The 52706-nt window shown below is 71.1% G+C and carries 47 protein-coding genes and 1 pseudogene (1 of these 48 only partly in view); 25 read left to right on the top strand and 23 right to left on the bottom strand.

Features of this window, described 5'->3' with window-relative positions; all coding sequences use genetic code 11:
• Positions 1-372: 372 nt before the first annotated feature.
• Entirely contained in the window at positions 373-1257 is an 885-nt protein-coding gene (locus AW273_RS12690) for a phenylalanine 4-monooxygenase (RefSeq protein WP_062348499.1), read from the top strand.
• On the opposite strand, the gene AW273_RS12685 is transcribed toward AW273_RS12690, so the two are convergent.
• Positions 1247-2560 (bottom strand): phosphodiester glycosidase family protein, encoded by a 1314-nt coding sequence (locus AW273_RS12685; protein WP_232327345.1) that lies wholly within the window; start codon positions 2558-2560, stop codon positions 1247-1249. The genes AW273_RS12690 and AW273_RS12685 overlap by 11 nt on opposite strands.
• Here AW273_RS12685 and AW273_RS38570 point away from each other — a divergent pair.
• Positions 2553-2735 carry a hypothetical protein gene (locus tag AW273_RS38570; RefSeq protein ID WP_232327343.1) on the top strand — a complete coding sequence of 61 codons (183 nt, stop codon included), beginning with the start codon at positions 2553-2555 and terminating at the stop codon, positions 2733-2735. The genes AW273_RS12685 and AW273_RS38570 overlap by 8 nt on opposite strands.
• An 86-nt stretch (positions 2736-2821) precedes the next feature.
• Here the strand turns inward: AW273_RS38570 and AW273_RS12680 are convergent, their stop codons facing one another.
• From AW273_RS12680 to AW273_RS12665, 4 genes are all read right to left on the bottom strand, one after another.
• Complete coding sequence (locus AW273_RS12680) at positions 2822-3043, bottom strand: hypothetical protein (RefSeq protein WP_062348420.1); 222 nt, start codon at positions 3041-3043, stop codon at positions 2822-2824.
• A 92-nt stretch (positions 3044-3135) separates the two neighbouring features.
• The gene (locus AW273_RS12675) at positions 3136-4170 is read right to left on the bottom strand and encodes a DmpA family aminopeptidase (protein ID WP_062348418.1); all 1035 of its coding nucleotides are present in this window, start codon (positions 4168-4170) and stop codon (positions 3136-3138) included.
• Positions 4167-5765, bottom strand: a complete 1599-nt coding sequence (locus AW273_RS12670) for a PucR family transcriptional regulator (protein WP_062348416.1) — start codon at positions 5763-5765, stop codon at positions 4167-4169. The genes AW273_RS12675 and AW273_RS12670 overlap by 4 nt, the downstream gene beginning before the upstream one ends.
• 26 nt (positions 5766-5791) lie before the next feature.
• The gene (locus tag AW273_RS12665) at positions 5792-6541 is read right to left on the bottom strand and encodes a TetR/AcrR family transcriptional regulator C-terminal domain-containing protein (protein WP_062348414.1); all 750 of its coding nucleotides are present in this window, start codon (positions 6539-6541) and stop codon (positions 5792-5794) included.
• A gap of 54 nt (positions 6542-6595) precedes the next feature.
• Here AW273_RS12665 and AW273_RS12660 point away from each other — a divergent pair, with 54 nt between their 5' ends.
• From AW273_RS12660 to AW273_RS12650, 3 genes are all read left to right on the top strand, one after another.
• The gene (locus AW273_RS12660; protein ID WP_062348412.1) at positions 6596-8077 is read left to right on the top strand and encodes an MFS transporter; all 1482 of its coding nucleotides are present in this window, start codon (positions 6596-6598) and stop codon (positions 8075-8077) included.
• Between the two features lie 67 nt (positions 8078-8144).
• A complete protein-coding gene (locus AW273_RS12655; protein WP_062348410.1) occupies positions 8145-9422 on the top strand; it encodes an aspartate aminotransferase family protein in 1278 nt (425 codons plus the stop codon).
• Positions 9423-9471: 49 nt separating this feature from the next.
• Positions 9472-10944, top strand: a complete 1473-nt coding sequence (locus AW273_RS12650; RefSeq protein ID WP_062348498.1) for a CoA-acylating methylmalonate-semialdehyde dehydrogenase — start codon at positions 9472-9474, stop codon at positions 10942-10944.
• A 9-nt stretch (positions 10945-10953) separates the two neighbouring features.
• Here the strand turns inward: AW273_RS12650 and AW273_RS12645 are convergent, their stop codons facing one another.
• Together AW273_RS12645 and AW273_RS12640 are read right to left on the bottom strand one after the other, a co-directional pair.
• Entirely contained in the window at positions 10954-12381 is a 1428-nt protein-coding gene (locus tag AW273_RS12645) for an MFS transporter (protein WP_232327341.1), read from the bottom strand.
• Complete coding sequence (locus tag AW273_RS12640; RefSeq protein WP_062348407.1) at positions 12378-12569, bottom strand: hypothetical protein; 192 nt, start codon at positions 12567-12569, stop codon at positions 12378-12380. Before AW273_RS12640 ends, AW273_RS12645 begins: the two co-directional genes overlap by 4 nt.
• Positions 12570-12798: 229 nt before the next feature.
• Here AW273_RS12640 and AW273_RS12635 point away from each other — a divergent pair, with 229 nt between their 5' ends.
• Both AW273_RS12635 and AW273_RS12630 read left to right on the top strand, forming a co-directional pair.
• A complete protein-coding gene (locus AW273_RS12635; protein ID WP_062348405.1) occupies positions 12799-13962 on the top strand; it encodes a type 2 periplasmic-binding domain-containing protein in 1164 nt (387 codons plus the stop codon).
• Between the two features lie 85 nt (positions 13963-14047).
• A complete protein-coding gene (locus AW273_RS12630) occupies positions 14048-15250 on the top strand; it encodes a saccharopine dehydrogenase family protein (protein ID WP_062348404.1) in 1203 nt (400 codons plus the stop codon).
• A gap of 354 nt (positions 15251-15604) precedes the next feature.
• Here AW273_RS12630 and gabT read toward each other — a convergent pair whose 3' ends face one another.
• On the bottom strand, positions 15605-16951 hold the full coding sequence (gabT, locus tag AW273_RS12625; protein WP_062348402.1) for a 4-aminobutyrate--2-oxoglutarate transaminase: 1347 nt from the start codon (positions 16949-16951) through the stop codon (positions 15605-15607).
• A gap of 112 nt (positions 16952-17063) precedes the next feature.
• On the opposite strand from gabT, the gene AW273_RS12620 reads away from it, so the two are divergent.
• Positions 17064-18449 (top strand): PucR family transcriptional regulator, encoded by a 1386-nt coding sequence (locus AW273_RS12620; RefSeq protein WP_062348400.1) that lies wholly within the window; start codon positions 17064-17066, stop codon positions 18447-18449.
• Here AW273_RS12620 and AW273_RS12615 read toward each other — a convergent pair.
• Complete coding sequence (locus AW273_RS12615; RefSeq protein ID WP_232327340.1) at positions 18418-19083, bottom strand: TetR/AcrR family transcriptional regulator; 666 nt, start codon at positions 19081-19083, stop codon at positions 18418-18420. The genes AW273_RS12620 and AW273_RS12615 overlap by 32 nt on opposite strands.
• Positions 19084-19276: 193 nt before the next feature.
• On the opposite strand from AW273_RS12615, the gene AW273_RS12610 reads away from it, so the two are divergent.
• Together AW273_RS12610 and ppk2 are read left to right on the top strand one after the other, a co-directional pair.
• A complete protein-coding gene (locus AW273_RS12610; RefSeq protein WP_062348397.1) occupies positions 19277-20707 on the top strand; it encodes an aldehyde dehydrogenase family protein in 1431 nt (476 codons plus the stop codon).
• Between the two features lie 66 nt (positions 20708-20773).
• Positions 20774-21697, top strand: coding sequence for a polyphosphate kinase 2 (ppk2, locus tag AW273_RS12605; protein WP_062348396.1), 924 nt, complete (start codon positions 20774-20776; stop codon positions 21695-21697).
• Here the strand turns inward: ppk2 and AW273_RS12600 are convergent.
• Complete coding sequence (locus AW273_RS12600; protein WP_063909934.1) at positions 21694-22659, bottom strand: trypsin-like serine peptidase; 966 nt, start codon at positions 22657-22659, stop codon at positions 21694-21696. The two genes, ppk2 and AW273_RS12600, sit on opposite strands and share 4 nt — an antisense overlap.
• 51 nt (positions 22660-22710) lie before the next feature.
• On the bottom strand, positions 22711-23724 hold the full coding sequence (locus tag AW273_RS12595; protein WP_232327338.1) for a trypsin-like serine peptidase: 1014 nt from the start codon (positions 23722-23724) through the stop codon (positions 22711-22713).
• 223 nt (positions 23725-23947) lie between these two features.
• Here AW273_RS12595 and dxr point away from each other — a divergent pair, with 223 nt between their 5' ends.
• A complete protein-coding gene (dxr, locus tag AW273_RS12590; RefSeq protein WP_062348392.1) occupies positions 23948-25093 on the top strand; it encodes a 1-deoxy-D-xylulose-5-phosphate reductoisomerase in 1146 nt (381 codons plus the stop codon).
• A gap of 49 nt (positions 25094-25142) precedes the next feature.
• Here the strand turns inward: dxr and AW273_RS12585 are convergent, their stop codons facing one another.
• Positions 25143-26240 (bottom strand): lytic polysaccharide monooxygenase auxiliary activity family 9 protein, encoded by a 1098-nt coding sequence (locus AW273_RS12585; protein ID WP_062348496.1) that lies wholly within the window; start codon positions 26238-26240, stop codon positions 25143-25145.
• 336 nt (positions 26241-26576) lie between these two features.
• Between AW273_RS12585 and ispG the strand changes: the two genes are divergently transcribed.
• The 3 genes from ispG (at position 26577) to AW273_RS12570 (ending at position 30399) form a co-directional block, all read left to right on the top strand.
• Positions 26577-27743, top strand: coding sequence for a flavodoxin-dependent (E)-4-hydroxy-3-methylbut-2-enyl-diphosphate synthase (ispG, locus tag AW273_RS12580; RefSeq protein ID WP_030450962.1), 1167 nt, complete (start codon positions 26577-26579; stop codon positions 27741-27743).
• 90 nt (positions 27744-27833) lie between these two features.
• Positions 27834-29522: an alpha/beta hydrolase gene (locus tag AW273_RS12575; protein WP_062348390.1), complete on the top strand. Its 1689-nt coding sequence runs from the start codon at positions 27834-27836 to the stop codon at positions 29520-29522.
• A 34-nt stretch (positions 29523-29556) separates the two neighbouring features.
• Positions 29557-30399, top strand: a complete 843-nt coding sequence (locus AW273_RS12570; RefSeq protein ID WP_062348388.1) for a GNAT family N-acetyltransferase — start codon at positions 29557-29559, stop codon at positions 30397-30399.
• On the opposite strand, the gene AW273_RS12565 is transcribed toward AW273_RS12570, so the two are convergent.
• Genes AW273_RS12565 through AW273_RS12550 form a run of 4 tightly spaced genes read right to left on the bottom strand, consistent with a single transcriptional unit; the run spans position 30380 to position 35521 of the window.
• Positions 30380-30766, bottom strand: a complete 387-nt coding sequence (locus tag AW273_RS12565; RefSeq protein ID WP_062348387.1) for a DUF3037 domain-containing protein — start codon at positions 30764-30766, stop codon at positions 30380-30382. The genes AW273_RS12570 and AW273_RS12565 overlap by 20 nt on opposite strands.
• Positions 30763-31521, bottom strand: a complete 759-nt coding sequence (locus tag AW273_RS12560) for a HipA family kinase (RefSeq protein WP_062348385.1) — start codon at positions 31519-31521, stop codon at positions 30763-30765. The genes AW273_RS12565 and AW273_RS12560 overlap by 4 nt, the downstream gene beginning before the upstream one ends.
• 37 nt (positions 31522-31558) lie before the next feature.
• Positions 31559-32875 carry an alkyl sulfatase dimerization domain-containing protein gene (locus AW273_RS12555; RefSeq protein WP_062348383.1) on the bottom strand — a complete coding sequence of 439 codons (1317 nt, stop codon included), beginning with the start codon at positions 32873-32875 and terminating at the stop codon, positions 31559-31561.
• Between the two features lie 48 nt (positions 32876-32923).
• Complete coding sequence (locus tag AW273_RS12550) at positions 32924-35521, bottom strand: AAA family ATPase (protein WP_269750241.1); 2598 nt, start codon at positions 35519-35521, stop codon at positions 32924-32926.
• Positions 35522-35730: 209 nt separating this feature from the next.
• Here AW273_RS12550 and AW273_RS12545 point away from each other — a divergent pair, with 209 nt between their 5' ends.
• Positions 35731-36606, top strand: a complete 876-nt coding sequence (locus AW273_RS12545; RefSeq protein ID WP_062348380.1) for a hypothetical protein — start codon at positions 35731-35733, stop codon at positions 36604-36606.
• Here the strand turns inward: AW273_RS12545 and AW273_RS12540 are convergent.
• Both AW273_RS12540 and AW273_RS12535 read right to left on the bottom strand, forming a co-directional pair.
• Positions 36594-37991 (bottom strand): CHAP domain-containing protein, encoded by a 1398-nt coding sequence (locus AW273_RS12540; protein ID WP_198168124.1) that lies wholly within the window; start codon positions 37989-37991, stop codon positions 36594-36596. The two genes, AW273_RS12545 and AW273_RS12540, sit on opposite strands and share 13 nt — an antisense overlap.
• Positions 37992-38113: 122 nt before the next feature.
• Positions 38114-40354: a serine/threonine-protein kinase gene (locus AW273_RS12535; protein ID WP_062348376.1), complete on the bottom strand. Its 2241-nt coding sequence runs from the start codon at positions 40352-40354 to the stop codon at positions 38114-38116.
• Positions 40355-40712: 358 nt separating this feature from the next.
• Here AW273_RS12535 and AW273_RS12530 point away from each other — a divergent pair, with 358 nt between their 5' ends.
• Genes AW273_RS12530 through AW273_RS12520 form a run of 3 tightly spaced genes read left to right on the top strand, consistent with a single transcriptional unit; the run spans position 40713 to position 42976 of the window.
• Positions 40713-41321, top strand: a complete 609-nt coding sequence (locus AW273_RS12530; protein ID WP_062348374.1) for a response regulator transcription factor — start codon at positions 40713-40715, stop codon at positions 41319-41321.
• A gap of 40 nt (positions 41322-41361) precedes the next feature.
• Entirely contained in the window at positions 41362-41763 is a 402-nt protein-coding gene (locus AW273_RS12525) for a hypothetical protein (protein ID WP_062348371.1), read from the top strand.
• Between the two features lie 4 nt (positions 41764-41767).
• Positions 41768-42976 carry an alpha/beta fold hydrolase gene (locus AW273_RS12520; RefSeq protein WP_062348369.1) on the top strand — a complete coding sequence of 403 codons (1209 nt, stop codon included), beginning with the start codon at positions 41768-41770 and terminating at the stop codon, positions 42974-42976.
• Here AW273_RS12520 and AW273_RS12515 read toward each other — a convergent pair.
• Positions 42891-43937: a LysR family transcriptional regulator gene (locus tag AW273_RS12515; RefSeq protein ID WP_062348367.1), complete on the bottom strand. Its 1047-nt coding sequence runs from the start codon at positions 43935-43937 to the stop codon at positions 42891-42893. The genes AW273_RS12520 and AW273_RS12515 overlap by 86 nt on opposite strands.
• A gap of 112 nt (positions 43938-44049) precedes the next feature.
• On the opposite strand from AW273_RS12515, the gene AW273_RS12510 reads away from it, so the two are divergent.
• The 3 genes from AW273_RS12510 (at position 44050) to AW273_RS12500 (ending at position 46745) form a co-directional block, all read left to right on the top strand.
• A complete protein-coding gene (locus AW273_RS12510; RefSeq protein WP_062348365.1) occupies positions 44050-45138 on the top strand; it encodes a saccharopine dehydrogenase family protein in 1089 nt (362 codons plus the stop codon).
• Positions 45139-45152: 14 nt separating this feature from the next.
• The gene (locus AW273_RS12505) at positions 45153-45989 is read left to right on the top strand and encodes a class I SAM-dependent methyltransferase (RefSeq protein ID WP_062348364.1); all 837 of its coding nucleotides are present in this window, start codon (positions 45153-45155) and stop codon (positions 45987-45989) included.
• Positions 45990-46070: 81 nt separating this feature from the next.
• Entirely contained in the window at positions 46071-46745 is a 675-nt protein-coding gene (locus AW273_RS12500) for a ThuA domain-containing protein (protein WP_063909933.1), read from the top strand.
• Here the strand turns inward: AW273_RS12500 and AW273_RS12495 are convergent.
• Complete coding sequence (locus AW273_RS12495) at positions 46713-47360, bottom strand: MerR family transcriptional regulator (RefSeq protein WP_062348361.1); 648 nt, start codon at positions 47358-47360, stop codon at positions 46713-46715. The genes AW273_RS12500 and AW273_RS12495 overlap by 33 nt on opposite strands.
• A 116-nt stretch (positions 47361-47476) precedes the next feature.
• Positions 47477-48286, bottom strand: coding sequence for a carboxypeptidase-like regulatory domain-containing protein (locus AW273_RS12490; protein ID WP_157555739.1), 810 nt, complete (start codon positions 48284-48286; stop codon positions 47477-47479).
• 97 nt (positions 48287-48383) lie between these two features.
• Here AW273_RS12490 and AW273_RS37160 point away from each other — a divergent pair.
• Positions 48384-48542, top strand: a pseudogene (locus AW273_RS37160) (IS1380 family transposase); the annotation flags it as partial.
• 197 nt (positions 48543-48739) lie between these two features.
• On the opposite strand, the gene AW273_RS12485 reads toward AW273_RS37160, so the two are convergent.
• Positions 48740-49681, bottom strand: a complete 942-nt coding sequence (locus AW273_RS12485) for an SIS domain-containing protein (protein WP_062348358.1) — start codon at positions 49679-49681, stop codon at positions 48740-48742.
• Between the two features lie 12 nt (positions 49682-49693).
• Positions 49694-50782, bottom strand: coding sequence for a phosphotransferase (locus tag AW273_RS12480; RefSeq protein ID WP_062348356.1), 1089 nt, complete (start codon positions 50780-50782; stop codon positions 49694-49696).
• Between the two features lie 155 nt (positions 50783-50937).
• Here AW273_RS12480 and AW273_RS12475 point away from each other — a divergent pair, with 155 nt between their 5' ends.
• The 3 genes in view from AW273_RS12475 to AW273_RS12465 are tightly spaced (each overlapping or abutting the next) and all read left to right on the top strand, a layout consistent with a single transcriptional unit that may run on beyond the window.
• Positions 50938-51759: an ABC transporter permease gene (locus AW273_RS12475; RefSeq protein ID WP_232327336.1), complete on the top strand. Its 822-nt coding sequence runs from the start codon at positions 50938-50940 to the stop codon at positions 51757-51759.
• Positions 51752-52531 carry an ABC transporter permease gene (locus AW273_RS12470; protein WP_063909932.1) on the top strand — a complete coding sequence of 260 codons (780 nt, stop codon included), beginning with the start codon at positions 51752-51754 and terminating at the stop codon, positions 52529-52531. The genes AW273_RS12475 and AW273_RS12470 overlap by 8 nt, the downstream gene beginning before the upstream one ends.
• On the top strand, positions 52528-52706 hold the start of the coding sequence (locus tag AW273_RS12465) for an ABC transporter ATP-binding protein (protein ID WP_083949705.1). 856 nt of this gene lie beyond the right edge of the window; 179 of the gene's 1035 nt are visible here — the first part of the coding sequence; it begins with the start codon at positions 52528-52530; its stop codon lies off the right edge, out of view. The genes AW273_RS12470 and AW273_RS12465 overlap by 4 nt, the downstream gene beginning before the upstream one ends.

The raw sequence follows: 52706 nt of genomic DNA, 5'->3' as shown, positions 1-52706 counted from the left end.
GAACAGAAGCCCAGCCACATGGCTGGGCTTCTGTCGTTTCGGGGGAGCGTGTTTCGTAGCCCGGCCACATGGCCGGGCTTTCGTCGTTTACGGGGCTCGCATGGCGAGCCGGCCGCAGAAGGCCTTACAGAGCAGCATGCTCACTCTGCCCGATGATGGCTGGGCACCATACGTCTCATCTGCAACAGCAGTCCCCGCCCGGTGCCCGTCTCCGCCTCCCGCCCCCTGGAGAGCCCTTCGCCAAACGCGACCCTCCGCGCCCTCGGCAATCTGTCCAGTGCGACCCCCTATCCGCCAGGCAGATTGACCGGATTGCCCAGGTTGAGCTGCGGATACTTGCTCTTCTGCCTCCCCTCTTGTTGTCATTTGTACATGTTCGAGGAAGCGCAGTACTTCGCTCCTGTCGCCGCCAACGAGGACGGGTCCGTCACCGTTGAGCTGGCCAAGAGCCACCCGGGGTTCGCCGACCCCGTATATCGGGCGCGTCGCAACGCCATCGCCGGGCTCGCCGTGGGTTACACCCGTGGGGAGCCCATCCCGCACGCCGAGTACTCCGAGGAGGAGCACGAGGTCTGGTCTCTGGTGACCCGGGAGCTGGCCGCCAAGCACCGGAAGTACGCCATCGCCGAGTTCCTCGACGCCGCCGAGGCGCTGGGGCTGCCGAAGGATCGTATCCCGCAGCTCGAAGAGGTCAGTGAGCTGCTGAAGCCGCTGACCGGGTTCCGTTACCTGCCGGCCGCCGGGCTGGTGCCGCTGCGGGAGTTCTACGGGGTGCTGGCGGACTCGTTGTTCCACTCGACGCAGTACATCCGGCATCACTCGGTGCCGTTCTACACCCCGGAGCCCGACGTCATCCACGAGGTGATCGGGCACGGCAACACGCTGGCGTCCGAGCGGTTCGCGGCGCTCTACCGGCTCGCGGGGCAGGCGGCGCGCAGGGTGGAGTCGGCCGAGGCGCTGGAGTTCGTGTCCAAGGTCTTCTGGTTCACCCTGGAGTTCGGGGTCATGCGGGAGGGGCGCGAGCTGAAGGCCTACGGGGCCGGGATCCTCAGCTCGTACGGTGAGATCGAGGAGTTCCGGGGCATGGACATCCGGCCTCTCGACGTCACCGTCATGGGCACGACGGTCTATGACATCACCAAGTACCAGGACGTGCTCTTCGAGGCGGCCTCGTTCGACCACCTCGAAGACGTCGTCGGTCAGTTCTGGGCGTCGTGCGATGACGAGATGATCGCCAAGTTGCGCGCTACGGCTTGATCAGGAGAGCGTCGCCGACCGCGCGCTCGGCGCCGTCGGAGGGCTTGTTGACGACCTTGCCCTTGACGACCATGGCGCTGGAGCCGCCGCCGTCGAGGTTGATGGCGTCTCGTGCGCCCAGCCACTGCATGACGCGGGCGGCCTCGTGGAAGGAGGCGCCGACGGTCTGGCCCGGGGCACGGCCGTCGACGACGGCCAGGATCAGTTTGCCGTTCCGCGTCACGCCCGCGAGGGTGCGGGGGTGGCGGCGGACGATCATGTTGATGTTGGCCATGCCGTCGGTGGAGGCGGTGATCCAGGTCTTGCCGTTCTTCACCAGGCCCACGCCGCCGCCGACGATGTGGGTGTCGGGGGTCAGCGGAACGGTCCGCTTCCTGCGCAGGTCGGTGACCGTCGTCTTGAGCTGGACCTTGCCGCCCTCCTGGGCGTAGGCGGCGAGCCAGTCGGCGCCGGCTCCGACGCCCTGCAACACGCGCATGCCCTTCATGATCTTGGCGCCGGGCGAGCGTACCGCCGTGACGACGCCGTCGGGGTCGATCACGACCTCGGTGGCGCCGACCTTCGGGGTGCTGGCGCCGAACTCCTCGGTGTAGAGGACGAGTTCGCCGTCCTTGCCGACCCGGTTCACGCCCGCGACCGGGGCCATCGCGCCGCCGGCCGCGACGTTCACCGACGACTTGAGTTCGGTGATGCGGGCGGTGCGGCCCTTCAGGACCACCGCCGTACGGCCCTCGACGGCCTCGCTGAGCAGTTTGCCGCCGACGACCGAGATGCCCGTGGGGTCGCCCCGGTAGGCGGCGCCCGTGTGGATGTCGAAGAAGCCGCCGTTGACGCCGGCGATGGCGCCCGCGCCCTTGGCCATGTCGGTGACGCGTTCCCGGACGGCCGTCTTCTTGCCGAGGCTGGCGGCGAAGCTGCCGCGGAACGACCTCGGGTCGACCATCAGGATCTTCATCGACCAGGGGCCCGCGGTGACGAAGCCGTCGTCGCCCGTGTAGTCGGCCTTGGCGCTGATCCCGGCCTGCTTGAGCTCCTTGACGACCTTGTCGGCTTCCTTCTTCGCGCTGAGGGGCCATTGGCCGACGCGGACCATCCAGTAGTCCTGCGCGGGGTAGTCGGCGATCGCCGGCCGGGTGAACTTCACCACCACGGGTTCGAACCCCGCCATCTGCACGGCGAGAGCCTGCTTCTCCGCCGTGCGCTGGGTGAACGCGTCGTTCGCGCCGGCCAGCACGCTGACGGTGTAGCCGTCCTTGTTCGTGCCGTGGCGCAAGGTGATGTACTCGATACCCGGTATGACCATCTTCGAGGTCGTCTTCGCCAATCCGGGAACCCCCAGCGGAAAGCTCGACGACGGCAGTCCCGTGGTCTTCTGGCTGTCGGCAAAAACCGGCATAACCGGCAAAACGGATGCCAGTGCGGTAATTGCGACGGTCAGACGGCCTCTCATATGGTCTCTCCCCAATAGTCGTGAGTGACCATCGTGGCGAGATTGGCGCTTATAAGTGGGCGAAACACGCCAATCGGTATGAGAAATCTCGACTGAATTGGGTATTTCGCCTGGTCAATACCCGGTCGTCGCCTGACGGACGAACTCCTGTGGGGACAACGCCTCGATGAAGCCGATTCGCCCGTCGTCGAATCGGCGCAGGCCCCAGTAGTGGCCGGTGGCGGAGCCGTACCAGATGCTCCAGTGGGGGAAGCGCGCCGACAGGGCGCGCACGATCGCGCGGTGGTCGGGGGCCGGGAAGGCGTGGGGCGGGGTCTCGGACTCGGTTATCGTCACGTAGCGAGACAATCACGTCCCGGAGGGTGAACCCGGAATGCCCGGTTCGTGGGGTGGGGCAGGTTTTACACCTGGTGGAAACGAATCCTCAATCACCTTGTCGTGGGTAGGAGAGACGCCAGCCGGGCGCCGTCGAGGCCCTCGACGGTCAGGCCGTTGAAACCGGTCATCGTGTCTCCCGCCACGAGCGCGTTGACGATCGCCTCCTCGGTGGCCTCGATGACGGCGTGGTAGAGCGGGTCGAGGTGGTCGTCGGCCATGACGGTCACCTGGTAGGTCGCCGGGCTCTGCGCGCCGAGCACGTTCACCGGCAGGTTGCGGTTGCCCACGCTGAAGCACAGGAAGCCGTCGCCGCTGGAGTTCTCGCCCGCGCCGCCCGTGCGGCCGACGCCGAGCCCGGCGCGTCTGGCCAGCCGGGCGCACTGGTGCGGCAGCAGCGGCGCGTCGGTGGCCACGACGCCGATGATCGACCCGGCGCCCTCGTGGGGCACCTCCGAGGCGCCGAGGTGGCGGCCGACGTTGACGCCGTTCACGGTGAGCCGCTCGCGGTGGCCGTGGTTGGCCTGCACGTAGACGCCGACCGTGTGCCGGCCGACGACCCGGGAGGCGGTGCCCGCGCCGCCCTTGAAGCCGTGGCAGATCATCCCGGTGCCGCCGCCGACCGCGCCCTCCGCGACCGGGCCGGAGGAAGCGGCCGAGAAGGCCGTGACAACGTGCTCGGCGGTCACGTGGCGGCCGGTGATGTCGTTCAGGGAGCCGTCCCAGGTCTCCCCGACCACGGGCAACGACCAGCCCTGGCCGCCGGGGTCGAGGGCCGACAGGGCGTCGCGGACCACGCCGACCGAGCCGGTGCTGGTCAGGCCGATGGGGGAGGCGAGCATGCCGAGTTCCCGCACGTAGGCCAGGCCGGTCAGCTCGCCGTTGCCGTTCAGCCAGTGGTATCCGGCGAACACCGGCTCGGCGAAGGTGTCGCCGTCGTGCGGCAGGACGACCGTCACGCCGGTCCGGACCGACGCTCCGGAGACGAGCGTCGTGTGGCCGACCCGCACCCCCGGCACGTCGGTGACGGCGTTGTGCGCGCCCGGCGGGAAGGTCCCGATCACGATGCCGAAGTCGCGGGCTCTCACCGGGTCTCCCTGAACGATTCCAGCGCCAGCAGCGCGACGTGCAGCGACAGGCACGAGTCGACGTCGTCGAGGTCGGTCGACAACACCCGTTCCAGGCGGCGCAGGCGGTCGTAGAAGGCCGGCCGCGACAGGTGGGCGCGCTGGGCGGCGACCGCCTTGTTGCGGCCCGCCTCCAGGTAGATGCGCAGGATGCGGGCCAGGTCGGAGTTGCGCTGGGCGTCGTGGGCCAGCAGCGGCCCGAGTTCCCGCTCGGCGAAGGTCTGCAGCCGGGCGTCGTCGCGCAGCAGGTGCAGCAGCCCCCGCAGGCGCAGGTCGGGCAGCCGGTAGTAGGGGCGGCCGTCGTGCTGGCGGACGGCCACGTCGGCGACCTGTTCGGCTTCGAGGAAGCTGCGGCGTACGTCACGGAGGGAGTCGACCGTCGAACCGGCGGCCAGGACCGCCCCGGCGGCGCGCAGCCGCTCGGCCAGGGTCGTGAGCGCCGACTCCGCGCCGACCCGGGGCGGCAGCGGGAGCAGCACGCCGACGTGGGCCTGGTCGAGGGCGCCCACCAGGGCGGGCAGCCGGGCGTCGCGGCAGGCGGCGGCGGTGAGGTCGGCCAGGTCGGCGAGCCGGGCCTGCTCGTCGAAGGTGCCCTCGCCGGGCGTGGTCGGCCTGATCACGACGCTGACCAGCTTGCGGCCGGTCAGCGGCACGCCCACCGCGCGGGCGCGGGCGGCGGCCTCGTCGGGGTCGGCGTAGGCGTGGCTGAGGATGCCGGTGAGGATCGTGCCGTGGGCCTGGCGCTCCAGGGAGAGCTGGTGGCGTTCGAGGAGACGTCCGAGAGCGAGGGTGGTCGCGGCCCGTTCGGCCAGCACGATGTCGCGCGGCCCCGGCGGGCGGTCGGTGAGCAGGATCAGCCGGCCCCAGTCCTGCCCGCGCGCGCCGACCACGGTGACCAGCCAGCCGGCGGCCTCGTCGTAGGCGGTGCGGCCCTCGGGGGAGACGGCCCGGGAACGGGTCTCCCAGCTCGCCAGCAGCGCGCCGACGTCCTGCCCGGCCGAGTCGCAGGCGAGCACCTGGTGGGCCAGGTTCTCCAGCATGACCGGACGCCCGGAGAAACGGGCGACCTGGGCGAGCACCTCGGCCGGGGACGCGCCCTCGACCGACAGCTCGGTGAAGATCTCGTGGAGCTGCTCGGAGGCCCGCAGCTCCTGGAGCTGCGAGTCGATGATCATGTTGTGGACCGACTCGGTGATCTGCACGAACGGGGTCTCACGGGCCAGCGTGATCAGGGGCAGCCCGTGGTCTTCGGCGGCCTTGACGACCGCGCCGGGCAGTTCGCGGACGAACCGGCGGCCCAGTTCGACGACCAGGCCGGAGGCGCCGACCTGGGCGAGGTCGGCCACGTAGTCGGCCAGCTTGTCGGGCTCCGGCGGCAGCGCCACGCCCGTGGTGAGCACCAGTTCGCCGCCGCGCAGCAGGGGGGCGATGTCAGTGATCTCGCCCACGTGGACCCAGCGGACCCGGCCGGTCAGCCGGTCGGCGCCGGCCACCACGGTGGGGTCGCCGCGCCGGACCGTGTCGAGAGAGAGCACGTCCGCGACGGTGGGGAGCATGTCAGCGACATTAGCCGCTCAACATCTCAATTTGTCAGGTGGTTTGGCGACATATCCGCACTTCGGGAGAGCCGCGCGGCCAGGCCGTCGAGCACGGCGATCAGCCCGAAGTCGAAGGAGAGTTGCCGGTGGGCGATCGGGTCGACCGTGGACCCGGCCGACTCCTGGAACCGCGCGTGGATCTCGGGATGGGCCCGGGTGGCCCGCTCGACCGCCGGAGCGAGATCGCGGTTGGCCTGCTCCATGGTCAGGCCCCGGCTCTTGAGGGCCGAGGTGTAGGCGGCCTCGGGCGCGGTGGCGCCGATCGTGTACGACAACACCGCCGCCCCCGCGTAGTCGATGTCCGTCCCCGTGAAACCCGCCCGCGACAGGGCGGCGCAGAGCATGGCCGAGCAGTTGAGGGCGTTGGGGCCCAGCGCGGGCAGCGAACCCAGCACGAAGGTGAACCAGGGATGGGCCATGATCGCGGCGCGCAGCCCCCAGGCGATGTTGCTCGTGGTCTCCCGCCAGCTCTCCGAGGCGGGGAGGCGGACTTCGCCGAAGACCTCGTCCATGGCCAGTTCGAGCAGTTCGTTCTTGTTGGCGACGTGCCAGTAGAGGCTGGTGGCCCCGGCCCCGAGCCGGGCGCCGAGTTTGCGCATGCTGAGTGCTTCCATGCCTTCGGCGTCGAGCAGCTCGACCGTCGCCCGCACGATCTGGTCACGGCTGAGGCCCTGCTGTTCGCGGCGCGGCTTGTGCTCCCGCGTCCACACGCTGGTGAAGCGCTGTTCCGGCATCCCTCCACAGTAATTCTCTCGCACACTGTACGAGAGTCGTCGTACAGTGTGCGAGTGACCTCGAACACTGTACGAGATCCCCGCCGATGGTGGATTCTCGTCGCCCTCTGCCTGGCCGTGATGGTTCTCGTGGTGGACAACACCGTGCTGAACCTGGCCATCCCCGCGCTGATGCGCGACCTCGGCGCGACGCCCGCCGACGTCCAGTGGATCATCGACGGCTACATCCTCGTCTTCGCGGGGCTGCTGCTCACCGCGGGATCCCTCTCCGACCGCTACGGCCGCCGCAAATTCCTGATCATCGGCCTGGTGATCTTCGGGGCGGCCTCCGGCCTGGCCATGCTGGCCGACGAGCCCTGGCACCTCATCGCGGCGCGGGTGCTGATGGGCGTGGGCGGCTCGTTCATGATGCCGTCGACCCTGTCGATCCTCATCACGGTCTTCGACGAGGACGAACGCCGCACCGCCATCGCCGCCTGGAGCGCGGTCGCCGGCGTCGGTGTGATCGCCGGGCCGACCCTGGGCGGTTTCCTGCTCCACAACTACTACTGGGGGTCGGTCTTCCTCCTCAACATCCCCATCGCGATCATCGCGATCGTCGCCGCGATCCTGCTGATGCCGGAGTCGAAGGGGGAGCCCCGGGGCTTCGACCCCCTCGGCGTGGTGCTCTCGATCGCCGGGCTGAGCGCGGCCGTCTGGGTCGTGATCATGCTGCCGCAAGAGGGCTTCGACCCGCTCATGACGGCCGTCGCGGTGCTGGCGATCGGCGGGTTCGTGGTGTGGGAGCGCCGGGCCGCCCATCCGCTGCTGCCGCTGGAGCTGTTCCGGAACCGGTCGTTCTCCGGGGCGTCGTTCTCGATCGTGCTGCTCTCGTTCGGCGCGGGCGCGCTCATGCTGGCGCTCACCCAGTACCTGCAGTTCGTCCTCGGGTACGAGCCCCTCCAGGCCGGCCTCGCCCTGGTGCCCTACGTCCTGGCGTCCTTCGTCTTCAGCGGCGTCGGGGCGGCCCTCGGCAAGAAGGTCTCCAACCGGACCCTGATCGTGGTCGGCCTCACCGTGCTGGCCGCCGCCTTCGGCCTGCTCTCCACGCTCGACGTCGCCGACGGGTACGGCTTCCTGATCACCTGCCTGATCGTCATGGGCGTGGGCGGCGGCCTGGCCGGTCCGGCGGCCTACGCGACCCTGATGGGCGCGGTCCCGCCCGCGCATGCCGGGGTCGGCTCGGCGCTCAACGACACCGTGCAGCAGGTCGGCGCCGCCCTGTCGATCGCGGTGCTGGGAAGCGTGCTGGCGGCGGCGTACACGGCGGCGATGCCGGCCGGCGCGCCGGCCGCGGCGCGCGAGTCGATCAACGCGGCCCTCGACAGCGGCGTCGCCGAGCTGGTGCGGGCGGGCAAGGAGTCGTTCCTGTCGGCGATGTCGATCGGATCGTGGGTGGGGGCCGGGTTCTCGCTGCTCGCGGCCCTGGTCGCGGTGCTGGTGCTGCCCCGGAAGGCGCCGGTCGCCGAGCCGGTCGCCGAGCCCGTCAAGATGTAACGGAAGGCATGGATGGTCCGACATGTTGCGGGTATGGCCGGCTCTCGTGAGCCGGGATACTCAAGGCATGTCGGACCTTCTTGCCCGCCACCGCGCGGTGATGCCCAACTGGCTGGCCCTCTACTACAACGAGCCCATCGAGATCGTCAGCGGTAAGGGCAACCGCGTCGTCGACGCCGACGGGAAGTCCTACCTCGACTTCTTCGCCGGGATCCTGACCAACATGATCGGGTACGACGTCGCCGAGGTCCGCGACGCCGTGGAGCGCCAGATCGCCACCGGGGTCGTGCACACCTCGACCGTCTACCTGCTGCGCGGCCAGGTCGAGCTGGCCGAGAAGATCGCCCGCCTGTCGGGCATCCCCGACGCCAAGGTCTTCTTCACCAACTCCGGCACCGAGGCCAACGAGACCGCCCTGCTGCTGGCCACCTACGCCCGCAAGACCGACCAGGTCCTCGCGATGCGGCAGAGCTACCACGGCCGGTCGTTCGGCACCGTCGCGGTCACCTCGAACAGGTCGTGGAAGAACAACTCGTTGTCGCCGCTGAACGTGCACTTCCTGCACGGCGCCGACCGGCACCTGACCCAGTTCAGGGGCATGACCGACGAGCAGTACATCGCGGCCTGCGTCGACGACCTCCGGCACGTCCTGGCCACCGCCGTCGGCGGCGACGTCGCCGCGCTCATCGCCGAGCCGATCCAGGGCGTCGGCGGGTTCACCATGGCCCCCGACGGGCTGTTCCGGGCCTACCGCGAGGTGCTCGACGAGCAGGGCGTCCTGTTCGTCTCCGACGAGGTGCAGACGGGCTGGGGCCGCACCGGGTCGGCGTTCTTCGGCATCCAGAACCACGGCGTGACCCCCGACATGATGACCTTCGCCAAGGGCCTGGGCAACGGCTTCGCCGTCGGCGGCGTCGTCGCGCGCGGCGACCTGATGGACAACCTGCACGCCGTCGGCCTGGCCACCTTCGGCGGCAACCCGGTCGCCATGGCCGCCGCCAACGCCACCCTCGACTACGTGCTCGACCACGACCTCCAGGCCAACGCGGCGAAGACCGGCGCCATCATCATCGAGGGCCTGCGCGAGGCCGCGCCGCGCCTGCCGGTGGTCGGCGACGTGCGCGGCAAGGGCCTGATGTTCGCCGTCGAGCTGGTCGGCCCGGACGGTTCGCCGTCGCCCGAGCTGGCCGCCAAGTTCATGGAAGAGACGAAGAAGCTCGGCCTGCTCGCGGGCAAGGGCGGCCTCTACGGCCACACCATCCGCATGGCCCCGCCCCTCACCCTGACCGAGGAGGAGGCCCGCGAGGGCCTGGGCATCATCGTGGCGGCCCTGGAGAACCTGTGATCCGCCCGGGAGCCGTCGAAACCGCACTGGAGAAGCCGTGACCGAGACCATGAAGCGCATCACCCACTGGATCGGCGGAGTCCCGCGTGATTCCGACCGGTCCGGCGACGTCTACAACCCGGCGACCGGCTCGGTGGGCGCCCAGGTGGCGCTGGCCTCCGCCGAGGACGTCGACGCCGCCGTCGCCGCCGCGAAGGCCGCCTTCCCCGCCTGGCGGGACGCCTCGCTCGTCAAGCGCGCCCACGTGCTGTTCCGGTTCCGGGAGCTCCTGTACGCCAACCGCGACGCCCTCGCCGCCCTCATCTCGGCCGAACACGGCAAGGTGCACTCCGACGCCCTCGGCGAGGTCGCGCGCGGCCTGGAGGTCGTCGAGTTCGCCTGCGGCATCCCGCACCTGCTGAAGGGCGGCTTCTCGGAGAACGTCTCGACCAACGTCGACTCCTTCTCCATCCGCCAGCCGCTGGGCGTCGTCGCCGGGATCACCCCGTTCAACTTCCCGGCCATGGTGCCGATGTGGATGTTCCCGGTGGCCATCGCCTGCGGCAACACGTTCGTCCTGAAGCCGTCGGAGCGCGACCCGTCGGCGTCGCTGCTGATCGCCGACCTGTGGAAGCGGGCGGGCCTGCCCGACGGCGTCTTCAACGTCGTCCAGGGCGACAAGGTCGCCGTCGACCGGCTGCTCGCGCACCCCGACGTGAAGGCCGTCAGCTTCGTCGGCTCGACCCCGATCGCCCGCTACGTCTACGAGACCGGCACCGCCAACGGCAAGCGCGTGCAGGCGCTGGGCGGCGCGAAGAACCACATGCTGGTGCTCCCGGACGCCGACCTCGACCTGGTCGCCGACTCGGCCGTGTCGGCCGGCTTCGGCTCGGCCGGCGAACGCTGCATGGCCATCTCGGTCGTGCTGGCCGTCGACCCGATCGGCGACGAACTGGTCGAGAAGATCGCGTCGAGGGCCCGGAGGATCAAGGTCGGCCCCGGCGACGACCCCGCTTCGGAGATGGGCGCCCTGGTCACCCGGGTGCACCGCGACAAGGTCGCCTCCTACCTGGACCTCGGCGAAGGAAAGATCGTCGTGGACGGCCGGGAGAACCTCCCCGACGGCGACGGCTTCTGGCTCGGCCCCACCGTCATCGACCACGTGCCGCCCGGCTCCCGCACCCACCGCGAGGAGATCTTCGGCCCGGTCCTCTCGGTGGTCAGGGTGGCCTCCTACGAGGAGGGCCTGACCCTGATCAACGAGGGCGAGTACGGCAACGGCACCGCCATCTTCACCAACGACGGCGGCGCCGCCCGGCGCTTCCAGAACGAGGTCGAGGTCGGCATGGTCGGCGTGAACGTGCCGATCCCGGTGCCGATGGCCTTCTACAGCTTCGGCGGCTGGAAGGCCAGCCTCTTCGGCGACACCCACGTGCACGGCGTCGAGGGCGTGCACTTCTACACCCGCGGGAAGGTCGTCACCTCACGGTGGCTCGACCCCTCCCACGGCGGCGTGAACCTGGGCTTCCCGACGAACGGCTAAAACGGGCGGCTACGACGGGGCGCCGGCCTCCTCGGCCCGCCTCGTCGCCGCGCGGCCGGGCAGGACGACCAGGGCCACCACGATGGAGATCGCCATCAGGACGGCCCCGATCAGGAAGACGGCGCCGTAGCCGGCCTCCGGGGTGGCCATGGTGGCCGCGACGGTGGCCAGGCCCGCCAGGCCGAGCGAGCCGCCCACCTGGCGGGAGGCGCCGAGGATGCCGGACACCAGGCCCGACTCCGACCGCCGCACCCCGTTGGTCGCCAGCACGACCAACGGGGTGAACGCCATTCCGGCGCCCCCGCACATCAGCACGCCCGGCACCAGGATGCCCAGCACGTAGCCGTCGAGCACGGCCGACTGCAGCAGCATGCCGGCGATGCCGACGACGGTCGCGCCGATCAGGAGGGTGCGCGGCGTCATGCGGCGCAGCAGCAGCGGCGCGAGCCGCCCGGTGGCGATGAGGGTGAGCGCGTGGGGCAGGAACGCGAGCCCGGCCGTCATCGGGGTGTAGCCGAGGTCGCCCTGCATGTGGAGCGACAGGAAGTACCACATCGCGAAGAAGATCGCCCCGGACAGCACCTGGATGATCGTGGTGCCGGCGACCGTGCGGCGGGTCAGCAGCGCCAGCGGCACCAGCGGGCTCGCCGTCTTCGACTCGACCAGGACGAACACGCCGAGCCCCAGCACGCCCAGGACCAGCGGCACGAGCGCGACCGGCGACCCCCAGCCGTGTTCGTGGGTCTCGACCGTGCCGTAGGCGATGGCCGTCAGCGCGCCGGTGACCAGCGCCGCGCCGGGCAGGTCGAGCCGGGCCGAGCCCTCGGGCCGGTCGCGGGCGATCACCCGCAGGCCGGTGACGACGATGGCCAGCCCGATCGGCACGTTGATCAGCAGCGTCCAGCGCCAGGACAACAACTCGGTGAGGGTGCCGCCGAGGATGCCGCCCGCCGCGCCTCCGGCCGCGCCCACGGCGTTCCACGCCGAGATGGCGGCGGTGCGGCGCGGCCCCTCGGTGAAGGTCGTGGTCAGGATCGTGAGGGTGGTCGGGGCCAGCACGGCCGCGCCGACGCCCTGCAGCACCCGCGCCGCGATCAGCAGGCCGGGGTCGGTCGCCATGCCGCCCAGCAGGCTGGCCAGCGCGAACACCGACACGCCGGTGAGGAAGACCCGCTTGCGGCCGAACAGGTCGGCCGCCCTGCCGCCGAGCAACATGAGCCCGGCGAAGGTGAGCGCGTAGGCGTTGACGACCCACTGGAGACCCGTCTCGGTGAAGCCGAGCTCGGCGCGCATGGCCGGCAGCGCCACGTTCACGATCGACACGTCGAGCACGACCATGAACTGGCCGAGACAGGCCAGCACGATGACGGTGATCGCGGCGCGGTCGAGCGGCGCCTCTTCGACGGCCGCCGAGGCTGAGGAGATGGGCGCGGTCACGAGGCCCACCCCGCGGCGACCCACTGGTCGCGGTCGCCGGACCAGGACGCGGCCGCGCCCACGATGCCGGCCTTGCGAGCGGCGCCCGGCGCCGGGGAGACGGTCACGGCGGGAGAACCCAGGCGGATCGTCGACCCGGGAGACGCGTCTCCGGCGAGCCCCGCGGCGGGGAGGACGGTCGCGCTCATGACCGGAGACCTCCGGCGGAGCACGCTCGGGGTTCGAGCGGCGGAAACGGTCGTGGTCATGCGCCGGACCGCTTGATGATCATCGCCGTGGCGGCGCGGGGTGACGGGAACGGGGTGGAGCTCATGGGCTCGACTCTACGGAGGCCCACCGACAGAACTCACTCGGATATTGGTCCTAGGACCTGCGAGTAGGCTTCCGGGGAGTCCGGTTCCAGGCCGTGGAGGATCGTTGGCGTCGCGTCGTCTCACCGCCCTCGCCGGGGCCGCCGTTCTGCTGCTGGCCGCGTGCGGCCAGCAGATCGCCTCCGCGCCCGCCCCGTCCTCCTCCGCCTCCTCCAAGGGGGCGTCGAAGGCCCCGACCCCGTCGCCGTCGCGCACCCCCTCGCCGTCGCCGGCCTCCTCCGGCACGGGTGAGGGCGCGCTCACCGTCCTGGCTCCCCGTGGTTTCGTCGAGTGGGGCGGCAACGACCGGAAGGTCAACTGGGTCGCGCCGTTCGAGCGCGAGAGCGGCTGCCGGGTGACCTACCGGCCGTGGGAGTACGTCGCCGGCAACCCCGTCGACGTCGACACCTTCGACGTGGTGGCGGCCGGGCCCGACCTGGCCGGGAAGCTGGTCGCCGACGGGGGCGCGGCCCGGATCGACACCGGGAAGGTCGCCGGATACTCCGGGTTGCCGAAGTGGACGCGCGAGCTGGTCGGCGACCACGGCGTGCCCTACGTGTGGGACACCACCGTCGTGGCCGTGAAGGACGGCGCGAAGGGCTCGATCTTCGACGCCGACGGGCCGGTGCTGCTCCGCGACACCCCGCTGACCATCGCCGACGCCGCCCTGTCGCTCGGGTTCGACAACCCCTACCAGCTCAGCCCGGCGCAGCTCGACGAGGCCGTGGCGCTGCTGGAGAGGAAGAAGGACGGCCGGGCCTACTGGCGCGACCCCCTCCAGGTGATCGAGGGCTTCGCGGGCGGGGCGACGATGGCCCAGGCCACGCCCTACGTGCTGGGCGGCATGGCCGGGGCGGGGCTCGGCGTCACCCGGGCCGGCGGCCCCGCCACCGGCTGGGTCATGTCGTGGATGGTCTCGGCCCGCGCCGCGCACCCCTCGTGCGCCGAGAGCTGGCTCGAATGGTCGCTGCGGCCCGAGGTGCAGCGCGAGGTCGCCTGGTGGACGGGCACCGCGCCGGCGAACCCGAAGGCGTGCACGTTCAAGGTCTCCGACGACGCCCCGCCCGGCGAGGCCGCCAAGCAGGACCGCGTCGAGACGCTGTGCGCGGAGCACCTCGACAAGGGTGTGGTGTTCGCCACCTTCCCGGCCGAAGACTGCGGCGGCGAGGCGGGGTCGTGCACCGCCTACGAAGACTGGATCAAGGCCTGGGCGGCCCTCAAGGAGGAGTAGATCCCTCCGCCTCACTGATTGGTGGACCAGTCGAATTCGGCCATCTTATTGAATGGTCAGTCAGTCAACTGTTAGCCTGCTCTCCATGCGGATCCTCCTTGTCGGCGCTGGTGGCGTGGGTTCGGCCATGGTGGCCATCGCCTCCCGGCGCAGTTTCTACGACCACATCGTTGTTGCCGATTACGACGTGAACCGGGCCGTTTCCGCATGTGCCCGGATCGAAGACCCCCGTTTCTCGGCGATCGGACTCGACGCCTCGAACGCGGCCGAGGTCGAGGCGGCCCTGCGGGCCCACGAGTGCGACGTGCTGTTCAACGCCGTCGACCCGCGCTTCGACATGCCGCTGTTCACGGCCGCGCTGAACGCCGGAGTGACCTACCTCGACATGGCGATGTCGCTCAGCGCCCGCCACCCCCAGCGACCCTACGAAGTGCCGGGCGTGAAGCTCGGCGACGACCAGTTCGCCCTCGCCGACAAGTGGGAGGAGCGCGACCAGCTCGCCCTGGTCGGCATGGGCGTCGAGCCCGGTCTCGCCGACGTGTTCGCCCGCTACGCCGCCGACCACCTCTTCGAGACGATCGAGGAGATCGGCATCCGCGACGGCTCCAACCTGCGCGTCGACGGCTACGACTTCGCCCCGACCTTCTCCATCTGGACCACCATCGAGGAGTGCCTGAACCCCCCGATCGTGTGGGAGGACGGCCGCTGGCACACCACCGAGCCGTTCAGCGAGCCGGAGGTGTTCGACTTCCCCGAGGGCATCGGCCCGGTGGAGTGCGTGAACGTCGAGCACGAGGAGGTGCTGCTGGTGCCCCGGTGGGTCGACACCCGCCGCGTCACCTTCAAGTACGGCCTCGGCAACGAGTTCATCGAGGTGCTGAAGACGCTGCGCAAGCTCGGCCTCGACTCGCCCGGCACCGTGAAGGTGAAGGGCCTGGACGTCTCACCCCGCGACGTCGTGGCCGCCTCGCTGCCCGACCCCTCGACCCTCGGCGACCGCATGCGCGGCAAGACCTGCGCCGGCACCTGGGTCAAGGGCGTCGGCAAGGACGGCCGGGCGCGCGAGGTCTACCTCTACCACGTGGTCGACAACGAGTGGTCGATGCGTGAGTACGGTTGTCAGGCCGTCGTGTGGCAGACCGCGGTGCACCCGGTCGTCGCGCTGGAGCTGCTGGCGAACGGGGTCTGGAAGGGCAAGGGCGTGCTCGGCCCGGAGGCCTTCGACGCGGTGCCGTTCCTCGACCTGCTCACCGACTACGGCTCTCCTTGGGCGCTCCGCGAGCAGTGAGCTGCCGCTCGCGGCGTCTGGGCACGACCGGCAGCAGGGCTTCGGCGCACTCGTCACACGCGTGGACGGTGGTGTCGTCGGGCAACCGGCCGACTCGGACGCGGGGGCGAGGCCATTTCTTGTGGCAGACCACACAGGCGTCTCCGTCGCGCTGGAGCGAGGTGAGACCTGCCGGGTCGAACGTCAGCAAACCTGTCCGCCTCCTCGGTCATGTGTCGGAACCGTTATAACGCGACTACCTGGTGTGATCGACAAGCACGACGCCAAGTCAGGGTTAAATGACTGACATCCGACGGGTCGAACAGCAACAAAAAGGGCACTCGGCAACAAGCCGGGTGCCCTTTTTGGGATGAATCACACCTCGCTGACGGCTTTTTCGAGGATGGTCAAACCCTCCTCCAGCAGGTGGTCCGGAATCACCAACGGCGGGAGGAACCGGAGCACATTGCCGTAGGTGCCGGCGGTCAGCACCACGAGCCCCTCGGCGTGACAGCGCTTGGCGATCTCCGACGCCGCCGCCGGGTTCGGGTCCTTCGTGCCAGGGACGACCAGCTCGATCGCCGTCATGGCGCCCCGGCCGCGCACGTCCCCGATGATCCCGAAGCGCTCCTGGAGGCCGCGCAGGCGCGGCAGCATCACCTCGCCGATCGCGCGGGCCCGCTCGACCAGGCCCTCCTCCTCGATCGTCTCCAGCACGCCCAGGGCCGCCTCGCACGCCAGCGGGTTGCCGCCGTAGGTGCCGCCCAGGCCGCCGGCGTGGACGGCGTCCATGAGCTCGGCGCGGCCGGTCACGGCGGCCAGCGGGAGGCCGCCCGCGATGCCCTTGGCCGTGGTGATGATGTCGGGCACGATGCCCTCGTCCTCGCACGCGAACATCTGGCCGGTCCGGGCGAAGCCGGTCTGGATCTCGTCGGCGATGAACACGATCCCGTTGGCCTCGCAGAACTCGGCGATGCGCGGCAGGAACCCGCGCGCCGGCACGATGAAGCCGCCCTCGCCGGCGATCGGCTCGATGATCACCGCGGCCACGTTCTCGGCGCCGATCTGCTTGGTGATCATGTCGATCGCCTGCGCGGCGGCCTCCTCGGCCGCGTTCTCGCCCGGCCACCGGAAGGGGTAGGCGAGCGGCATTCGGTAGACCTCGGGGGCGTAGGGCCCGAACCCCTGCTTGTACGGCATGTTCTTCGCCGTCAGCGTCATCGTCAGCAGGGTGCGGCCGTGGTAGCCGTGGTCGAAGGCGACCACCGCCGGGCGGCCGGTCGCCAGGCGGGCCACCTTGACGGCGTTCTCCACCGCCTCGGCGCCGCTGTTGACCAGGAACGTGCGCTTCTCGTGGTCGCCCGGGGTGATCGTGTTGAGCTTCTCGCAGACGGCGACGTACGACTCGTACGGCGTGATCATGAAGCAGGTGTGGGTGAAGTCGGCCACCTGCTTGCGCACCCGCTCGACCACCTTCGGGGCGGCGTTGCCGACGTTGGTGACGGCGATGCCCGAACCGAAGTCGATCAGGGAGTTGCCGTCGGCGTCGACCAGCACGCCGCCACCGGCCTTCGTCACGAAGACCGGCAGGGTGGTGCCCACGCCGGCGGGCACCGCCGACTGCTTGCGCGTGAACATCTCGCGCGACTTGGGGCCGGGGATCTCGGTGACGAGGCGGCGCTCCTGGGGAAGCCCCGGGCCGCCGTGGGCTGTTGTGGTCATGTGGTCGACGTTACGTCCCCCGGTGCGAAGTCTCGATGCTCCGACGTGGCAGAATCGGGGTTCGCCACGTGCCAGGTTGGATAAAACAGGCGGACGACAAGGGGGCCGACAGGTGGCGCCGTCCCTGCGCAGGATCACCGGCATGGCCGGGTTGCGGGTGCTGGCCGGATGGGAGGCGCTCGACCGCCCCGTGCGCTGGGTCGCGGTGAGCGAGCTGGCGGATCCGACGCCGTTCCTGGAGGGTGACGAGCTGGTGCTCACCACCGGCATGCGGACGGCCTCGTGGCGGCCGTACATCACCCGGCTCGTGGACCGCGGCGTCGCGGGCCTGGGGTTCGGCATCGGCCTCAGCCACGCGCGGGTGCCCACCGAACTGGTCGCGGCGGCGGCCGAGGCCGGGTTGCCGCTGGTCGAGGTGGCCAGGGAGACCCCCTTCATCGCCATCGGGAAGGCCGTCAGCGACCTGCTGGCCGCCGAGCACTACGAGGAGATCACCGGGGCCTTCGAGGCCCAGGGACGCCTGACCAGGGCCGCCCTGCGGGGCGACGGCGCGGCGTCGGTGGCCGACCGGCTGGCCCGTGAGCTCGGCGGCTGGGTGGTGCTGCTCGACGAGACCGGCACGGTCCGCCACGCCACCCCGCCCGAGGCGGGGGAGCGCGCCGCCGGCCTGCGCAGCGAGCTGGCCCGGCTCAGGAGCGGCGCGGCGGCCGTCGCGCTGGCCGGGCCGCAGGAGAACGTGGTGGTCCAGCCGCTCGGCGGGCGCGGCTTCTTCGCGGTCGGCGCCGGACACCCCTTCACGCCGATCGCCCACACGATCGTCAACGCGGCGGCCTCGCTGCTGACCCTGGCCCTCGAACAGGGCGCCGCGCCCGAGCGGCTGCGCTCGGCGGTGCTCCGGCTGCTGATCGCCGGCGAGACCGAGACGGCCCGCGAGGTGCTGGCCGACGTGGGCGTGACCCTGCCCGACGACCCGGTGGTGGCCCTGGCGGTCGCGGAGAGCGGCCCGATCAGCGCCTTCCACGCCCCCCACGGCGACGTGACCGTCGTGATCTGCGCCGAAGCGGAGGCGCCCGGTCTGCGGGACGCCCTCGACGAACCGGTGGGGATCAGCCTCCCCGGCCCGCTGAGCCGCGTCGCGACGGCGGTCGACCAGGCGGTAAGGGCCTACCGGGCCGGGCGGGGCAAGCTCGACTTCGCCGACCTGGCGGGCCAGGGGCTCCTCGGCCTGCTCGACGCGGGCGCGGTGCGCGCCTACGCCGACGTGCTGCTGGCCCCGCTCGACGAGCAGCGGGGCGACCTGCGGGAATCCCTCCAGGCCTACCTCGCCTGCAACGGCCACTGGGACGCCGCCGCGCAGCGCCTGGGCGTGCACCGGCACACGCTGCGCTACCGGATGAAGAAGACCGCCGAACTCCTCGGCCGCGACCTCGACGACCCGGCGGCCCGTGCGGAGTTGTGGATCGCCCTCAGTGTGCCCGGGGCGCCACGAACTGGTTGATCGTGGCGTTGGTGACCACGGTGTAGGTCTGGGCGTCGGGCAGATGACCGGCACGTTCCAGTGATATCGCCCCCTGGGCGGCGGCCCACAGCGCGTCGGCGATCTTGCGGGGCTGGGTCGGCGTCAGGTAGCCGGCCGAGATGCAGTCGGCGATCACCCGGTCGAACAGGTTCAGCGCCGCGCGGGCGAGGGTCCGGGCCCGCTCCGACGGGACGAAGCCCGGGATGGCCCGCTCGAACATCAGGCTGTAGTAGCCGGGCTCGGCCAGGGCCGCCTCGCGGTAGGCCGGGCCGAGCGACTGGAGGTATTCGAACGGGTCGGCGCGCACGGGCACGGCGGCCAGGCGGCGCCGGAAGCGCTCGAATCCTTCGAGGTAGAGGGCCTCGGCCAGGCCCTCTTTGCTGCCGAACATCGTGTAGATGACGGTCGTGGCGCACCCGGCCTCGGCGGCGATCCGCCGCACGGTCAGGCTTTCGGGCCCCGCGCTGATCAGCAGTTCGCTGGCGACGTCGAGGAGTTTGGTGCGTAGCTCGTCGTAGGTACTCCGCTGGCCGAGAGCGTACGCGCCCTGCAATCCGAGCGGGACCGGCGTGGCCATGAGCGACGAGCCCTTCTCATCAAGGGGCCCTCGCATCGGACCCGAACCTTGACTTAACCACGCCACTCAGCGTTCAAACCGCACCGCAATGGAAAACATCCCGAAATTGCGGCGCAACCGTGACATGGGGTTGGAACATGGGGACTTGTCCGCAATGGCCAGAAGAGTGCAGCCGATTGTGCGATGCGGAGTAAGGCCCGTTACACGATAGTGGCATAGCGTCGGTTGCATGAGCGTTGCCATGCCTTTCTGGATCGCCGGCCGTCCCGCGAAGGGAGAGGCCGAGCTGACCGTCACCAACTCCCACGACGGCCGGACCGTCGGGGTGACCTCCGTCCCGACCCCCGATCAGGTCGAGGAGGCGGTGGCCGCCGCCCACGCCGTGGCGCGCCAGGCCGCGGCGCTGCCGATCCACGTACGGGCCGAGGCGCTCGCCCACGTGTCGCGGCGGATCGCCGAGCGGGCCGACGAACTCGCCCGGCTGATCAGCGGCGAGAACGGCAAGCCGATGTTCTGGGCCAGGGGAGAGGTGAGCCGGGCGGTCTCCACCTTCCGCTTCGCCGCCGAGGAGACCCGCCGGTTCAGCGGCGAGGTGGTGCGTCTCGACACCGAGGCCGCCGCCACCGGCCGCATGGCCTACGTCTCCCGGGTGCCGCGCGGGCCGATCCTGGCGATCTCGCCCTTCAACTTCCCGCTCAACCTGGTCGCCCACAAGGTCGCCCCGGCCATCGCGGTCGGCGCCCCGGTGATCGTCAAGCCCGCTCCCAAGACGCCGCTGTCGGCGCTGGCGCTGGGCGAGATCCTGGCCGAGACCGACCTGCCCGAGGGCATGTTCTCGATCCTGCCGGTGCCCAACGACCGGGCCGCCGCGCTGGTCGACGACCCGCGCCTGCCGGTGGTGTCCTTCACCGGCTCCAGCCCCGTCGGGTACGCGATCATGGACCAGGTCCCCCGGAAGCACGTCACCCTCGAACTCGGCGGCAACGCGGCGGCCGTGGTGCTGGCCGACGCCGACCTCGACTGGGCCGCCAGCCGGATCGCGCTGTTCTCCAACTACCAGGCCGGGCAGAGCTGCATCGCCGTCCAGCGGGTGATCGTCGACGAGCTCGTCGCCGACGCCTTCGAGGGCAAGCTGGTCGAGGCCGTGAACGCCCTGGTCACCGGCGACCCCGCCGACGAGAAGACCCAGGTCGGGCCGCTCGTCTCGGTCGAGGCCGCCGAGCGCGTCGAGGCCTGGGTGACCGAGGCGGTCGCCTCCGGCGCCAGGGTCCTGGCGGGCGGCGCCCGCGACGGCGCCACCTACGCCCCGACCGTGCTCGCCAACGTGCGCAAGGACGCCAAGGTCGTGCGCGAGGAGGTCTTCGGGCCGGTCCTCGTCGTCCAGCGGGTCAACGGTCCCGACGCGGCCTTCGCCGAGGTCAACGACTCGGCGTACGGCCTCCAGGCGGGGGTCTTCACCCGCAGCCTCGACCTGGCCTTCCGGGCCAACCGCGAGCTGGAGGTCGGCGGTGTGATCATCGGCGACGTGCCGTCGTACCGGGCCGACCAGATGCCCTACGGCGGCGTGAAGGACTCCGGCGTGGGCCGCGAGGGTCTGCGTTCGGCAATGGACGACTACACCTACGAAAAAGTAATGGTCCTGACGGGCCTGACGCTCTGACGAACTTTGAGTGACAAAAACGGGCATAGGGGATTGGGTCTCCCTGATTAGGTAAAGGCTTCGGCCATGAAGGCGGACGATGTCGTGGACCTCCTGGGCCGCACCCCGGGGTTGTGGGTCAATGACGAAGACGGCGACGACGATCCGGTGCTGCTGCGTTCCGACGGCAGCCCGGTCGACACCTGGCGTGAGCACTACCCCTACGACCAGCGTCTCGAGCGCCCCAGCTACGAGCGCGAGAAGCGGCTGCTCCAGATCGAGCTGCTGAAGCTGCAGTACTGGCTCAAGGACACCGGCGGCCGTCTGGTCATCCTGTTCGAGGGCCGCGACGCGGCCGGCAAGGGCGGCACGATCAAGCGCTTCATGGAGCACCTGAACCCCCGTGGCGCCACCGTGGTCGCGCTGGAGAAGCCCAGCGAGCGCGAACGCACCTCGTGGTACTTCCAGCGCTACATCAGCCACATGCCGGCCGCCGGCGAGATCGTCCTGTTCGACCGGTCGTGGTACAACCGCGCCGGTGTCGAACGGGTCATGGGCTTCTGCACCGACGAGCAGTACGAGGAGTTCATGGTCCAGGCCCCGCTGGTCGAGAAACTGCTCGTCCGCGACGGGATCAAGCTGGTGAAACTCTGGTTCTCGGTGTCCCGCGCCGAGCAGCGCACCCGGTTCGTGATCCGGCAGGTCGACCCGGTGCGCCAGTGGAAGCTCTCCCCGATGGACATCGCCTCCCTCGACAAGTGGGACGAGTACACCCAGGCCAAGGAGCGCATGTTCGTCAGCACCGACACCGACGACGCCCCCTGGACGGTCATCAAGTCGAACGACAAGAAGCGCGGCCGGGTCGAGGCAATGCGTTACGTGCTGAGCCTGTTCGACTACGACGACAAGGACACCACGATCGTCGGCACCCCCGACCCCCTGATCGTCAGGAAGGCCGCCGACATCGTCGACGAGGACCTCTCCGACGACACGGCCGAGTTCAGCCTCTAGGCCTTCTCGGCCATGTCGAACACCTGCTTGGCGGCGCTGCCGAAGTAGGGGCCGTACATCATCGAGTTGTCGTCGCTGTACTTGAAGCTGCTGACCGACGTCACCGTGCCGCGCCCCGTGGCCGCGTCGAAGCCGGTCAGCCACGGGCCGCCGCTCGCCCCCGCCGTCAGGTCACACCGGAGCCCCTGGTCGTGGGTCTGGCTGTGGGGGTCGGGCCGGGCCGCGCCCGCGCAGTACATGAGCCGCTCGCCGTCGTAGGGCGGGTCGGCGGGGTAGCCGAACCCGTGGGTCTGCTGGCCGCGCTTCACTCCGAAGCCGATCTCCAGCGCGCCCGCGACGTCGTTGACGTGGCGGCCGAGTTGCGCGTTCAGGGCGACCATGCCCACGTCGTAGCTGTCGTCGGCGGCCCGTGACCAGGGGCCGGCGACGAACATGCGGCGGGCCGAGAACGTGCCCAGCGGGCGGGCGCCCTCGTCGTAGCCGGGCACGAACACCCAGTTGCGGGCCCACGCGCCGGTGCCGTCCTTGACGCAGTGCCCGGCGGTGACCACCACGTCGCGGTTGGCCGACCGGATCGACCCGGCCGAGCAGACGAAGTCGACGCCGTCCATGGTCAGGAAGACCCGTCCGGCCGCCCGCCCCACCAGGCCGCCGGACTGCCACCGCGCCGAGGACACCGGGCCCCGCTGCCGCACCTTCGCCGGCGCCGCGGCCCGGCCGTGCCGCCGCCTCTCCGGCCCCGTCGCACCGGGGCTCGGCGTGCTCTTCGGGCCGAGGCCCGTGGCGAGCTTGTGGACGACTTCCAGCAGCCCGATGGGCAAAGCCTTCGCCATCCGCTCCGGAGTCCAGTAGCCGGCCGGCGCGGCCGCCGCCCAGTGGTGGACGACGTCGGGCGGCGGCGGCACGGCGGCCGGGTCGAGGGTGGCGAGGGCAAGCGTCAGCGCGGCCAGGACGGGGGTCATGGCCCCAGATTGTGGACCACTATCCGTGTTCGTATGACTACTTTTGGTAAATCAGGTGAGCGAGGTTCGCTGGGCGGCGTTGTAGAGCGCCTGGGCCTCGCTCCCGAAGTAGGGACCGAACATCCAGAAGCTGGCGAAGTTGTACTTGAAGCTGTTCACCGAGTTGAGCAGCCCCGCGCCGGTCTTCTCGCTGAAGTTCGAGAACCAGGGCCCGCCCGACGACCCGCCGGTCATGTCACAGTTCAGGCCGAGGTCCTCGGAGAGCAGGAAGTCGTCGAACACCCGCCCGCTGCAGTAGGTCAGCTTCGAGCCGTTGTAGGGCGCCGCGGCGGGGAAGCCGAAGGCGTACATCTGGCGGCCGCGGGGCTGGTTGAAGGCGATGCCCTGGCCGCCGACCACGTCGGTCAGGTACTCCCCGTCGAGCGGGGCCACCACGGCCGCCGCGACGTCGTGGTTCATGTCCTCGCTGCGGTTCCACTGCGGCGTGGTCAGCAGGCTGGTGGCCACCCAGGTGCCGTAGGGACGCTGGCCGCTGTCGTACGCGGGCACGAAGACCCAGTTCTTGTGGAACGCTCCACCGAGGCGCACGCAGTGCCCGGCGGTGATGACGACGCTCTTGTTGGCACTGGTCACGGCGTTGCCGGAGCAGGAGGCGTTCTTCCCCGCGCCCGAGCCCGAGGCGACGGTGAAGAAGACCCGGCCCGTGGTCTTCACCACGGCCCCGCCGCCGTTCCAGGGGGCGCCGTCGGAGGTGGCCGAGGCGGCGGCGGGCTCCCCGGCGGCGGCGTCGGCGGTGAGGGTCGGCTTGACCGTGGCGGGCTTGGCGTCCGGCAGGTCCAGGAACGCGGCCGCCCCGGCGGCGAACCGCCGGACGTCGGCCGCCGGGGCGTCGAGCGGCTTGGCGGCCTCCATCCTGGCCTCGGTCCAGAAGTTCTCCACCGCCCGCTGCTCGCTCTTGCTGTCGGCGGCCGCCACGACCACCGGCTTCGGCTCCGCGCCCTGGGCGACGGCGGCCGTCGCCGGCAGCAGCGCGGCCACGACCGGGACGGTGACTAAGGGGGCCAATCGGGTCAGGCGGCGGGGCGCCGAGCCATGCATGCGTACCTCCGTTATCGGATGTCCTGACGCGCGAAATTAGCGACCCCGGTGTCCCTCTTTCTCCTTTATGTACATACGGATATAGCTGGATACGGGCATAGATAGCGTGGAATAACCCGAGGCTCAGGCGTACCGGGGCGTGGCGCACAATGGTGCGGTGAACCGACCGGAAATCCCCCCACGTTCGATCATGGTGCTCGGCTCGACCGGTTCGATCGGCACCCAGGCCCTCGACGTCATCACCCGCAACGGTTTCCGGGTGGCCGGGCTGGCCGCCGGTGGGGGCCGTCCCGACCTGCTGGCGCGGCAGGCGGCCGAGACCGGCGCCCCCGCCGTGGCCGTGGCCGACCCGGCCGCGCTGCCCGCCCTGCGCGAGGCGCTCTCGGCCCTGGGGGCCGCGCCCGAGGTGCTCGCGGGCGCCGAAGGGGTGGCCGAGCTGGCCGGGCGGCCGTGCGACATCGTGCTCAACGGGATCACCGGGGCGCTGGGGCTGACCTCGACACTCGAGACGCTGAAGGCCGGCACCACGCTCGCGCTGGCCAACAAGGAGTCGCTGATCATCGGAGGGCCGCTGGTCAAGCGGCTGGCCGCGCCGGGCCAGCTCCTGCCGGTCGACTCCGAGCACTCGGCGCTGGCGCAGTGCCTGTGGGCGTCCGGTCCCACCGGCCACCGGCCCGAGGCCGTGCGCAAGCTGGTCGTGACCGCCAGCGGCGGGCCGTTCCGGGGGCGGCGGCGGGCCGACCTGGCCGACGTGACGCCCGAGATGGCGCTGAACCACCCGACCTGGAACATGGGGCCGGTCATCACGATCAACTCGGCCACCCTGGTGAACAAGGGCCTGGAGGTCATCGAGGCCCATCTGCTGTTCGACATCGGGTTCGACCGGATCGAGGTGGTCGTCCACCCGCAGTCGATCATCCACTCGATGGTCGAGTTCGTCGACGGCTCGACGGTGGCCCAGGCGAGCCCGCCCGACATGCGGCTCCCGATCGCCCTGGCGCTGAGCCACCCCGCCCGGCTGCCCGGCGTGTCGCCGCCGGTCGACTGGACGCGGGCCCACACCTGGACCTTCGAGCCCCTCGACGTGGAGGCGTTCCCGTCGGTGCCGCTGGCCCGCCACGTGGGGGAGCAGGGCGGCACGGCGCCGGCCGTCTACAACGCGGCCAACGAGGTGTGCGTCGAGGCGTTCATGAAGGGCACGCTGCCGTTCCTGGCCATCGTCGACACGGTCGCGGCCGTCGTCGCCGAGCACGAGACCGGGCGGGCCGAGTCGGTGGAGGAGGTCCTGGCGGCCGACGCCTGGGCACGCAGGAGAGCGGCGGAGCTGACCGCCTGAACACGAAGGCCCGGGGCGTGCGCGCCCCGGGCCTTCACGTCGGTTCAGATCACGGAGAGGTACAGGTCAGGGTCGGGACCGAGTTGGTGCCCGACTGGCTGGCCAGGAAGCCGAACGTCGCGGTGGCGTTCGCGGCCAGGTTGCGGTTGTAGTCCACCGGTGTGGCCGTCACCTGTCCGCCCGAGGTGGTTTGTGACGCACCCCAGATCTGACTGATCGACTGGCCGTTGGCGTAGGTCCACTTGACCGTCCACCCCTGGATCGCGGAGTTGCCCGCCTTGACCGTCACCGTTCCCTGGAATCCGCCCGGCCAGCTACTGGCGACGGTGTAGGTGGCGGAGCAGGCGCCGCCCGGGTTGGGCGTCGGGGTCGGGGTCGGCGTGGGGGTCGGCGTCGGCGTGGGCGTGGGCGTGGGGGTGGGCGTCGGGGTCGGCGTGGGGGTCGGCGTGGGGGTCGGGCTCGGGCTCGGGTTCTGGCCGTTCGGGCCGACGCCGGTCACCTGGCCGTTGCCGCCGTCGAAGACGACGTCGGAGCAGCCGTAGAACGTCTCGTTGCTGTCGGAGCGCTGCCACACCGAGTAGATGATGTGACGGCCGCTCTTGCCCGACGGCAGGTTGGCGTTCCAGTAGTAGTAGGCGTTCTCGTTGCCCGGGTTGCCGACGCTCGGCGGGTCCGTCGAGGAGTCGAACGGCGTCGACTCCAGGTCGCTCCAGGCCAGCGGGCGCGTGGGCGACCAGGTGTTCTTGGTGATGTAGAGGCGGAACGTGCCCGGGTGGGCGGCCCACTTGTTGTACCGGATCTGGATGTTCGCACCCGAGGTCAGGTGGGTCACCGGCCAGTCGTTGCGGGCCAGGTCGAAGCCGCTGAAGTTGTAGACGACCGCGCCGCCGGAGCAGAGCGAGCCGTCGGGGATGAACCCGGACATCCGGCCCGCGCCGTCCGAGCGCAGCGTCGCGAACCAGTTGTAGAGCGAGTTGGTGCCGCTCTGGGCGACGGCCGCGGCACAGGCCGGGTTGTTGGGCTGGATGGCGCCGCTTGAGTTCAGGCCGTCCTTCCAGCACAGGTACGTACGGCTGCCCGGCATCATCATCGCGCCATGAGCCTGGGCGGGGCCGGCGACCAGCACGGTCACCGCCGTGGCCGCCATCGCCACCACTGCGGTGGCGATCGCGGTGATCCTGAATCTGAGCGTTCTACTACGTGGTCCGACCACGGATGTCCCTTTCACCTGGCCGTGGCTGCTGCCAGCCTCGTTACGGGGCGGCCAAACGCCGCACTGCTGCGGGAGCGCTCACGCGATTCGGAATGTAAACCGGGCTTTCCGGGGTGCCCAGGTCACAGCGGCCGTTCGCCCCTTTTGCCCAGGTCGGGGATGAATGATTCATCAGAAGCTGGGGCAGCGGGTGGCCGCGCGGGTTTGGCCGATCCGGCGCCTGCCTAGACTGATGGACGTCAAGGACGACTCTTAGCGCAAGGTGCTGAAATGTCTGTTGATCTCGGGATTCCCTCCCTGCCGGTCAAGCCGATCTCCCCCCGGCGCCGCTCGCGTCAGATCATGGTGGGCTCGGTGCCGGTCGGGGGTGACGCCCCGATCTCCGTGCAGTCCATGACCACCACGCTCACCGCCGACGTCAACGCCACGCTTCAGCAGATCGCCGAGCTCACCGCCTCGGGTTGCCAGATCGTCCGCGTCGCCGTCCCGTCGCAGGACGACGCCGACGCCCTCCCCGCCATCGCCAGGAAGTCCCAGATCCCGGTCATCGCCGACATCCACTTCCAGCCCAAATACGTCTTCGCCGCCATCGAGGCGGGCTGCGCGGCGGTCCGGGTCAACCCGGGCAACATCAAGAAGTTCGACGACAAGGTCGGCGAGATCGCCCGCGCCGCCAAGGACCACGGCGTGCCGATCCGCATCGGTGTGAACGCCGGCTCCCTCGACCCCCGCCTGCTGGCCAAGTACGGCAAGGCCACCCCCGAGGCGCTCGTCGAGTCGGCGCTGTGGGAGTGCTCCCTGTTCGAGGAGCACGACTTCCGCGACATCAAGATCTCGGTCAAGCACAACGACCCGGTGGTCATGATCAAGGCGTACCGGCTGCTGGCCGAGAAGTGCGACTACCCGCTCCACCTGGGCGTGACCGAGGCCGGGCCGGCCTTCCAGGGCACGATCAAGTCGGCGGTCGCGTTCGGCGCCCTGCTCGCCGAGGGCATCGGCGACACCATCCGGGTGTCGTTGTCGGCGCCCCCGGTCGAAGAGGTCAAGGTCGGCAACCAGATCCTCGAATCGCTCAACCTCAAGCAGCGCGGCCTGGAAATCGTCTCCTGCCCCTCCTGCGGCCGGGCCCAGGTCGACGTCTACACCCTCGCCGACCAGGTCACCGCCGGGCTCGACGGGCTGAAGGTGCCGCTGCGGGTGGCCGTCATGGGCTGCGTCGTCAACGGCCCCGGCGAGGCCCGCGAGGCCGACCTCGGCGTCGCCTCCGGCAACGGCAAGGGCCAGATCTTCGTCAAGGGCGAGGTCGTCAAGACCGTGCCCGAGTCGCAGATCGTCGAGACCCTCATCGAAGAGGCGCTGCGCCTGGCCGAGGAGATGGGCGTCGACGTCGACCTCGACGACGACGACGCTCCTGGGCCGCAGGTCATCGTCCGCTAATGATTCGGTAATCCGCCCCGGCGACTCCGTGTGATCGTCCCGTCACTTGGGGGAAGCTGGCCTCTGTCGTGTGAGCAGAGGAGAGAGCGCGTGAAGCGAGTCGTCGGGGTGGTCTCCGGGGTCACGGTCCTGTCCGCCGGGCTGGTGACGGGGTTGGTGGCAGAGCCCGACGGGGCCGATGCCGCGCAGGTGATGCCCCCGCAGCGGATCGTCTGGGGGGCCTGCCCCGGCGCCGGCCCCAAGATCACTCCGCCCGCCACGCTGGCCGAGATCCTCAAGGAGCTCACCGGGGACGGCGGCCCGAGCCAGGCGGTGCCGGCCCGCCGCGCCGCCACCGCCGAGTGCGCGAACGTCCGGGTGCCGCTCGACCCGGCGCAGCCCGGCGGGCAGCAGATCACGATCGCGCTCAACCGCTTCAAGGGCAGCGCCCCCCGCGACGGCAACCACCTGGGGCCGCTGCTGGTCAACCCCGGCGGGCCGGGCGCCTCCGGGCTCGCCCTGGCCCGCCACGTCGCCGCCTCGCTGCCGCCCGAGGTGGCCGCCCGCTACGACGTGATCGGCTTCGACCCGCGCGGCGTCGGCGCCAGCAGGCCCGCGCTGACCTGCGTCGACCCCAAGCGCTACTACGCGCCGCCGCGCCCCGACAACGTGCCGGCCGACCAGGCCGCCGAGCGGGTGCTGCTGGGCCGCGCCGAGGCCTACGCCGCCGCGTGCGGCAACAAGTTCGCGTGGTTGCTGCCGTACATGACCACCGAGAACGCGGCCCGCGACGTCGAGGCGCTGCGCCGCGCCCTCGGCGAGGAGAAGATCAGCTGGCTCGGCTACTCCTACGGCACCTACCTGGGTTCGGTGTACGCCACCCTGTTCCCCGACCGGGTGCGCCGGATGGTGCTCGACAGCGTGGTCGACCCCACCAAGGTCTGGTACGACGCCAACCTCGACCAGAACGTCGCCTTCGACGAGCGCCACCGCGACTTCCTCGACTGGGTGGCCGACAACAACACGATCTTCCGCCTCGGCGACACCGAGGAAGAGGTCTCCTTCGCCTGGTACGGCATGCGCAAGCGCCTGGCCGAGCGCCCCGCCGGCGGGATCGTCGGCCCGAGCGAGCTCGACGACACCTTCACCGTCGGCGGCTACAGCGACGCCGTCTGGGCCACCTTCGCCCGCGCCTTCTCCGACTACGTCCGCAAGGGCGACGTCACCGCCCTGGTGAACGCCTACCGCCAGCACGGCGAGAACGACGCCGCCGACGAGAACGGCTACGCCGTCTACCTGGCCACCCAGTGCCGCGACGCCGCCTGGCCGCGCGACTGGAGCCGCTGGCGGACCGACGCCCGCCGCCTCTACGCCCGGTCGCCGTTCATGACCTGGAGCAACACCGTCTACAACCTGCCCTGCGCCTTCTGGCCGCAGACCGGGGGCACCCCCGTCGCTGTCGGCGGCGGCCGGAGCTTCCCGCCGGTCCTGATCCTCCAGTCGCGCCGCGACGCCGCCACGCCGCTGCGGGGCGCGCTGACCGTCCGCGACCGGTTCCCGTCGGCCCGCATGATGCTGGTCGGCGGCGGCAACCACGGGGTCAGCTTCGGCGGCAACGCGTGCGTCGACCGGCAGGTGGCGGCCTACCTGAAGGACGGCCTGCTGCCCGAGCGGCGCCGCCCGGGCAGCGAGGCCGACCTCACCTGCCCCTCGGGCGAGGCGCGGGCGGCGACCCGGATGGCCTCCACGGGAGGGAATCCGACCCACGAGAGGCTGACCCAAGTCCTCCTCGGTCGCTGACCAATCGGGGGGTCTGGCGTAGGCTGGGCGGGTGATGCTGCGTACGTCGGCGTCGCGCGTGCTGGACGACAACGATCGCGACGAGGTGCTCCAGATCCTCGACGCAGATCCGGTCGCCAACGTCTTCGTCGCCTCCCGGGTCAGGTCGGTCGGCCTGAGTCCCTCCCGGTTGGGCGGCCAGATGTGGGGGTTCGGCCCGCGCGGCGGGCTGACCTCCCTCTGTTACGCCGGCGCGAACCTGGTGCCGGTCAACGCCTCCCGCGAGGCCGTCCACGCCTTCGCCGACCGGGCCCGCAAGCAGGGCCGCCGCTGCTCCTCGATCGTCGGGCCCTCCGCGGCCGTGGAACACCTGTGGGAAAGGCTGGAGCCCCATTGGGGTCCGGCGCGGGCGATCCGCTGGGCCCAGCCGGTCATGTCGATCGGCTCCGCCCCCCTCGTCGCGCCCGATCCGCTGGTCAGACGGGTGCGGCCCGAGGAGTTCGGCACCGTCCTGCCCGCGTGCGTGGCGATGTTCACCGAAGAGGTCGGCGTCTCGCCCGACAACGGCGACGGCGGCGCGCTCTACCGGTCACGGGTGGCCGAGCTGATCCGCATCGGCCGCTCCTACGCCCGCATCGACGACGGCCGGGTGGTCTTCAAGGCCGAGATCGGCGCGGTCACGCCACAGGCCTGCCAGATCCAGGGCGTCTGGGTCGACCCCCTCTTCCGGGGGCGGGGCCACGCCTCGTCGGGCATGGCGACCGTGGTCGAACAGGCCCTCAAGTACTTCGCGCCCGTGGTGACGCTCTACGTGAACGACTACAACGCCCCCGCCCGCGCGGCCTACCGCCGGGTGGGCTTCCACGAGGTCGACACCTTCACCTCGGTGCTGTTCTGACCAGCCGGTCGAGCAGCCGGTTCAGGGCGGCCTCCGGGTCATCGGTGAGACCCGCGTGCACCGGGCCGGTGCGCACGATGGTCGAGCGCGGCGCGGTCAGCCAGCGGAACCGGCTGCCCAGCGACTCCTTCCGAAGCGGCCCCTCTTCGGCCGAGCAGCTCAGCTCGTAGGCCATCAGCGAGTGCAGCACCCCGGGCAGGTTCGCCGACGGGCAGAGCGTCTGGAGGCGGGCGGGGTCGAGGTCGGTGCGGGCGCACAGGTAGCCGCGGGGCTGGCAGTAGACGATCACGCCGGCGTTGATCAGTTCGCCGCGCTCGATGTCCGGGACGACCTGGATGAGCGCGTACTCGTAGACGTCGCGGGTCATGAACGCCAGAAACCGCCGATCGTGTTGGTCCGCACGGGAGTCTTGGGTGCCGCGGTCAGGTCGGGATGCCAGACCGTCGAGGCGGCTCTCGTCAGCAGGTGGTCGACGTAGGCCTCGCGGGAGTCGTCGCCGAGCCACTCGCCGGGGACCAGGGAGACCGCGTGCCTCAGCAGGTCTTCGGTCACCGGAAGCGGGATCACCTCGGTCGCGAACCTCGTCATCACGTGGTCGCTCGCGTCGAAGGGCCGCAGCGGATCGGCGCGGGGCCAGTTGTGGTGGAACCACAGGGCCGCGCCGTGGTCGATCAGCCAGATCGTGTCGTGCCAGACCAGCAGGTTGGGGTTGCGCCACGACCGGTCGACGTTGTGGATCAGGCCGTCGAACCAGATCAGCTTCCCGGCGAACTCCGGGTCGGGGTTCCAGACCGGCGGGTCGAAGCCGAGCGCGCCCGGCAGGAAGTCGATCGCCAGGTTGTCGCCCGCGCTGGCGTTCAGCAGGTCCTGGATCTCCTCGTCGGGTTCGCGGCGGCCGAGTTGCGGGTCGAGGTCGATCACCTTCAGGTCGGGGGTGGCGAAGCCCAGGCCCCGGGCCAGCTCGGCGCAGATCACCTCGGCGACCAGCACCCGGCGGCCCTGCCCGGCGCCCCGGAACTTGACGACGTGGGTGCCGAGGTCGTCGGCCTCCATCACACCGGGCAGCGAGCCGCCCTCGCGCAGCGGCGTGACGTAACGCGTCGCCGTGATCCGTTCCAGCACGCCGGACAGGTTACCCGGCCCGGCCGCCTCGTGCTTTTCATCGGTCGTGGGCGGGGATCCACCACATCCGGCCGTCGGACACCTCGTGGTACACGTCGAGCAGGTCGCAGCCGGTCACCTTGCTGCGCGACTCGGCCGCGGCCCAGGCGTAGACCCCCCTGGCCATCGCTCCGGGCTCCTGCTGGACGCGGAGGGCGTACACCCTCGCTCTTATCTCGTGGATCTTGTGGTCGTCGGGCTCCGCCTGGACGGCGAGTTCGGCGAGCTGGCAGGCCAGCCGAAGGTCGCCTTCCGCCGCGGCGACCACCGCGCGCCCCGCCACGGTTCCCGCGCCCGCCGCCAGGTCGGCGATGGCCCTGGCGAAGACGGCGTCGGGGGCGGGCTTGAGGCTCGCCGGGTTGCCGTCGTGCCAGCCGCCGTGCAGGCGCCAGATGTTGCGCACGATGAACTCGGGCTCGTCGTAGTAGGGCTGCAGATAGGGGCGCTGCGACAACTCCAGCGGTGGCTTCACGGTGTGCAGGATCTCGTCGAGGCGCGCCCCCGCGTTCATCAGGTCGAGCGTCTGCTCGACCAGACTGTCGAGGTAGTCGGCCGTGTCGATCAGGGCCCGGCGCACCCGCAGGGCGCCGGTGATCGGCAGGCCGTGGCCGGGCAGCAGGATCTCCGCGTCGAGTGTGGCCATCGTCCGCAGCGCGACGGCCCACTCGTCGGGGTAGCGCTGCACCCGCTGCGGGTTCCCGGCGCTGGGGGTCACCCAGACGAACAGGTCGCCGGTCAGCAGGATGTTCCGTTCGGGGATGTGCGCCCACGTCGCGTCGTCGGTCTCGCCGCGCGCGTGGTGCAGCTCGAAGGTGACGTCTCCCAGCGTCAGGGTGAGCTGGTCCTGGTAGGTCAGGTCGGGCACCCGGTAGGTGGCCGGCCACTGCATCTGCCCGAACCCGAACTGCCGCTGGTTGATGACCGAGTTGTAGCCGGCGGTGCGGGCGTAACGGGCGAACCGGTTCGCCACTCCCTCATGCGCGACGACGATGGGCCGCGTCCCATCTTCGCCGTCGAAGCACTCCATTCCCCCCACATGGTCGAAGTGCCCATGAGAAAAGACGGCGTAGCGAACCGGTTCGTCCGACCAGGCCCGGATGGCCTGGTGCATCGCGGGGGCGTCGATGGCGTTGCCCGTGTCGAACAGCGCCAGCCCCGCCTCCCCCCTGACGGCGTACACGTTGCCGAAGGCCGGCCACATGGCCACGCCCTCGGTGACCTCCTGCACGCCGTCGGCACGGAGCTCGGCGAGCGGCACCTCGTGCGCCCGGACCGCTCCGCGCCACACCTTGTCGGCGTACTCCAGGATCCCCATGGAGCCGATGGTGCCGTGCTGGCTTCGGTTGTCGCAGTAGGGAGCTCCCTACAGCTCCCCGCGCTCAACGGCGAGCGCCACTTCGAGGCGGGAGCGCAGGCCCGTCTTGGCGTAGACGCGGCTCAGGTAGACCTCGACGGTCTTGCGGCTGTAGTGGAGCTCGTCGGCGATCTGCGGGTTCGACCGGCCCTCGGCGACCAGTTCGATGACGCGGCGTTCGGCCGGGGTGAGCGTGGCGGCGGGCGCGGGGGCGACGCCGGCCTCGCGCATGTGCTGGAGGGTGCGGTCGCGCCAGGGGGCGGCGCCGAGGGTGGTGAAGAGGGTGTGGGCCTTGGCGAGTTGCGCCGGGTCGGCGTACAGGCCGATGAGAAGGCGGGCGCGGGCCTCCTCGTAGGGGAGGCCGCGCGCCTTCTCCAGCGCGGCGTGGGCGCGGTCGGCGTCGCCGAACGCCCACGCCACGGCCAGGTCGGCGGCCATCTTGGCGCGCGGGGTGCCGTTGCGGGCGGCGTCGTCGAGCCGCTCGGCGGCGGGACGGGCGCCCACGGTCTCCCCGGCGACGGCGTGCCAGATCACCTCCACCGCCAGCACCCGGTGGAGCACCTCGGGCACCCCGGTCGCCTTGGCCAGCTCGATCGACCGCCAGGACGCGGCCCGGTCGCCGGTGCCGAGGTGGAGCCGCGCGTTGTACATGTGGCGCAGGCCCGTCTGCGTCGCGCCGGCCGGCGGCGGGTCGGCCAGGATCGCCCGCGCCTCGTCGTAGCGGCCCTGGTCGAGCAGGATGTCGGCCTCGACGTTGCGCAGCAGCGCGTGGTTCTCCAGCAGGCCCGCCTCGGTCAGCGGCCCGGCCGAGGCGCGGATGTCGGCCAGGGCCTTCTCCCACTCGCCGCTCAGGCGGCGGACCACGGCCGTGGTGCGGGCGTTCTGCCCGGCGATGTCGTGCCAGCCGAGGCCGCGGTGGATGTGCTCGGCCTCCTCCAGCAGCTTCAGCGGCCGGGCGAGCTCGCCGCCCGTCGCCAGCACGTGGGCGGCCGACTCCAGCGCGGCCAGCCGCGCGCCGGGCGGCATCGCGGCGGCGAACGTCAGCAGGAACGACACCGCCCGTTCGGTCTGCGGCCAGTCGCCCTCGACCAGCGCCAACATGGCCAGCGCGCCGGCGGTGATGACGCGGTCCTCCGGCGGGCAGCTCGGCAGGCCCGCCCAGGCCAGGCGCGCGGCGTCGTCGGGCGGGCGGCGGAGTTCGCCGAGCAGCAGCGCCCGCTGGGCCAGCAGCGCGGTCGGGTCGTCGACGCGGGGGAGCTGCTTGGCCAGGATGGCGAGGGCGACGTCGTACCAGCCCATCGCGTGGGCGGCGCCGACGGCCACATAGGAGGTGCGGGTGTGGCGGCGGCCCGGCGGCAGCAGCGCCAGCGCCCGCTGCGCGGAGTTGAGCGCCAGCGCCGGGCGGGAGCCCTTCCAGTACGACAGCGCCTGTAACGCCAGCAGCTCGCCCTTGTCCTCGCTGATCTCGGCGGCCCGGCCGAACCAGTGGGCGGCCGACAGCGGGGCGGTCCAGCGGGTCACCTCGGCGGCCCGCAACATCGCCGCCCGCGCCTCCTCGGGTGCGCCGCCCTCGGCCATGTGGGTGGCCCATTCGAGCACCCGGCGCGCGCCGCTGAGGCCCTGCCGCTGGAGCATCGCGGCGATGCGGGCGTGCAGGCGGCGGCGTTCGCCGGCGTTGAGGTCGGCGTGCAGCGCCTCGGCGACCAGCGGGTGGGCGAACGCGTAGCCGTCGCCGGTGTCGACCAGCACCTCGTCGCGCACGAGTGCGACCAGCGCGCGTTCGGCGGCGCGTTTGTCGAGCCCGGCGAGCTCGGCGACCTCCTCCAGGGTGCCCGGGGTGTCGATCGCGGTGGTGTCGCGGGTGCGGCCCAGCGTCGCCAGCACCCGCGCGAGGTCGCGGCCGGCCCTGTCGCGCTGGAAGATGCGGCTCAGGATCGCGCCCCGGCGGGCCCCCGGGTCGGGGGAGCGCACCGCCCCGCCCTGGACGAGCGCGAGCACCGTCTCCTGGACGAACCACGGGTTGCCCTGGCTCTCGGCCAGCACCCGGTCGAGCATGCTGTCGCTCGGCGTCCGGTCGAGCAGCGAGGTGATCAGGTTCTTGACCTCGGCGCGGGAGAGGGGATCGAGGCGTACCGCCGTGTCGACGTCGAGCGACGGCGGCCGCCGCGCGGTCACCACGATCGCGAGGCCGGGACAGGTGCGCGGCAGCGTCTTGAGCAGCCGCAGCGTGTCGGCGTCGGCGTGGTGGACGTCGTCGATGGCCAGCAGGGTGCGGCCCGGCAGACCGGCGATGAGCTGCGCGGCCAGTGCCCCCGGCGCGGCCACCGGACGGCCGGTCTGATGGCCCAGCGCGGCGCGGTCGATGGCGTCGTAGAGCTCCCACAGCCGCTGCTGCGCCTTCGGCTCGCGGCCCAGCGACTCCAGGGCGTCGACGAGCGGCGCGTAGGCCAGGCCCTCGTCGAGCTCGCGGGCCCGTCCTCTGAGCACGCGGAAGCCCGCCGCCTGGGAGGTCAGCTCACCCAGCAGGTGGGTTTTGCCGAGCCCCGCGGCACCGGTGATCACGATGGTGCGCGGCGTTTCCCGGAGAGCCGATTCCAGCTCACGCAGGAGCTGGACACGGCCGAGGCCCCTGTCGACGGGACGTCACTCCCTTCACGTGCGTCACAGAGCTGACGCGTTGATCCGGTTGAACGTTCACCCGATGTGTGCAGAAATCGTAGATTGCCACGGCGGTCGTGACCAGAGCGGCGGCTCACCGTCAGATTCGGCGATTAGTGACATGGCGAAGGGATGTGCCGGAACGTACATCTCAGATCGTGGCTTACACCGATGAGCAGCTCGGCCTGGCCGCCCAGGTCCGGGCCGCACTCCTGTCGCCGCCGGCGGACGCGCGGCTGCCCGGCTGGGACGCGCTCGGCGCGACCGGATTCCTCGGGTGTTTGGTATCGCCGGTTTCGGGCGGGCTCGGATTGCGGTTCGCCGACACGGTGCCCGCGTTCGCCGAGACCGGCCGCGTGGCGCTGCCGGGCCCGCTGGTGGAGACGTGCGTGCTCGGCGCGCTGCTGCTGCCGGAGCGTTTCCACGCGCCGCTCGCGCGCGGCGAACTGCGGGTCTCGGCCCGCATCGGCGACACCGTGTACGCCCCCGACGCCGACGCCGCCGGCCTGCTCGTCGTCGAACGCCCCGGCGGTGTCCTGGAGGCCCTCCCGCCCTCCTCGGTACGGCTGACGCCCCGCCCCGGTCTCGACCCGGCCCGCCGCCTGTTCAGCGTGTCGACCGAGCGTCCCGGCATCCCCCTGGGCACCCGTGTGGCCGCCCTGCCGGCGCTGCGCGTCGCGACCGTGGCGGTGGCCGCCCAGCTCGTCGGCCTCGCCCGGCACCTGTGCGCGGTCGCCGGTCTCCCGCCCGACGCGGCCGACTTCGCCGGTTCCCTCGTGTACGAGGCCGCGGTCGTCGCCGGTGACCATTCGTCGCCAGAAGGGGAGGTCGTGCGCGCGGTCAGCGCGGCCAAGGCCGCCGCGGGGGAGGCCGCCGCCGAGGCGGCCCACACGATCCTGCGGCACGGACCGCGTGGGCACGACCTCTGGGTGGCACGGGTGTGGTCACTCGGGTCGGCGTACGGAGACACCGGTCTGCACCGGGCGCGGCTCAGAGCGGCGCGCCTGGGGAACCCGGAGCTCTACCGCCGGTGACGGCCTCGGTAGTCCGTCGGCGCCGAGGACGCCGGGCGCCGGTGGTTGACCAGGAAGGCCAGCGCCAGGAGCACCACCAGCAACGGCGCCACCAGTCCCTGCGCGCTCAGGGCGTGCGGGACGGAGGCGGGCGTCGGCCGGCTCGCGGCCACCGGCAGGGCGCTGATCTGCGTGGCCGGTTCGACGTGGAGGAGCGACGTCTCCGCCGCCATCTCCTTGAGGAGGATCACCTTGGGGGTCGGGCCCCGAGGCGTCTCGGGGGCCTTCTGGGCCTCCTCGACGAGGGCGGGGGTGTCGGCCCAGACGAGCGGGCCACGGTCAGGACAACCGTTCTCGTCGCCGCCGGCACACCCGCCGGGGCCGATACCGGCACGGGAGCCGGAGTCGGCGGAGATCCCAGGAGTGACGTCGACGCCGATGCCCGACCAGACGTGATGCGAACCGGGGCTGGACCCGCCCGCCCTGAACCCCGGCCCGTCCTCCGAACCGCCACCTGACCTGGTGTCGGGGCGGTCGCCCGGCCCCGCGCCGATCCCGATCCCGGGCAGGGTGCGGGTTCCGGCGCCGGACTCGGCTCCGGGCCCGCGCGAGAAGTCGCCCGACGTGGTCCCGGACCTGGTTCCGGGCGCGGTGTCCGAGCCGGTGTCGGGACCGGTTCCCTGCCTCGGCCCTGAGCCGTTGTGGGAGCCCATCCCGGGCCTGCCTTCGTAGCCGATGCCCGGTTTGTCCTCCGAGCCGCCGCCCGACCTGGTGTCCGGCCGGTCCCAAGGCCGAGGGTGCGGGCCCATGCCGGGTCTGCCGTCGGTCCCGGTGCCGGTCTGGGTGTCGGAGCCGGTGTCCGGGCCCGTGTCGGTCGTGGTGTCGGAGCCGGTGTTCGGGCCCGTGTCGGTCGTGGTGTCGGTGCCGGTCTCGGAGGAGCCGGTGGTCTTCTCCAGGATCTTCTCCGGGTAGCCGAACCCGACGACCGTCCCCTTGTCGTGGGTTCGTTCCTTGACCATGTTGCTGGTGTTGCCCTCGATCGAGGTGAACTGCGATCCGTCCACCTCCGTCACGAGTCCTACGTGATCGATACCGTCGACGCTTCCTCCGCCGTCCCAGTCGAAGAAGACGACCGCACCCGGTTCCGGTTCGCGGCCCCAGGCCCCCTGTGCCTGAAACCACTCCGCGTGCGCGATGGTGTAGGAGAACTCTCCGAACCAGTCGCTGTAGCCGAGCTTGTTCGCCCCCCACGAGAGGAACATGTCGCACCATGGCTGGTACGAGTAGTCGGCGTCCGTCTCGACGGCGTTGTACCAGTCCCCGAACTTGGTGTAGCCGCCGGACTGCTCTTGGTATCCGATCTCCTTCCTGAGCAAGGTGATGAGCTTCTGCATCTCTGGGGTCATATGTGACATCCATTACGCTTCGGGGTCAATCTGCGTGAATGGGATGTTCAAGGACCTTTAAGGGGCAGGTCAACTCACTTTACTTAAACATGACCAAACGGGACATACAGGATAGTCCCAGGTCAGAGGATCCGGCCAGGCTCCGAGCCCGACGGCGTAGGGGTTTCCGGCTCCTCCTCCACCGGACAGGCGGGGGAGTCGAGCGTGACCTCCCGGGTGGCCGTGTCACCCCCCGGCGACGCCGTCACGCTCACCTGGCGGACGTCCCGGGCCCCGCACGGAGCCTGCTTGTAGCCGGTCGGGAACTCGCGGGTGTAGTCCTTGGCCCCGCTCACCTCGGCCGTCGTGGTCGTCACGATCGGGTTCGTCTGCCGTTCGCCGACCCGGATCGTGCGGGTGAACGTCACCGTGAGCGTGATCGGCGTGGTCGTCCCCGAGGTCACCTTGACGGTCGCCAGCGACCCGTCCCACCCCTGCAGGCTCACCGAGGGCGGCGCGCAGCCGGGCCCGGTGACCCGCTTCTGGCTGGTCTGCGTGCCGTTGCCCGCCGCCGGTTCGGTGGTGATCTGGACCGTGTACGTCGAGGTCTGGCCGCACGGCGGCTCGCCCAGGTCGGTGCGAGCGGTGAAGGAGTACTCCCGATGTCCCGACAGGGTCGTGCTCGACGACTTGGTCAGCTCGCCGTCGCGGCCGAACCGGGCCACCACCTTGACCCGGCCGGTGCCGTCGGCCTTGAGCCGCACCCCGGCGGCCTTGCCGTCCCAGCCGGTGATCGTGACGTTCTCCACCGCCGGCGGCGGGCACGGTCCGCCCTTGACCGAGACGGTCTTGGACGCCGCCTTGCCCGCCGAGGGCGAGGTCTCGACGGTGATGCGCCGGTAGGAGGTCGTACCGCAGGCGGGTGGGGTGAAGGCCTGCTGCACGACGGGGGTGTAGGCGGTCGCGCCCGCGAGCGGGACCACCTGCGGCGGGAGCGTGTTGAGCGCCGACTCCTCGGCGCCCTCGGCGAACCGGACCGTCATCGTGACCTGCGCCGGGGTGCTGGTCGTGATCCGGACCGCGGCCGACTGCCCGTCGAACGACTGGATGTTCAGGCCGGAGACCTTGAGCGGCGGTGGGGGAGCGGTCGCGGTGGCGGTCGCGGTGACCGTCGGTGTGGCGGTGCCCGGCGGCTGGACCGTCGACGGTTGCTCGGTGGTGGCCTCCTCCGACGGCTCCTCCGTCGCCGGTTCCTCTTCCGGGGTGGCCGGGGGTGTGGTCTCCTCCTCCGGTACGACCGGCGGCGGCTCCTGCGCCGGCGTCTGCGTCGGCGGGCGTAACGTGGTGCCGCCCGCGACCGGGGTCTGGCCGTTGGCCGCCACCACGATCGCGACCACCACCGCCGCCACCAGCGACCCCGCGATGGCGAACCGCGGCGCGAACCGGGTCAGCCGCTGGCTCAGGATCGTGCGCGCCAGCGAGGTGTTCGCCTGCGGCACCGGCGTCGACGGCTTGGCCAGCGGGAACATCAGCGCCATCAGCGTGGCCAGTTCGGCCAGGTGCCGCCGGCCGCGTTCCTCCCAGTCGCGGCCGTAGGCGGCCAGCGCCGCGAGCTCCAGGTCGGCGACGAACTGGTCGGCGGTCGGCGGCCGGGCCATCGGGTCCTTGGCCATGCCCCGCCCGACCAGCGCCCTGACCGAGCCCGGCACCTCCATCGTCGGGATCGGCGCCCCCTGGTGCTGGCGCCGCAGGGTGCCCGCGTCGAGCGAGTGGAAGGGCCGGTGGCCGGTCAGGCACTCGAAGAACACGCAGGTCGCCGCGTAGACGTCGGTCGCCGGGCTGGCCGGGTTCCCGGCCCACTGCTCCGGGGCCATGTACGACGGCGTGCCGGTCGCCTGCCCCGCCTCGCCGACGTGGCTGGCGATGCCGAAGTCGGCCAGCTTGCTGGTGCCGTCGGCCTGGACGAGCACGTTCTCGGGTTTGTAGTCGCGGTGCACCACACCATAGGCGTGCGCCGCCGACAGGCCCAGCAGCGACCCCTTCAGCACGACCAGCGCCGCCTCGGGCGAGGTGTTGCCGTGCTCGGCCAGGATGCTCCGCAGCGACACCCCGTCGACCAGCTCCATCACGATGGCCGCGTCGCCCCTGGGCGACTGCACGTATTCGTACAGCCGCACCACGTTCGGGTTCTCCAGCTCGACCATGAGCCGGGCCTCACGCTGGAAGCTGGCCAGGAAGCCGGGGTCGCGTCGCAGCGTCTCGCTCAGATACTTGATGGCGACATAGGCTCCGGTCGTCTCGTATGTCGCCAGCACGACCCGGCCGCCACCCCCGGCGCCGAGTTCGCGTACCTCCCGGTAGCCCGGGACCGTCCACGTGCTCAACTGCGAAGCCCCCTCCATCGGGCACCCGGCGCGAAATGTCACCTAACGCCGCGTACTCATACGAAGGTCTCACCGCATCGTCAGCTTGTCACCGGACTAGAAATGTCACCTTGTCGCTGCAAACCGGTTGGGCATAGGGCGTAACCGACAGTCGCGAGCCGCTGACCTGCGAAGTTGGCACGGCCTTGGCGAACAGGGCCCGAGCATTGGTGTCCGTTGGCGATACTGGAAGACAGAGGTGACCGGTATGCCCGGTCCGTATCGCGGACACGCGCAAATAGCGAAAAAGTTCGTCCGGATATCCCCTTGTCCAGGACCGTATCGCGTGTCCAGAATCTAATTTTGGGGGTGGGACACCATGATCAGAGTCGCCGTTGCCGACGATCACCCGCACGCGCAGGCCGGGATCCGCCGCCTGCTGACCCGGATGCCCGAGGTGGGGTCGATCGTCGCCGCCCCCACCGCCGACGCCGAGATCGACGTCGTCCTCCTGGCCCTCTACGGCGAAGACCGCCGCCCGGCCCTCGCCGAGATCGAGGGGTGGACGCCCCGGGCCCGTGTCCTCGTGACCGCCGCCGCGGGCGATCCGTCCGACGTCGTCGAGGCACTCCAGGCCGGCGCCTCCGGCTATCTCCCCAGGAACACCACGCCCGACGAGTTCCGCCACGCCGTCCTCCAGGTGGCCTCCGGCGGTTTCGCACTCGGCCAGGGACTGGCCCTCGTCCTGCGCGGCCAGCTCGCGTCGGCCACCTCGACCCTCTGCCTGCGCCCCGCGCTGTCGCCGCGCGAGACGGAGGCGCTGCGGCTCATCTCGAAGGGATGCACGCATCCCGAGGCGGCCAAGGCGATGAACATCGAGGAGCTCTCCGTCGACCAACTGGTCGTCCGTATCCAGGTGAAACTGGGTTTCGGCAACCCCCGCGACCTCCGCCGCGTGACCGAAGACCTGGGACTCCAGAGGCTCTGAGGGTTGCGTGTGACTCGGCGTCGGGAAGACGCTGGGTCCGGTGGAACCGAACGAGTACGAGGAGCAGATCCGCCTGCACCTCGCGGCGATAGCGCGAAGAGCGGCCGGCCCGGAAGTCGTCGACGCTCTCCTCGCGCACGCCCGGGTCGCCCGCTCGCCCGCCTCGGTCGACGGCGCGGTCCGCGCGGCCCGGCTGCTGTGCGAACACGACGCCGCCGAACACGAGGGCACGCTGGTGCGCGCCCTCCGGTCGGGCGCCGACACCCTGATCCGCCGTCCCGCCATGGCGCTGCCCCTGGCCCAGGAGGCGGTCTCCCTGGCCCGCGGCCTCGGCGGCCCCCCGCTGATCGTCTCCCTGGCCACCCTGTCGCGGGTGCTCCGCGCGGCCGGAAGGCCCGCCGAGGCCGACGCGGCCGAGGCCGAGGCCGAGTCGCTATCGTGACGCGGTGACCGTTTCCCTCACCGACCACGTCTTCACCGTCCCGCTGGACCACTCCGACCCCTCGGGCGGGCTGATCGAGGTGTTCGCCCGGGAGGCGGTCGACCCCCGGCGCGCGGGCGACGACCTGCCCTGGCTGCTGTTCCTCCAGGGCGGCCCCGGCGGCAAGGCGCCCCGCCCGCTGTCGGCGGACGGCTGGCTCGGACACGCGCTGCGCACCCATCGGGTGCTGCTGCTCGACCAGCGGGGAACGGGCCGCAGCAGCCCCGTGACGGCGAAGTCCCTGCCCGCCCCCGACGGCCCCGAACTGGCCGCCTACCTGCGACACTTCCGCGCCGACGCGATCGTGGACGACGCCGAGCACATCCGGCGCGCGCTGGGCGTCGAGCGGTGGTCGACGCTGGGCCAGTCCTACGGCGGCTTCGTGACCCTGACCTACCTGTCGAAGGCCCCCGACTCGTTGTCGGCCTGCTACGTGACCGGCGGTCTGCCGGGCCTGCACGCCGACGCCGACGAGGTCTACCGGCGCACCTACCGCCGCGTCGAAGGCAAACTCGACCGCTACTTCACCCGCTACCCGGACGACCGCCCCCTCCTCGACGGCCTCCTCGCCCACCTGGCGGCCAACGACATCCGCCTCCCCGACGGCGACCGCCTCACCCCCCACCGCCTGAAGTTCCTCGGCACGGAACTGGGCACCGGCAGCGGAGCCGACTCCCTGCACTGGCTCCTGGCCGAGGCGTGGGTGGGCGGCGAACTCTCCGACGAGTTCCTCTACCAGGTGATGGCCGAGACGTCCTTCGCCGGCAATCCCCTGTACGCCGTCATGCACGAGTCCATCTATTCGCAGGGCGCCCCGACGAACTGGTCGGCGGCCCGGCTGGCCCCCGACCTGCCCCTCACCGGAGAGATGATCTACCCCTGGATGTTCGACGAGATCCGCGCGCTGCGCCCGTTCAAGCGGACGGCCGAGTGCCTGGCCCAGATGACCTGGCCCGCCCTGTACGACCCGGCCCGCCTGGCGGCGAACCAGGTGCCGGTGGGCGCGGTCGTGTACTACGACGACATGTACGTGGACGAGGGCCTGTCGGCCCAGACCGTGCGCGAGGTCGCCAACGTGACGACGTGGGTCACGAACGAGTGGGAGCACGACGGGTTGCGGGTGTCGGGGGAGACGGTCGTTCAGAGGGTGATGGGTCTGGTCCAGCCCAGATGAGCCGATGACGTCCCGCGCGAACCTCCCCGCTGACGACGGTGAGCACGTCGAGCAGTGCGGTCACGGCCGGGAGCCGGAACGGCGGTGACAGGGTGGCCGCGTAGAGCGGGCGGGGCGGCAGCGGGGGAACGGTCGGCCGCAGCACGACGCCGGGGTGCGCGGCGCCCCGCGCCAGCGTGGGCACGAGCATGATGCCGGACCCGCCCGCGACCAGCGCCTGCTTGCCGTACCAGTCTTCGCAGAAGAACCCGATTCGGGGCGGGCGGCCCAGGACTGTGGCGAGCTGGGGAATCGGGCCGAAGCAGTCGGGGAAGCCGCCTTCGATCCACGCCTCCTCTCGCAGGTCGGCCAGCCGCACGCGGCTGCGCCGGGCCAGGGGATGGCCCACGGGCAACGCGACCTGGAACTCCTCCTCCAGCAGGGGCAGCAGTTCGACCCCGGTGAGTTCGCCGGGGTCCAGGGGCGTGGCCGCCGGGTCGTGCCGGGCGGCGGGCACGTCGGCGTACAGGCTCCAGGCGGTGATCAGCGCCAGGTCGATCCTGCCGTCCTTGAGCGCGGACAGCGTCCCGGCGGGGTCGTCCTGCATCAGGCTCAGGCTGACTCCGGGATGGGTGCGGCCGAAGCGCCGGAAGACCTCCGGCACGAACCAGGTGTTGGCGCTGGAGAACGCCGACAGGCGGACATGCCCGGCCTCGGCGTTCGTGAAAGCGCCGACCCGCAGTTCCAGGGCCCGCAAGCGGGCCAGGATGTCGCGCGCCTGCTCGGCGACGATCTCACCCGCGGCGGTCGGACTGACCCCGCGCGCGGTGCGCCGGAAGAGCCCGACGCCGAGCCTCCGTTCCAGTCCGCCGATCTGCCGGGAGACGGCCGGCTGCGTCATCGACAACGTTTCGGCCGCCGCGGAGAACGAACCGCGCTCCGCCACTTCGACCAGCACCTGCAAGGTCCACGGATCGATCACAGATGAATCGTGCCATGCAGTGCATGCATGTCAATCATGAGATATCTGCAGTTGTGCGTATATCTGTGGCCGCGTGATTCTGAGGACCTCACTTCTGCGACACGGAATTGCGATGGACGGCATGAATGGGAGCAACGATGAACATCGCTCGTGGCCGAGCACGGTTAAGCCGATCGTCGTCATCGGCGGTTACGGAGCGGTCGGCGGCGCGGTCGCGCGGCAGCTCGGAGCCTGGTTTCCCGGCCGGACCGTGGCGGCGGGCCGCGACCGGGCCAAGGCGGAGGCCCTGGCTCGATCCACCGGCCACACGGTGGAAGGAGCGCGGATCGACGTCGGCGATCCGGCCGACGTCGACCGGATCCTCGACGGCGCGGCCGTGGTGGTGATGTGCGTCGAGCGGGCCAACGCGGACCTGGCCCGCGCCTGTCTGAGCCGGGGGGTGCACTACGTCGACGTCACCGCGTCCACTCCGGTGATCCGGGCGGTCGCGTCACTCGACGCACTCGCGAGACGGCACGGGGCGACGGCCGTGCTCAGCGTCGGTGTGGCCCCGGGGCTGACGAACCTGCTGGCCCGCCACTGTGTCGACCGGCTGCCGTCGGCGGAGATGGTCGACATCAGCCTGCTGCTCGGTCAGGGCGGCGACCACGGCGTCGACTCGGTGCGCTGGATCGTCGAGAACCTCGTCCGCCCAGGGGGCGGGCGGCGTTCCGACGCCCGTCCGCTGCGTGTGACGTTCCCGGGCCGGGGACACCGGACCGTCCACCCGTTTCCCTTCTCCGACCAGGACGTGATCAGCACGTCGTCGTCCGTCCGGGCCACGACGCGGATCTGCCTCGACTCGCCGTTCGTCACCTCGGCCCTGTTCGGCCTCCGCGCCGCCGGGTTCTTCGAGGCGGCGCGCAGGCTGGGCGCCGAGTCGGCGTTCATCTCGGCGTTCTCCCGCCTCCGCCTCGGATCCGACCGGTTCGTCGTCCACGTGACCGCGTCGGACGCCGCCGGGAACGCGGTGTCGAGCACCGTCGCGGGCCGCGACGTCTGCCGGGCGACCGGGCTCGTCACCGCGCACGTGGCGCGCCTCCTGGTCACCGCTCCAGGGCCTCCCGGTGTCCTGCACATCGACCGGCTCCGGCCCGCGACGGCATTTCTCGACGAATTCCGCACCTATCCGCTGACCGTGGAACACCACCCGGCATATTGATGGCAGGCGATTTCATGGACATTCCCAACACCGCACAGGCGACCTCGTGGAACGGACCCGAAGGCGTCCACTGGGCCGACCAGAAGGACCACACGGCCGGCGGGAACGCCGCACTGCACCGGCTGTTGTTCGGGGCCGCGGCCATAACGGAGACGGATCGGGTGCTCGACATCGGATGCGGCGCGGGTGAGACCACGATCGTCGCGGCCCGCCTGGCGGCCCGAGGGCACGTCGTCGGCGTCGATCTCTCCCGGCCGATGCTGGAGCGGGCCCGGGCCGACGGAGTCCGGTCGGGGCTCGTCAACCTGCGGTTCGAGGAAGGAGACGCGCAGGTCCATCCGTTCCCCGACGACCACTTCGATGTGGCCGTCAGTCAGTTCGGCATCATGTTCTTCGCCGATCCCGTAGCGGCCTTCGCCAACATCGGCCGCGCCGTGCGTCCCGGCGGCCGTCTCGTCTTCGTCTGCCCGCAGGACATTGCCCGGTGCGCCTGGTACACCGTGCCGAACGCGGCGCTGCTCGGACATCCGCCGGAGCCGCCCGCCGACGCCCTCGCACCCGGGATGTTCTCGCTCGCCGACCGTTCCAGGATCGAACGGGTGCTCGGTGAGGCCGGTTTCCGGACCGTCACCACGACGGCGGTCGACGTCCCTCTCTACTTCGGCCGCGACGCCGCGAACGCGGCCGACTTCTATCTCGGCACCGGTCCGGTCCGCGCGATTCTCGAGCGCGACGCGACCCTGACGCCCGCTGCGGCCCGCGCCATCCTGCGGGCCACGCTGGAGCCGTACGCGGGTCCGGAAGGGGTCTACCTGGGCGGCGCGTTGTGGCTGGTGAGCGCGGAGCGGTGAGCCGGTGCGGCCGGGCACCCCGACGTGCGTCACCCGCCCGGCCATTCCCTCAACGCGGGGTCCTGTGATGCAGTGGCGGGTATGGCGCGAAATCTCATTCTCTCCGGAGGTGTGGCCCACGACTTCGCGGCCACGTCGCAGACCCTGGCCGAGGTGCTCCGCGAAGCGGGCGTCGAGTCGGAGATCACCGACGACATCGCGGGCGCCCTGTCCGAACCCCCGCAGGTCGACCTCATCACCGTCAACGCCATGCGCTGGTGCAACGAGCATGGTCACTTCGAGGACCAGCGCGACCAGTGGCACCTCCCGCTCGGCCAGGACGCCCGCGCGGTGCTGCTCGACCACCTGGACAAGGGCGGCGGCGTCCTCGCCATGCACACCGCCTCCATCTGCTTCGACGACTGGCAGGGCTGGCCGCGGGTGCTGGGCGCCTCGTGGAAGTGGGGCAAGTCGCACCACCCGCCGATCGGCTGGACCACCGTCCACGTCAACCGCGACCACGTCATCACCGACGGGCTGCGCGACTTCGACGTCGTCGACGAGGTCTACAGCGACCTCGACGTGCTCCCCGACGTCACGCCGCTGGCCACCTCGCTGGGCCAGCCGGTGCTCTGGGCGCGGAACGTCCGGAGGGGCCGGCTCGTGTACGACGCCCTCGGCCACGACACGCGCTCCTACGACTCGCCGGTCCACCGCACGCTGTTGTGCCGCGCGGCCCAGTGGCTACTCCGCCAGCCCGTCGGCATCTGCGAGTAGCCGGGCCGACTCCGACTCCTCGGCGAGCCGGCGCACGACGTCCAGGACCCGGCCGTAGAGCACGGTCCCGATCACGTGGGCCTCGACGGCGGTCTCGCGGGGGCCGTCGAACGGGATGCGCGACATCTCGTGGTCGCGGACCAGGCCGCCGACCGCCGCGGCGTAGGGGCGCAGGTCGGGGAGGGTGACCTCCTGGCCGAGGCGGCGGAGGGTCACGATGGTCTGGGCGAGTTCGTCGCGGCCCGGGGCGGCCGGCTCGACCCGCCAGCCGCGCTCGCGGATGAGCTCGTCGACCATGGCCCGCGCGGCGGCCCACTCGTCGGTGTCCTCGGGTTCGGTCTTCGGGGACAGCGCGTAGTGGGCGGTGCCGAGCATCTCGTGCACGCCCTTCGTCTCGTCCTCCACGGCTTCGATCACGGCCCTGATGGCGGAGATGGGCAGTTTGCCCACTTCGAGGAGGGCTCTGATCAGGCGGAGCCGCCGCACATGCGCGGCGCCGTACACCGAACGGGTCGCGGAGACCTGTTCGCCCGGCGGCAGGAGCCCTTCCCGCAGGTAGTACTTGATGGTCGGGATGGGCACGCCGGTCGTTTCGCTGAGCTGGGAGATCCGCACGCTGGATATGCTAGCTATCCAACCGGCCCACTCCGGCGGGCCCGACCGCCCCGCTCGACGACGTCGTGAGCGCGCGGGCGACCGGGTCGTCGAGGGTGAAGCCGTCGAAGCTCCGCTCAGAGCGCCAGATCCAGATCGATCCGGTAGACGCCGGTCATGACCGTCTGGAAGTCCCCGACATACTCCGGCGCGTACTCGCCGACGTTGCGCTGCCTGACGCGGAGCGGACGGCCGTCGTAGGTCGCGGTGATCCGGTAGCGGCCGAGGGGCACGTCGTGCACACCCGACCCGTCCCCGGTCCGCGAAGACGCGCGGGTGATGACGCTTCCCTGGGAACCGTCGGCCAGCGGACCCTCGGGGGTGAGGGTGAGCTCCACGTTCTCATCCTGGAGGTAGGCCTGCGGATCCTGCGGATCCGCCGTGTCCAGATAGATGATCACCGAGTTTCCGTAGACGCCGAGGCCGTCGGGCCGCTCCCCGGTGAGCTTCCAGGTGAAGTTCCGCACGGCGCCGGTCGGCCCGGCGAAGGGCGAGTCGTCGTCGGGCGCCAGGGCCAGGGAGAACCGCTGGCCGTTGTACGAGCGGGTCACCGTCGCGGTCGCGTGGAAAGTGGCCGCATGGTCCGTCTCCACCCGGTAGAAGCCGTCGGCGTCGGTCACCGTGATCAGGTTGCTGTTGTAGAGCAACTGGTTGTCGGCGACGACCTCCACGCCCGCCAGCGGCGCCCCCTTCTCGTCGACCACCCTGCCCTTGAGCACTCCGGGCTCGATCTCCCCCGCGTCCGCCCGGTCCACGTCCACCGTTTCACTCCCTTGTCGGCCGTCGGTCACGCCCGTCACCTCGGGAATCCCGGACATCCCGCATCCGGTCAGGACCAAGGTCAAGGTCAGCACCGGCAGGCCGGTCATCAGCCACAGTCTTCGCACCCCACGGACACTACGCACTCGATCTTGAAACGCACTTGGAGATGCCTGAGAGCGCGCACCCCGGACACCCGGCCGCCTGGCGGCCTGGCTTCGTCCGAACGGGGCGTGGGTCGCGGAGCTGACCGGGCTGCTGGACCTGACCGGCTGGCCGAAGGGGATGCGGGTCATCGTCCGAGAGGAACGCCCCCACCCGGGCGCGCAGTTACGCTTCAGCGACATCGACGGGCACCGCTTCACGTGTTTCGTCACCGCCACCCGGGCTGTCCACCCCGACCAACATCACGAACCGCATCACGCCAACCGGCACTTGAGTGGGAAATCGTCCGGGATTAGCGTGATTTGGGCCCACCGGGACGGATCGCGCCCCGCCTCGGTGGGCCTCTAGGAATTGGTGTGGAATGTCACTATTGAGCCACTTAGGGTCCGGGCGGGGCCGGAACACCGGTAGCTTTCCTACCCGTGCGCCCACCACGACGCGGCGACCAGCTCGGCCACGAGCGTCTCCGTGAGGAGCGCGACGCCGGGATCGTCGTCATGCCGGTAACGCACGCCCCCGGCCTGCCCGGCCACCTCGCCGCCGACGGTGACGACCGTCGAGCCGCGCTCCCTGACCCACTCCATCGCCTGGTCGTCGTAGGGCGACCCCGGGAACAGCAGGGCGCGGTAGTCGCAGGTCTTGGTGAGGTAGACGTCGACATGGGCCCAGTCGCCGGTCTCGCAGGCGGTGGCCTGACGGCGCGGGCCCTCGCGGACCATCAGCGCCGACTGGTCGGCCGACGACAGGCGTTCGGCCGGGGCGATCGTGTAGACGCCGTGGGGGCCGTCGAGCAGCTCCATGACGCCGGGCAGCCAGTCGCCGCGCCGGTCGAGCAGATCCTGCGTGGCTTCCGCGGCCCGTCTGACCAGGGAACCGTCCATGGTGCGGTCGGTCAGGGCGAGCAGCAGGGCGAGGGTGTGCTGGAAGGTCCGGCACGCCACCCCGCCCTCCTCCGGGCCGGCCAGCATCGGGACGACGTGGTCGGCGCCCTTCGTGATCGGCGACCCCTCCTTGTTGGTCAGCGCGGCCACGAACGACACGCCCTGGTGACGGGCCACCGCGGCGAGGGTCTCGCGGCTGCCGCCGGTGGCGGAGATCGCCACGACCAGGGTCGCCGGGTCGGGCGGGTAGCCCAGGCTCGTCGAGGCGTAGTCGGCGGCGGCGTCGATCCCGAGGGCGCGCAGGCGCAGGGCGGCGACGCGGGCGGCGTACCGGGAACTGCCCATGCCCAGGAACAACACTCGCCGGACGGTGTGGGGCATGCCGTCGAACAGGCCGCCCGCGTCGAGCGCGGCGGCCAGCCGATCGAGCGACTCGGGCTTCTTCAGCAGGTCGTCGAGGAACTTTCCGGCGTCCATCCCAGCAGCCTCTCAGAACCAGGTCCGCAGCACGCCCATGGGGGCGTAGCGCCAGCGCTCCAGGAACCGGCCCGCGTAGATGAGCTCCCGGCAGAGCTGCTCGGCCTCGAACGGCCGCAGCAGCGAACGGTCGAGCAGGTCGGCCCGCCCCGCCTCCTCCAGCCGTCTCGTGTACGCGTTCTCCAGCCCCTCCCGCGCGCCCCACACCCAGGCCGAGATCGCCTGGGGATCGGCGCCGCGCCGCCTGATCGCGACCTGCCCGGCGTTCTCGACGCTGACCACGAGCTGGGCCAGGTCGCGGGCGGCCGGCTGATAGGGCGAGGCGTCCGGGACGGTCGGGTTGCCGTCGAAGTCGATCAGCGCGAACCCGCCCTCCCATTCGAGGATCTGGCCCACGTGCAGATCACCGTGGACGCGCATCACCTGCGTCTCGCCGGCCACCTGCAACGGCGCGAGCTCCCGCCGCAGGTCGGCGACGTGGTCGGCCAGCCAGGCCGCGTCGGTCTCGTCGGTCGTCAGGGCCAGGGCCTCGTCGAGCGCGCGCTCGGCCCGCTCGGCCCAGCCGCCGGTGGCCGGCATCAGGCGCACCGGCTCGGAGACGACCTCCGACGGGGTGGCCATGGCCAGGTGGAGATCGGCCGCCAGGGCGCCGAGCTCCGCCGCGAAGGCGGTCCGGCCGGCGGCGGCCTGCTCGGCGCACCACTCCCAGCCGTCCCGGGCCCCCGGCAGGTAGGCCGTGGCCAGCCCGGCCAGCGCCGCCCCGCAGAAGATCGCCGCATACGGCTCGGCCGTGCGCGTGAACCCAGTGTCGGCCAGATGGGTCAGCATCTCCAGACCGGGATGCGGACCCTCCGACGGATGGGGGAACCACTTCACGATCACCTTCTCGCCAACGACCACCGAGCGGTGGGTCTGGTCGACGGTGATCGCGCGTTCTCCCGCCGGGAAATCCGGCAGCGGGCGCATCTCGCGCACCGTGAAGGGCGCCGGCGCGGCGCCCAGGTTCCGGAGGACCTGCTCGGTCACCCCGGGACCCGCCTCAAGCTCGTCGCCGAGGCGCAGGACGACGTTCCCCGGCAACGCCCAGTCTGCGGACTCCACCGCGTTCTCCTGAATGTCGGTTCAACTGGAAGCACAAACTCAGAGCTCACCCCGCGCGGCACAGTCTTGTCTAATTTGATGTCTCCTGCAACACTCGCCAAACATCAGAAGGGGGGCCCGGTATGTCGCGTGGGCGAGGTTCGAACCTCGCGCGGTTGATCTTCCTCGGACCTGGGCTGATCATGTTGACGCTGCTGGCCGTGGTGCCGATGCTGCTCATGCTCAGCACCATGTTCTTCCAGCGCGGTCGCTTCGGCGGGGTGGTCTACGAGTTCACCACCGCCAACTTCAGCAGGCTGTTCCAGCCGCTCTACCTGAACGTGATCCAGGACAGCCTGGTCGTCGCGGGCCTGGTGACGGTGCTGGCGCTGCTGATCGGCTATCCGACGGCATACGCCATCGCGCAGCTTCCGCCGAAGTGGAAGACGATCGCGCTGCTGGCCGTCATGTTGCCGTTCTGGACGAACTTCCTGATCCGCATGTACGCCTGGACGATCCTGCTCAGCGGTCCCGGCCTGGTCAACGAGGCGCTCACCGGCATCGGCCTGATCGACAAGCCGCTCGAACTGCTCTACACCAGGGGCACCGTGGTCGTCGGCCTGCTCTACGGCTACCTGTCGCTGATGATCCTGCCGATCTACTCGGCGGTCGAGCGGCTCGACCCGCGCCTGCGGGAGGCCAGCGCCAACCTGGGCGCCTCCCCGGTCCGCACGTTCTTCAGCGTCACGCTGCCGTTGACGCTGCCGTCGGCGCTGATCGGGGCCGTGCTCGTGTTCGTGCCCAGCTTCGGGAACTTCGTCGTGCCGGAGATCCTCGGCGGCGGAAAGGCGATCATGGTGGGCAACCTGATCCGCGACCAGTTCCTCAAGGCCCGCGACTGGCCCTTCGGCGCCACGATCGCGCTGGTCATGGTCGTGGTCACGGTGATCCTGCTGCTGGCCCAGGCGGTCGTCTCGCGGAGGACACGAAGTGCGTAAGAAGTCGTCGCGTATCGTCTTCCTGCCCCTGTGGCTGGTCTACGTGTTCTTCTACGTGCCCATCGCGGTCGTGGTCTTCATGTCGTTCAACGCGGGCGACAACCCGTACGTCTTCAAGGGCTTCAGCCTCGACTGGTACGGCAAGCTCGTGGGTGACGAGACGATCCTCCAGGGGCTCGGCAACACCCTCATCGTCGCGGTCGGCACCTGCCTGGTCTCGACGGTCGTCGGCACCCTCCTCGCCGTCGGCCTGGCCCGGCACACCCGCTCGAAGGTGATCGAGGCCATCGCCACCATGCCGGCCATCCTGCCGGAGCTGATGCTGGCCATCGGCCTGCTCATCTTCTACACCGCGATCGACTTCACGCTGGGGCTGACGTCGATCCTGCTGGCCCACCTGACCTTCGGCATCCCGCTGGTCGCGGTGGTGGTGAGGGTGCGGCTGGCCTCGATGGACACCTCGCTGGAAGAGGCCTCGACCGACCTCGGCGCGAGCCCGCTCCAGACGTTCTTCCGCATCACCCTGCCCGGCCTGGCCCCCGGCATCGCGGCCGGCGCCCTGCTGGCGTTCACGTTCTCGCTCGACGAGTTCGTGCTGGCCTTCTTCTCGGCCGGCCCGACCGACCCGACGCTGCCCATCGTCATCTACTCGATGGTCAGGTTCGGCGTGACCCCCGACATCAACGCCCTGGCCACCCTCCTGCTGACCGTCAGCGTCGTCGCGGTGCTCGCCGTCCAGCGCATGACCCGAATCACGGAGTCCCTCAAATGACACTGCTTTCCATCGAGGGGGTATCCCGCAGGTTCGGGAACGTCACGGCCCTCTCGGACGTCTCGATCGACATCCAGCAGGGGGAGTTCTTCGCACTGCTCGGCCCGTCGGGCTGCGGCAAGACGACGCTGCTGCGCATCCTGGCCGGGTTCGAGACGCCCGACCGCGGGGGAGT

The organism is Herbidospora yilanensis (genome assembly GCF_001570565.1).
Lineage (GTDB): Bacteria > Actinomycetota > Actinomycetes > Streptosporangiales > Streptosporangiaceae > Herbidospora > Herbidospora yilanensis.
The sequence above is the reverse complement of the archived record's forward strand: the minus strand, read 5'-3'. Positions and strand labels throughout refer to the sequence as shown.

Coding starts and splice junctions, on each gene's coding strand:
- AW273_RS12690 (WP_062348499.1), top strand. CDS start 373: ATGTTCGAGGAAGCGCAGTACTTCGCTCCTGTCGCCGCCAACGAGGAC.
- AW273_RS38570 (WP_232327343.1), top strand. CDS start 2,553: ATGACCATCTTCGAGGTCGTCTTCGCCAATCCGGGAACCCCCAGCGGA.
- AW273_RS12685 (WP_232327345.1), bottom strand. CDS start 2,560: ATGGTCATACCGGGTATCGAGTACATCACCTTGCGCCACGGCACGAAC.
- AW273_RS12670 (WP_062348416.1), bottom strand. CDS start 5,765: ATGCTCCCCACCGTCGCGGACGTGCTCTCTCTCGACACGGTCCGGCGC.
- AW273_RS12665 (WP_062348414.1), bottom strand. CDS start 6,541: ATGCCGGAACAGCGCTTCACCAGCGTGTGGACGCGGGAGCACAAGCCG.
- AW273_RS12655 (WP_062348410.1), top strand. CDS start 8,145: ATGTCGGACCTTCTTGCCCGCCACCGCGCGGTGATGCCCAACTGGCTG.
- AW273_RS12650 (WP_062348498.1), top strand. CDS start 9,472: ATGAAGCGCATCACCCACTGGATCGGCGGAGTCCCGCGTGATTCCGAC.
- AW273_RS12640 (WP_062348407.1), bottom strand. CDS start 12,569: ATGAGCGCGACCGTCCTCCCCGCCGCGGGGCTCGCCGGAGACGCGTCT.
- AW273_RS12630 (WP_062348404.1), top strand. CDS start 14,048: ATGCGGATCCTCCTTGTCGGCGCTGGTGGCGTGGGTTCGGCCATGGTG.
- gabT (WP_062348402.1), bottom strand. CDS start 16,951: ATGACCACAACAGCCCACGGCGGCCCGGGGCTTCCCCAGGAGCGCCGC.
- AW273_RS12615 (WP_232327340.1), bottom strand. CDS start 19,083: ATGCGAGGGCCCCTTGATGAGAAGGGCTCGTCGCTCATGGCCACGCCG.
- AW273_RS12610 (WP_062348397.1), top strand. CDS start 19,277: ATGAGCGTTGCCATGCCTTTCTGGATCGCCGGCCGTCCCGCGAAGGGA.
- ppk2 (WP_062348396.1), top strand. CDS start 20,774: ATGAAGGCGGACGATGTCGTGGACCTCCTGGGCCGCACCCCGGGGTTG.
- AW273_RS12600 (WP_063909934.1), bottom strand. CDS start 22,659: ATGACCCCCGTCCTGGCCGCGCTGACGCTTGCCCTCGCCACCCTCGAC.
- dxr (WP_062348392.1), top strand. CDS start 23,948: ATGGTGCTCGGCTCGACCGGTTCGATCGGCACCCAGGCCCTCGACGTC.
- AW273_RS12585 (WP_062348496.1), bottom strand. CDS start 26,240: ATGGCGGCCACGGCGGTGACCGTGCTGGTCGCCGGCCCCGCCCAGGCT.
- ispG (WP_030450962.1), top strand. CDS start 26,577: ATGTCTGTTGATCTCGGGATTCCCTCCCTGCCGGTCAAGCCGATCTCC.
- AW273_RS12570 (WP_062348388.1), top strand. CDS start 29,557: ATGCTGCGTACGTCGGCGTCGCGCGTGCTGGACGACAACGATCGCGAC.
- AW273_RS12565 (WP_062348387.1), bottom strand. CDS start 30,766: ATGACCCGCGACGTCTACGAGTACGCGCTCATCCAGGTCGTCCCGGAC.
- AW273_RS12555 (WP_062348383.1), bottom strand. CDS start 32,875: ATGGGGATCCTGGAGTACGCCGACAAGGTGTGGCGCGGAGCGGTCCGG.
- AW273_RS12540 (WP_198168124.1), bottom strand. CDS start 37,991: ATGACCCCAGAGATGCAGAAGCTCATCACCTTGCTCAGGAAGGAGATC.
- AW273_RS12530 (WP_062348374.1), top strand. CDS start 40,713: ATGATCAGAGTCGCCGTTGCCGACGATCACCCGCACGCGCAGGCCGGG.
- AW273_RS12510 (WP_062348365.1), top strand. CDS start 44,050: ATGGACGGCATGAATGGGAGCAACGATGAACATCGCTCGTGGCCGAGC.
- AW273_RS12505 (WP_062348364.1), top strand. CDS start 45,153: ATGGACATTCCCAACACCGCACAGGCGACCTCGTGGAACGGACCCGAA.
- AW273_RS12500 (WP_063909933.1), top strand. CDS start 46,071: ATGGCGCGAAATCTCATTCTCTCCGGAGGTGTGGCCCACGACTTCGCG.
- AW273_RS12485 (WP_062348358.1), bottom strand. CDS start 49,681: ATGGACGCCGGAAAGTTCCTCGACGACCTGCTGAAGAAGCCCGAGTCG.